This window comes from Streptomyces sp. NPDC001851, from assembly GCF_040297165.1.
Lineage (GTDB): Bacteria > Actinomycetota > Actinomycetes > Streptomycetales > Streptomycetaceae > Streptomyces.
The window spans coordinates 57,672-115,342 of the sequence record NZ_JBEOYR010000031.1 but is presented as its reverse complement, the minus strand read 5'-3'; the positions used below and the strand labels follow the sequence as shown (position 1 = coordinate 115,342).

Sequence of the window (57,671 nt, the reverse complement as noted above, 5' to 3'; positions counted from 1 at the left end):
ACTCCAGCTTGCGAGAACGCATGCACCTTGCGCGAACGTCCTTCACCCCCACCTCCGGTCGACCACCGGCTGCCTGAAGGGATGTTCAGTGTCACGCTCCACACCAGGCCGAAGACGCCTCCTCACCGCATTCACCACGCGTGCGGCCACGGTCAGCCCAGCAACTCGGAGCGGCGGGAAACTCGGAGCCGAGTGGGCGACGCCGGCCATGGGCGCGATCAGGACGATCAATACGCTGTATGTTGCCGCCGCTTGGAGGGCGCCTCCGCCCTGATCGATGCTGGTGTGGCTGCGTCACATGCCACACCCGGCACGACGCGCATGCGTCCGCCCGTGGTGCAACTGCGCGACAGGCCCCTGCATCAACTGACGCGAACCCGCCATGTCGCGTTCCCGCCGGTTTGCCGTGTCTGCCGGCGGCCGCCGGCGCCCCACACATACCGCCAGGAGAGATATGTCCAGACCGGCAAGAGGAAGAACTCCCCTGCTCATTGGTGCCCTGGCCGCGGCGATGGCGTTCGGTGCCCCCGCATTCGCCAGCGCTTCGAGCCCCGCGACCGCCTTAGCGGCCCCCCATGCCACTGCTCCCTCTCTCGCGCGGGTCAGCAGTGACCCGTACTCCGACTCGCAGGCCCAGCACGCCACCGAAGTCGAGCCGGACACCTACAGCTTCGGCAGCACCGTCGTCGCCGCCTTCCAGGTCGGACGGGTCTCCGGCGGCGGGGCGTCCAACATCGGGTGGGCGACCTCCACCGACAACGGACAGAGCTGGACGCATGGCTTCCTGCCCGGCTCCACCACGAACACCGGCGGCCCGTACTCCGCAGCCAGTGACGCCTCCGTGGCATACGACGCCAAGGACGGGGTCTGGATGGTCTCCTGGCTGGGCATCCGCTCCGGCAACAGCGTCGATGTCGATGTCAGCCGCTCGACGGACGGCGGTCACACCTGGGGCGCCCCGGTCACCGTCTCCACCGGCACCTTCGATGACAAGAACTGGACGGTCTGCGACAACCACCCGTCCAGCCCCTACTACGGCCGCTGCTACACCGAATACGACGACGCCAACGCCGGCGACGCCGAGCACATGAAGACCTCGACCGACGGAGGCGCGACCTGGGGCGCGCAGCAGAGCCCGGCCGACAGCCCGAGCGGACTCGGCGGCCAGCCGGTCGTGCAGCCCAACGGCACCGTCGTCGTACCGTTCTCTTCCGGCACTGAGGACAGTGAACGGGCGTTCGTCTCCACCAACGGGGGCAACGGTTGGGGCTCAAGCGTGCAGATCGCCACTGTCTCGCACCACCCGGTCGCCGGTCTGGAGGACGACGCCGCCGACATGTCGAGACTGGACAGCCTGCGCGAGGGACCCTTGCCGTCCGCTGAGATCGACGCCTCCGGCCGCGTCTACGTAGTCTGGGCCGACTGCCGCTTCCGCACCAACTGCACCAGCAACGACATCATCATGTCGACCTCGACGAACGGCACCTCGTGGAGCTCGCCGACCCGCGTGCCGATCGACGCCGCCAACAGCACCGCCGACCATTTCGTCCCTGGCATCGGCGTGGATCCCAGCAGTGCCGGCAACACCGCCCGCATCGGGCTGACGTACTACTACTACCCGAACGCCTCCTGCACGGACACCACCTGCCAGCTCGACGCAGGCTACGTCTCGTCCACCGACGGCGGCACCACGTGGACGGCACCCACCCAGCTCGCCGGCCCCATGACACTGGCCTGGCTACCCAACACCACGCAGGGCCGGATGTTCGGCGACTACATATCCACGTCCGTCCTGTCCGGCGGCAACGCCGTCACCGTGATCCCCGTCGCCCATGCCCCCAGCGGCAGCACCTTCGACGTGGCGATGTACGCACCGACCGGCGGCCTGCCGATCGGCGGCGGGCAGCCAGGCGGCAACACCGTCACCGTCACCAACCCCGGTGACCAGACCGGCACCGCCGGGACCGCGGTGAACCTGCAGATCACAGCGACCGACTCCGCCTCGACCGCCAAACTCACCTACAGCGCGGCCGGCCTGCCACCCGGCCTGACCACAGCCTCCACCACCGGCCTGATCTCCGGGACACCCACCACCGCCGGCACCTACCACGTCACCGCCACCGCCACCGATGACACAGGCGCCACCGGCTCCACCACCTTCACCTGGACGATCAACCCAGCAGGTGGCGGAACCTGCACCAGCACCGGCCAAAAGCTCAGCAACCCGGGCTTCGAGTCCGGCAACACGGTATGGTCCGCCAGTTCGGGCGTCATCGGCCAGTACGGCACCCAGGGCGAGCCCCCGCACGGCGGTACATGGGACGCATGGCTGGATGGCTACGGCAGCTCCCACACCGACACCCTCTCGCAGCCCGTGACAATCCCGACCGGCTGCAAGGCCACCCTCAGCCTGTACCTGCACGTCGACACCGCCGAGACGACGACCTCCACCGCGTACGACAAACTCACCGTCAAGGCCGGCGGTACCACACTGGCCACCTACTCCAACCTCAACGCCGCCACCGGCTACGCCCAGAAGACCTTCGACGTCTCCTCCCTGGCCGGCCAGACCATCACCATCACCTTCACCGGCACCGAAGACACCTCCCTCCAGACCTCATTCGTCATCGACGACACCGCCCTTACGCTCAGCTGACCCTCAGCCGACTTCGACCTGCCAGCACCGCACCGGGCGGCGGCCTCAGGCATGGCCATCGCCTCCGCCTACAACGGCATCGGATGCTGCCCGAGGACCTGCACACATACGGCTGCGGCCCGCGAACACTTCAGGTGTTCGCGGGCCGCAGCCGTTCAAGACCTGGCCCGGTGGCCGGGGCACCGCCGTCGGTCCGGCGTACTACGACGCACTTCCCGAGCCCGGCTGGACCGCGCTGACGCTCAGGAGGCCGACCGTCCCGGCGCAGGCCGTCGCGTGATAGGCGACGTAGGTCGGGGTCGTCTGGCCCGGCGGGTAGACCTGCAGGTACTGCGCGGCGGTCGGGTGGCACTGCTCCGTAGGGTAGTTGCCGGCGTCCGTGATCCGCAGCAACACGTTGCCGGTGGCCCTCGGTGGCAGCGTCACCAGCGCGCGGGGGGCGGTGGTGTTCCGTGTGGCGGCCGGGCCGATCTGATTGACCGGGCTGCCGCCGGCGAGTGACACTCCAGGGTATCCGTACAGGGTGCAGGTGGTCTGGGAGATGTTGGTGAAGTCGATCACCTGGTAGACGCTGCCGGCGGTGCCCTGACTGATACCCGCTCTGGCATGCAGATAACGGGTCGGGCAGGCGGCGGTGGGCCTGTGCATCGTTCCCGCCGTTCGCGTTTGGGTGTTGGTGCCCGTGCTGCCGGCCTGAGCCGTGTTGGTCGCGGCCGGCGTTCTCCCGGCCGGCGTTGTCGCGGCCGGCGTTGTCGCGGCCGGCGTTGTCGCGGCTGGCGCCGTCGTCGCCGATGCGCCGGAAACCGTGGCCGCAGCGGTGCCACCGGAGGTGGCGGCTGAGCCCGCGCTGCAACCGGTGGCGAGCACCGCGACGCAGGTGAGCGCGGTGGCCAGGAATACTCGCCGGAGCGAGAGTGGAGATGACATCGCGGTTGCCCTTCTGCTGCGCACAGCGGCCTATTGGCCGTGTGACACTCAAGACGCCGCATGTGCCGCGCCGGTTGTACCGGACGCGTCCCAGCGGTTTCACTGTTGTGTCACGCCGCTCGGCGACCTGGACTGCGCAGCAGCCACGGTGCCGAGCACCTGCGTGCCTCTGTCTCGCTGGTCTGTCCGGTCTGTCCAGATGCCTCCCCTGGGCATCACCCGCACGGAGCCCGGGTGGGCCACGTAGACCGCCAGTGCCCGGTGGTCCGTGGCCACCGTGGTGCGCAGCGCCCGGTTCGCGGCCATCTTGATGTCGACCGGCTGGGTGCCCGACAGTGGCGGCTTGCTCCACAGCCCAACCGTGCCCTTGCTCGCCGAATACGGCGACACCGAGGACAACTCCATTCCGGTGGCGATCGAGACCTCCCAGGGCCTGTTGGTGGCGGTGCTGCGGACCGGCAAGCGGCAGGTCTTCGCGATCAGCCCGATGGCTGCCGCCCGCTACCGCGACCGCCACAGTGTCTCCGGCAAGTAGTCGGACCCCGGCGACGCCCTCGTGCCGGCGAACATCTTGAGGCCGTCGCAGACCAGCATCAGCACGTCGCCCGCGCCGCGGTTCTTGATCCCGGTGCGGATGTGCAACCAGTGCTTGGCGCCCTCGCTGCCGTCCCCGGCCCGCAGCCCGAGATCTCTCGCCGGCCCTCAACGGTGACGGCCAGAGCCACATGGATTGGCCGGTTGGCGACCGCGCCGTCTCGTCGAGATGGTCTGCCGGGAGACTTCTGCACCATAGACCTCCGCGAGATGGGCCTGCACCTCACCGGTGGTCAGGCCCTTGGCGGCCGGCGAAATGACCATCTCGTCGACGCCGGTCAGGCGCTTCTGCCTCTTCTTGACGATCTTCGGCTCGAAGGAGCCGTCCCGGTCACAGGGCACGACTATCTCCACCGGCCCCACGTCGGTCAGCACAGTCTTGGACCGTTTGCCGTTGCGAGAGTGGTCACGATCCTTGCCCGCCGGATCGTGCTCGTCATAGCCGACACTCGTCGACCAGCCGGTCGTCCACGGCCTTCGCCGACACAGCCGCCGCCGACTTGACAGCCTCATGCCCGGCCCCGTTCGCACTGGTCATCGATGCATCTTCCATGATCGGGAGTTACACCGAACGATTTGCAGCCCCCCACGGACCGGCCGGTGTCGCTCGCGGCTCTCTGAGTACGCGTACTCGTGCACTCGCGTACACGGCAGGGAAAGGTGTGGCGGCGAACGTCAAGTATCCCGGAGAGGCGGGGAAGTGGGATCACATCGGAGGCTTAACGCTGGTGTGCTGATGGCGGGATGTGCGTTGATGATGACGGTGGTCACCGCATGCTCCCGACTGCCCGCCGACAGTGATCTGCGGGCCAAGGCTCAAGGAGCCGACGCACAGCGCAAGCGCGACTCGGAGGAGACGCATATCCGGGGGCTGCTGGCGCCGTTCAGCCACGTGGAGGGCCTGCACCCCGGATATACGATGTTCGAGGACAGATGCGACACAGCCCGCGAGGGCAACTTCTTCGAGTCCGCCACGGGCCCCTTGCTGACCTGCTCGATGAGCGGGCATGCCGTGTTCGGGGTCGAGGGTGAGGTCGCCGACGTGCTGCGGCGTATCGGCGCCGCGCACATCGCAGAGTGGCAGCCCAATGTCAACGGCCCCGGGAGTGGGTCCGGGGGATCGATGGACTACGCGCTGGCGTACCAGCGGATGCGGGGCGTGGATCCCGACGGGCAACTGATGCCCGCTCCCTACCTGGAGTCGGTGAACGAGGATGTGGAGATCACATGGGACACGGCGCCCCACGGAACCACGCCCCCTCTGTACCAGGTGGAGGGCAAGGAAACGCCAGCCTGCCCACCAGAATCCACCGTGTACTCCCGGTGCGACATCACCCCCCAGCGCCCCGAAGCCGTACCGTCCATCCGTGCCCGGTACGGAACAGTCCTCCAAGTGGACATCCGACCGGCTCTCTCAGACGGGACCTACTTCGAGGTGCCCCGCCCTCGGTCCTGAAGGCCGTGCGGGTGTGAGAGGGGACGGCAACTGGTAGCCCGGATGACCGAGCACCCCACCAACCTGGTCCTGTCGGGGCGGTCGAGCGCGGCAGCACGAGGCCGCGCGCCTCGCCGCGGTCCTGGGTGAGGAACGAGCTCGCGCCGCGCTCGCCGAGCTCAAGTCGGTGCGCTCCCCCCGGGACGCAGACGGCTGTGGTGCTCCCCGTCCTCGTCCCGGTTCTGCTCGGCGGAGACACCCCGCTGCGGAGGACACTTGCCGAGGCCTGCCGCACCGCGCTGCCTACGCTTCCCGGCCCAAGCAAAGAGCCGGGCGGGATGTCGCCGCCGGTCATGTGGTCCGGACGGTTCATCACTCGGGTGCGGCGCGCAGCGTTACGCCTGCTCCTCGCCAAACCCCTCCGCCAGCGCGGGGCGGGTCGCGACCCGCAGGAAGGGGACGACGGTGACCGCGAAGGACGCGCGGCGGCGAGTTCGCCTTCGGCCACCCCGTCGCCAAGTGGGATGCCGATGGAGAAGCCGGGACCCTCATCATTGTCCCACCCGCCCTGTGAGTATTCGAGGCCCGGCAGTGCCTCTGCAAGGACAGCGCGCACATCCCGGCCCGCCCCCCAGGCTCGACGGCTCCCAGTCCCCGTCGATCTCGTCCGTCGCCCCGGCCTCGGGCGGAAAGGGCATGATGAATACGTCCCAGCTCATCCGCCGTGACATACGCGCCGGCACTGACACTCAGCCCGGCCCGAACCAACACTCGTGTCAGTGGGCCGCCGTCAGCCGCGCCACTGGGCCATCGCGTGGCGTTGTGCCTGGATGGGCTACGGGGGCGGCCGACGGCCAAGGCCTGCACTGCGCAAGTGGTCGTCACTCGTCTGAGTGCACGGAACCGGCATTCAGGCTCGACGGTAGCTGTCGACCGGGCCGCCCCAGCCGCCGGGCGGACCGTCAAAGTCGATCACGAGCGAGGAGCCGTCCGGGTCCACCTTCAGGTGCCCCAGGCCGCGCCCGCCGTCCTTGCCGCCCTGGCATGTGTAGGTGATGGTCGCGGATTCCCGGCCGTTCTTCTTCGTCGGCACGAAGGTGCCCGTGCACGAGAGCTTCGCGCCCTTGGCTGTGGCTTTGCCGTCCTTGATGACGAGCGTGTCCAGCGTTGAGTCGTCGGGGGTGGCGATGTATTTCCAGGTGCCGGCCGCTCGCTCAAGGAGCGTGCCGTGAGACGGAGCCGCGCCGGCCGGCTTTTTCGCCACGCCAGTGGTGGCACTAACCGTGCCGTGTGCCGTCTTCCCACCCGCGCTCTTGCCGCCGCACCCGGCGGCCGTCACGGCCACGGCCAGGGTCGCGACCGCTATCCATCGCGCCTTGCGCACTACAACACCCGTTCTCTTTGCGTCTTTACGATCCTCGTAAACCTAACAGGTGCCTGCGGGCGGGCCGATCGCGCCCTTCACCGATGTCGGCTCGTCAAGGTGGCGCCGGTTCGTCGAGGGTCAGGCCGGCGCTGGAGGCGCTTGAGCCGGTTGCGTACGACGGCTTCGAGTCGGTTGAGGGCGAGACGGCGAGGCTGGCCAGGCTGCACGCCTGGACACGTCGCAACAACGCATTCGGCGACCGGCCCGGCGTGCTCTGGTTCGGGACACCTGCCGGGACCCTGATAGAGGTCGACGTCGAGGCTTCGCAGGCGAGCGAGCAGGATGTGTCGGCCGGCACCCCGGTGTCCGCGCTGGGCTGCACGGCAGCAGGTGAACTCGTCGTCGCCCGCCGTCAGGGCGACCTTGTGGTGTTGGCCGTGAACGCCGACTGCTCCGAGACGGGGGGCACGGGGGACGACGACATGCCGCAGGCTGCAGTTGAAGCATTCTTGGACGCAACCTCCGACGTCCCTGACGGCGGCGACCTGTGGCACACCTGGGGTCACCACCGACGGAACCCGCACCTGGGAGCCAGGCGACCTGGAAGCCGTCGCCACAGCATCTGCAACGGACCCGACCTGGCTACGACTCCGGGCAGCCATCAACACCATGTGAGACCAGGACAACTGAGGGACACAAGTGCGGAATCGGCAGCGGCGGCCATGGCAAAGTGCCTGCTGGTGCCGCCGACCTGCTCGGTCAGGCGGTGACCGTGAACCCGTGCCTCCGGCCGAGCTTGGTCAGGGACACCTGATCGGGGACGCCGTCCGCCGCGTCGCCTTCGTACCCGAGGAGCCGCTGCCACGCCGCGTACGCCGTGATGGTGAGGCACTCGAAGTCGCGGTCATCGTTGATGTTGTCGAGCAGGCCCTCGGCGTGCAGCGCCCCCTCGACGAGGCGGACGCCTTCGGGGTAGGTCGGGCGGCCTTGCGCGGCCTCCGGGTCGGAGCGGATCAGGGTGATGAGGCGGCCGAGGTCGATGCTGGGCTCGCCGTCCGTGTCGAGTCCCAGGATCTCCGTCGCTCGGTCGATGATCCGGCCGCGCTGTGCTTTGCGCTTGTCACCGGGGCAGTGCGGGTGCCCGCCCCAGGCGTCGCCGCCCACGCCGTGCCAGGTCAGGCCGGGCTGGGTCGTGCTGTCCACGACGTGCAGCGGCCAGCCGAAGGTGGAGTTCCCCCAGGCGTAGATGTGCGCAACGCCCTCCACCTGGGCGGGGGTGAGGGGGGTGTCCGGGTGGCCTTCGGTCTCCACGCTGGCGTAGTACGGGTTGCCCAGATGCTGCGCGAAGGCGTAGTCGACGCCCGTCTCGACGTACTGCTCGATCCGGCCCATGGTGCTGACCCAGAAGTCGGAGCTGACCTGCTTGGCGGGATTGTTGAAGAAGCCGAAGGGGCTGTTGGTGCCGGCCTGGACGTGCAGGACCAAGCCGCGGCGTTCGAGGACACCGTTCTTGTGGGCGTTGACGACGGGCCGCCAGACGGCGCCGGGCATGCGTGCCATAGGTTCTCCAGGGCGTGGCCGAGGCTCCGGCCGGGGCGGAACCGGAGCGGGCAAGGGCGGGACGGCTCGGTCCGTGACGGACCGAGCGTGCATCGGGGTGCAGTTCAGAATCTGCATGCCCTGGCCGCGGATCCTGCGGACGACACGGACCGCATTCGGGTGGATGGAGGCGGGCGTCACGAGTGGTTGTCCCGCGTGGTCGCGCAGGGTACGGAAGCAGGCGCGGACGTCGTCGACGAGCAGGTCCGGCTCCCCATGGCCCGACGGCGGACCGCCCCCGACGACGAGATTCGTCTTCAGTGCCGCAGCCTGGTCCTCGGTGGCGGCGAGAGCACGCGGACGGCCATGGCGCGTCGTCGTACGAGACGTCACCGTCGGCGGCACGGACCTGCGGGCCGGTGGCATCGTCGCCCTCTGGAACGTGTCGGCCAGCCGCGGCGAGCAGGTTTTCCACCGCCCCGACCACTTCCGCCTTCGCGCCGATGACAGGCACCCGGCAGAACCCGACGCACGTCCTCCTCGGGCGCCGGCCAGTCGGAGCAGTTCGTCGCGCAGGCCGCGGCCGGTGCCGCTGTTGTTGCCGAACTGGTCCATCACGCGACCACCCGGACAGCCTGTCCGCCATCACCCAGAACCCGGTGAGCGGGTGCCCGAACACATCCGCCTGATCGCCCGGACGTCCCCCGCCGACTGACGGCACCACCGGCTTCACCACCTGGAGCCTGGCCAAGCCCACCGAGCGCCTCGTCGACCGGCATGTCGTGCCCAAGATCAGCCGGGAGACGCTGCGCCGCATCCTGCGCGAGGGCAAGGTCTCCCGGCAGACCACAACCACCTGGAAGGCGTCCACCGACCCGGACTTCATCGCCAAAATGCACCGCGTCCTGACGTTCTACGACGCGCCGCCGGCCGATGGGCGGGTGATATGCGCCGACGAGTTCGGGCCGCTGAACCTGATGCCGCGCAAGGGGAAAACCTGGCGCCCGGTGGGCAGGTCCCGCAGGCTGCGGGCGACCTACCACCGCTACGGCGGCGTGATGCACATGCTCGCCGCCTTGGACCTGGCCACCGGGGAGATCTACTACCGGATCCGCAAGCGCAAGCGGTGGCGGAGTTCCTCGGCCTGCTCAAGACCCTGCGGGAGCGATGGCCCGGGGAGAAGCTGTACGTGGTGCTGGACAACTTCTCACCGCACCGGCACGCCGAGGTCCGCGCCTGGGCCACCGCCCCCTGCGCTACTTCCTGAACGGCACCGACCACCGCACCCACCAGGAGCAGAACGCCGCCCTCGCCACCTACATCCGCTGGCGAATCGCCCGCGCCGGGCCGAAGACCCGCTTCGCGCCCGAGTCACCGATCCGGCACGCGGGGGGCACCGCAGGCAGAGACCGGTGCAGAGGGAAGCGCCCAGGGGGTCGCGGAATCCTGACGGCACTCGGGCGGGAACTCACGCGTGGATGGCGGTCCGGCCACGGATCGCGAACACGTTCACACACGTGATCAGGCGCTCAGAGTCAGCGGACGTACCCGGCAGTGATCCCGCCCCGTGTCTGGTCGCATGGGCAGAACTGCGGCCCCCAGCCGTCCATCCATTTCGGGCACTCGTGGCAGAGCTGGTCTCCACGCAGCTGCACTCACGCGACGGATCGAGCTACGTGGTGCGTCTGTTTCACCGCTTCGAGCGGTTTGACGATGAGGCTGTGGGCCTGGCCGGGCCCGTGTCATCAAATTTCGACTTGGACCTCGGGGCTGGTGTGCTGGCCAGGATCGTCGGCGAGAACGGCGCGGGCAAGACGACCCTGTTGAAGATCCTGGCCTGTGAACTGCGTGCGGATCGTGGCGCGGTGCGTCACCGGGGGCGTTTTGGCTACTGCCCGCAGGATGTGGTCCTCAACGACGCCCTGACCGTCCGGCAGCACTGGGAGTTCTTCCAGAAGCCTTCGCGCTTGACGATCTGCGTCATGCCGAGAGCGTCATGGAGGCTCTGCAGTTCTCCCAGTACGCCGATGTGCGGGCCGGGGAGTCAGCGGCGGGACCCGGCAGAAGCTGAACCTCACGCTCGCGCTCATGCACGATCCGCAGGTTCTGCTGCTGGACGAGCCGTACCAGGGTTTCGACTGGGACACCTACCAGCGGTTCTGGGAACTGGCCGCCCAGCTGCGCGACGCCGGCCGCTCTGTCCTGGTGGTCTCCCATCCGGCCTACGACACCGAACGCCTGGATGAGCTGTGGCGCCTGGAGGCGGGTGCGCTGAGCCTGGAGACGGCGGCACCGGCATGAGGACACACCTGAGCCTGTTCACCACGGCGACCCGGTACGACCTGATCGAGCACGCCCGTAACCGGTTCGCCATGCTGCTGGTCGTCTTCTTCATTCCCACCTGGGTCGGCCTGGTCTACCTCACCATCCCCGACAAAGCAGCCCCGTTCCGCTTGGCATCCACCGGAGAGCGGCTGGCGCCTGCCGGCAATGAGCTGACGCAGATCACCGGCGCCCTCAACGCCGTCACCCTGGTCACCGGGTTCACGATGTTCGCCGCTGCCTTCACCGGCGGACGATTCGACCGACGCCTGGCCATGGCCGGCTACCCCCGCACCCATCTCGTCATGGCCAAGGCCGCCTCCTTGGTCCTGGCGTCCGCTCTCCTTGCCGCCTACGCCACCGAAGCCATGTGCATCGCCTGGACACCGAAACAGCCCCTCCTGCTGGCCGCCGCCCTGTTCTGCGCCGCGCTGACCTACGGTGCCCTCGGCGTGGTCTTCGGATCCCTGCTGCGCCGCGAGGTCGAAGGTATGTTCGCCCTGGTGATGACCAGCGTCATCGACGTCGCCCTGCAAAACCCCATCGTCAGCTCCGGCGCCGACAACCCTCTGACACACCTGCTGCCCACCTACGGATCCGTCCAGGCCACCACCGCGGCCGGCTTCTCCACCACCTCCGCACCGGTATACCTCGCTCTGCAACTGCTGTGGTTCGCCGTCGCCGCACTCCTGGGTCTCCTGGCATTCCACCACCGCACCCGCAACGCCCTGCCCCGACCCAGCCGACACCACCGGCCCACAACGGCGGAACCACGCGACGCTGCGCCCCTCGAAGCCGAACGGGCACCGGCTTCCAGCCTGGACCCTCACCGCCCTCGTAACTGACCATGCCGCCGCATTCGCACAATCGGGGCGGCATCAACTATCTCCTCCGGCCGACCGCAGGCACAGATTGCGGCCCTCACAGGACTCAGCACCGATGAAGGAGCATGCATGAGCAGCGCACCAGATGCGGACCGGGCGGCGATTCCCGCTCAGCGGGGAGGCGCGCCGCGCTTCCACTACCCCTTGCCGATGCCGGAGATTTCCCACATCCCCACGGGCGTCGCGGCCCAGGTCACCGCGTGGAAGGAGTCGTACGGGTTCCGCGAACAGAGTCCGGCGTCGCACTCTCCCGGCACGATCCTGGCCTGGTGCCTCGGAAGGGTCTCCACCCCGGAGACCAGCGAGGCAGTGCTTCGCGGGATCGGCTGCATGATGGAGTGGGCGCTCGCGATCGACGACGATGTGCTCGATCACCCCCAAGCCCGCAGCCAGCCCAGCGAACTCATCCGTCATATCTGCCAGATCCTCCGTGCTGTGGAGTCTCCGGGATACCACGTGACGGAGCAGGACAGCGTCTACGTCGCGGCGGCTCACGACGCGGTGGAACAACGACGGGCGGTGTGCACGCCGACGCAGGTGAACCGCCTGACCACCGGGTTCAGGCTCGGGCTCACCAGTAGTGTGCACAAGCTGCACTTCGACGTGCCCAGCGAGGACGAGTACATCGCCATGCGTTTTCTGGACTTCGGCGGCCCCCTCTACGCAGTATTCGTCGACATGTGTGGTCCCTCGCCCGTTCCCGACGAGCAATGGCACACACCCGCGGTCCAGGCCATCATCGAATGCTCATCCTTGATTGGTGCCCTGGAGAACGATGTCTTCTCGTTCCACAAGGAGAGAGCGGAAGGTCAGCCCTCCACCAACTTCCTGGAGGTCCTGAGGGCGACCCGCGGACTTTCCTTCGACCAAGCCGTCGCCGCAGCCATCGAGACCCGCGACCGCCTGATGCTTCTCTTCCTCCGCCTGCGTGAGCGCCTGATGGCCTCCGCCGAGCCGCCACTGCGCAACCTGGTCGAGCTACTTGGCACCTTCGTCATCACCAACACCGAAGTCACCCTGTGCTCGCTGCGCTACAACCCGTCACCCGAACAACGCATGGCCCTGGAAGACGTCATCAAGACATCCGCCTGCTGGGCACTCTCACTGTCGACCACCGACACCAGCCCCCTGCCCTACCCGCGCATCTCCTGGTGGTGGGACCACTGCTGAGGAACCGCTGACCCAGTCGGCCAGATCGTCCGTTACAACGTCTACCGTGAGTACACCGACGACCTGGAGGACTCGTACCGAAGGGCATTCAGCTCGAAGACCATGGCCACCGAGGCCACCACCTGGACGGCCCGCTGAAAAAGCCCAGCTCGCTCACGCCCAACAACTGCTACATCGTCAAGGACTCCTGTGACCAGCATCGACCGGCTCACTCGCCTGTGCCCGCCCCCCGCCGACCCGCCACCGGTCGACTGGGACGCCGTCGAGGCCACACTCGGATTCCGCCTACCCGAGGACTACAAGCAACTCGCCGCCACCTACGGCCCCGGGGCCTTCGCCGGATTCATCCGCATCTTTCACCCGCACGGCATCACGGAATGGGTCAACCTCACCGGATCGGTGCCCACGACCATGCAGGAGCAACTGCAGCGCGACCGGGCTGCCGGCCGGCCCGTCCCGTATGCACCCCGCAGCCTGTTCGCCATGGGTGTGACCGACAACGGGGAAAACCTCTTCTGGATCACGGAGCCGAGGGACGATCCGGACCCCTGGCACCTCACCGTCAACGAAGCACGCGGCCCAGGGTGGTACACCTTCAACGGAGCCCTGACCGAGTTCCTCGCCTCTGTCCTGAGCGGAGAGACTGACGTACCGCAATTCCCGGTCACCCTCCGGCAAGCGGCCACAGCCTTCGTCCCATCAGCCCCTCACGCCTCAGCTCCTCCCTCCCCCGGTTCCACCCCGCTCCCGCCTGACACGAACGTCATCCGCGAGTGGGCCCGAGCCAACGGCTACGACCTACCGCCCCGCGGACGCGTCCCCGCGGCAATCATCGACGCCTGGACCGAGGCCAACCACGCGGAGTGATCTTGGTCGCCTTGGGCGCCAGGTAGCCAAGTTCTCGGTCTCACCACCAGGCGGGCTCTTTGCGGTCAGATGGCCAGTGGTTCCGCCCGGCGCACGTCGGTGCAGAGTCGGCAGATCACGCCGATGGCTACGGATACGCTCGGCCGGGCATGACCACCGCTACCTCCGCCCACGATCCCGGACGCTGACTGGTGCCTCACCGCTCGCCACAGCCCGTATGTGCACCGATGAGAAGGCATTCCTCCACTCCCCCGCCTTTCGCGCCCGGCTCGCCCTCCCGCCGGCTGCCCCGGCTGACCAGCAGAGCAGCACTACGGGCGGGAGGTCCTCGGCCGGCCAAGCCTCGGCTGAGCACGGGCGCGCGAAGTCTCAGGCCAGCCCGGGCTCTTGAGGCTTCCAGCGGCGGCACGGCACGCATCGCCGCTGACGTACTGCCACACATCCCCGCGGCCTGGCCAGCGCCCCGGTCACAGCAGTCAGTCGCCCGGCCTGTCAGACCCCGGACGTAGGCTGGCTGTCGCAGAGATCGATCGAGGAGCAGGGCAGTGCGGATAGAGCGTCACCAGGTGGGCGGGGCCGTCTTGTCGGCGGCACGCGAGGACTTCACGAACCGCATCGGGGGGCAGGTGCGGTCCATGTCGCGGGGCGGCCGGATGGCCACCTACGAATGGCAGTCGATCGCCGAGGAGTTCCTCGACTACCTGGGCGCCCTCTCCGTCGAGACACCCGGCCTCGACACCCCGGAGGCCAAGGCCGCCCTCAAGGACGCCTCCGAAGCCGCGGCCGGCGCCGTCGCCTACGCGGCGTACCATCCGCACTGCAGCTTCCAGGTCTTCCTGGAGTATGTGAACTTCGGCATGAGCTACGCCCCGGGCGAGGATGCCCCCGAGGAGAGCGTCACGCCCGGGGAGTGGATCGACGCGCTCTGCCTGACCGTCCTCAGGGACAAAGCCAAGTGGCACGGTGAGGCCTTCGATTTCGCCCGGCAGAACTTCGCCGAGCAGGCGCAGGGAACGCCCGTCGGCGAGTTCGCCACGGGGCTGATGGCCGTGGTCCTGGACGACACCGGCGACGACGAGGAGTACCCGCCGAGCGCGCAGGCCAAGCTCGCCGCGATCGACGCGGCCCTGAACCGTATCCGTAGCCGCGCCCAGGAGACCGGCGAGCCCCTCCTCGACAGGCCGTACAGCGCGGCGCTGCTCACGTTGCGCGCCCTGGCCGCCGAGGACCAAGGCGCCTTCGACGCCGCACTGGCCGACCTCCTGGCCAGGTACAGCACCCTGCACGGCCCCGCAGCCTCGCCCCGCAGCCTTCTCCCGCTCGTTCCCCTCGCCCTCGCCGCGCTCGCTTACCGGACCCTGGGCTGGGCGCCCGCAGTCCGCACCGAGTACCTCCCGCACGCGCTGGTCACCGGCTTCGAGACGCGGGGCCCGCGGGTCGGCGGGTTCGGCCGCCACCGGCGGCCGGACGCGGTGGCCGCGCTCGCCGCGGGCCCTCTGGTGGTCGAACGACCGGCCTGCGAGCGGACAGTGCACCCGCGGATCGAGGCCATGTACGAGGAACACCTCCAGGAGGCGTTCACGCCCGTCGGCGAAGAACCCCTCGCTGTATGGGAGCTGGGCAGCGTCATGGACGATCAGGAGCGCCTGATCAAGTGGCGTGCGGGGGACCCCGGCGGCGACACGGACGCCCTGCTCGCGAACCTTCGGCTGGCCTCCCAGATGGGAGCGGCCCTGTTCCGCATCGCCCTGGCGGAACCGGGCACCGAGGTCGAGGTGACCATCGACGGCCGCACGCTGCGCTACCCGGCCCGGCGGGGCGAGGAAGCCTGCGCCGGGAACTGGCAGCGGGCCACGGCCTTCGCCCTCATCACCGGCGCACGCGAGGACCTCGCCCCGCTCGTCCTCACCGGCCCCGCCTTCGCCCGCCCGGACGGCTCCGCCTTCAGCGCGTACCGCGAAGCCCTCCACGCCTACCTCAAGGGCACCGACCCCGAGCCGGCCGCGCAGCGGGCGCTGCAGCAGGCCGAGAAGGCCAAGGACTCGGGCTTCGCCATGCCGCCGGCCGTGCTGCTGTCGCAGCTCGTGGAGGGGGACGAGGAGAGCTTCAACCTGGCCCTGGCCGACGCGCTCGAAGCCCACCGCTGCTACTACCAGGTCGCCGACCGCGCCAAGGATGCGGGCGCCTCCGTGGACCTGGACATCCTCGCCCTGACCTGCCACGCCCGCCGCCGCGGCTGGGCCATCCGCGTCGAATCCCCCTACCTTCCGCAGGATCTCCTGCGGGCCGCCGAACCCTTCTAAGGGGGCCGGGGCCGCAGCCGGATGCCCCTGCCTGTCCCGAGGCGGACAAGCACGCAGCAGGCCCCGCCGAAGCCGGAAGCCTCGGCGGGGCCTGACGGACCGATGGACCCGACTACTCGGCTGTGGCAGCCTGGCTCACTGTCACCATCAGGCCGCTCACCAGGGCGAAAAGGTTCTCTCGGTAGAACCCGAGCTGCTCGTGGAAGGCCTCCTCCGAAGCGAACATGCAGTACACGGACGTCAGCACGGCGTGCAGAGTATGCAGTTCCCCGGCTGAGAGAAACACGTACTCACGATCACCGGCGCTCTGGATCCTGCCGTGGAGTTCTTCCAGCTGCTGTCTACCGCACCCGGCCCACACCTGGAGGACGGATTCGCCCTCCCTCCTGCAGGCGAGCAGGAGCAGTGCCTCGCCGACGAGGTCGCGCTGTGCCCCGACGAACCGCACGGCGAACCCGTTCCCCTCTCGCCGGACGAACGGTTTGCCTCTCACGGGTTTCCTCCTCCGGGATTCAGCGGTACGTACCGGCCCTTGTGCACGCCCTTCTCCCACTGATCAACTGTGTACTGGTAGGCGTGGATATTGCGTGGTGTCTTCACTACGAGCACTCTCTTGCCCGGGTCGTAGACCACCTGTGAACCCTGCTGCACATCACGGTAGGTGAACTTGTTGCGCCAGCCCGCCAGGTAGTCGGCGAGCGACTTCAGGTTGTGCCCAATGCCTGGAATCTCGTGGTCGAGGGATTGCGCAGTGCCGTCGTGCATCCTCATCGCGTTGTATTCCACACCGTCGGCGATGTCCGGGCCGTAGCGCGCATCGATCTCTTCGTACAGGGCGTCGCTGAGTTCGCCCTCGCAGTTGTGAACGAGGACCGGTTTTGCACCGGCCAGCACGTAGAAGGTGTGGAGGTCATCGACGGTCAGGTCCCAGACCGTCTGCGGTGCTGTCAGCGTCCGCAGGCCGGCCACGATGTCCGTCTTGGCGTCCGGGGTCCTGAGCCGGTCGCCGGCGGCCAGCTCCGACACGATGGTCCAGCCGTGGCCCGTCACGTACATCCGGTGGCCGGGCGTCGTGAGGACACGTCCGCCGTCGGCGAAGGTGATCACGACCAACTGGTCCGCGCGGTGCGCGAAGGTGTCGGTGACCGGCTCCGGGCGAGTTTCCCCGGTCTGAGGGTCGGTGGCCAGAAGCCGATCGTCCGTGGTGATCGTATCGATCGCCTTACGGGAACCGTCTGCCATCAGGACCTGTGTACCTGCCGGGAAGCTGTTCTTCCGGCAGGCTGCGGCGATCTCGTCGGCTTCCTTCTTACCGATACCGGCGATGGCTTCGTCGTCGAGTCCGGACTCCTTGAGGGACTTCCAGGCATCCGCGATGCCGTCCTCGGACTTGACCGCGCGGTTGAGGTCCAAGACGTCCTTGGCGATCTCGCTGAGTGCGCTGTCTGCTCCGCCGTAGGCGGCGTAGGCCCAGGCGCATCCGGCGACGCTGCCGTGGAGGCACTTGAGCATGTCCTTGCCGAAGAACTCGAACAGGATGTTGCCGGGTACCTCGCCGAAGAGGTTCTGCCATCCGGCGCGGACGACGTCCTCACCGGAGAAGTGGTGCTGCCAGTTCTTGATGACGACGTCTTTCAGCGGCCTCCGCTCCAGGAGACGCCAGGCCGTCTGCGGGCAGCCGTCCGCCGTGGCGGGGGCGTTGTCGTCGGTGCACAGGTAGAAGTCGCCGACGTAGCTGACGTGCACGTTGCTGTACGTGGCGTCGCAGCCGACGATGGCTGCCTGCGGCATCCCTGGAACGCAGTTGCCCTGCTGGGTGCCGCTGAGGACCTGGAAGGTGCCGTCCTCCGGGACGACGAACACGCCGGGGACGCCCGTCATGGAGCCCTTGCCCAGTTCCTGGTTGGCCTGCTTCTTCTCCGTTTCGGTGGCGATGTCCTGGGTTTCTTTGGCGTACTTGTCAGCGTCCTTGGCGTACTGCTCGGCATCCGTGGCGGCGGCATCCGCCCGGTTGGCGGCAGCCCTCGCGTCCTTGGCGTCCTGTGCGGCCTGGTCGGCTGCCTTGTGTGCGGCGTCCGCGTCGAGGGCGGCCTCGTCGGCCGAGGCGCGGGCGTCCTTGGCGTAGCCCTCGGCGTTGGTGGCCGCGGCGTCGGCGGCTGCGGCGTCTACGCCGGCCTGCCGGTCGTACTCCTTCGCCCGGTTCAGCGAGTCCACAGCAGCCGCCGCTGATTTCGCGGCGTGGGCCGAGTAGTCCAAGGCCTGGTCGGCGTAGCCGCGTGCGTCCGCCGCTGATCGTGCGGCGTTGGCCGCTGACTGCAACGCTGCCTTGGTGTCGTCCTTCGCCTGGTCCGCGATGTTCTTCGCGGCATCCGCCTCCGCCTGCGCGTTCTTGGCATGCGTGTCGGCAACCGTCTTCTGCTGATCGGCGAGGGTCTTCGACGCCTGCCCGGTCAGTACGACCAGTTCGGCCGTGGAGTCGTTGTCGACGTAGGGGGAGCCGAGTTCGATCGCGTCGTTGGCCGGTTTCACGACCTGCTTCGCCGACTTGTTCGCATCCACCGCCGCCTGCGCGGTCACATGCGCGTAGCCGGCTGACTTGGCGGCGGCGACCAGGGCGGTCTTGAGGTCCTTCTTCGCGGCCTCGGCCTGGTCCTTCGCCGTCTTCGCGTCTGTTTCGGCCTGGTCCGCGAGACGGACCGCCGCCCGTGCCTCGCCGGCTGCCTTCTGGGAGTAGGCGATCGCATCCGCCGTTGACGTTGTGGCGGTCCGCACGGCACTGTCGGCGTCGGCCTTGGCGGCCTGTGCGGCGTCGGAGTCTGCTCGTGCCCGCTTCGCTGCCGCCTCGGCACGAGTGGCTGCCGCGTCGGCGTCCTGGGCGGCCTGTGTGGCCGCGGCGGCATCCGATTGGGCGCGTTTCGCGGCGTTCTCGGAATCGGTGGCGTGCTTGTCGGCGTCGTTCGCGGCCTGACGCGCCTTGTCGGCGTCGTCGCCGGCGTCGAGGGAGTCGGCGTAGGCCTTCTTCGCATCGGCCTTGGTGCGGTCGACGTTGGCTTTCTGCTGGGCGTCCCAGGCGTCGTCCCGCATGTCACGGGCGTGGTCGGCCTTGGCCTTGGCGTCGTCCCGTTTGTCCTCGGCCGTCTTCTCCGAGGCTTCGGCCTTGTCCTTGGCGTCCTTGGCCTTGCCCGCCTCGTCCTGGGCGGCCAGCTTGAACTTGTCGGCATCGGCCTGGTGGGCGGCGGCGTTGGCCTTCTCCTGCTTCGCCGTGGCCTCTTCGGCTTCCGCGTCCAGGCGGCGGGCATGGGCGGTGGCGGCAGCCGCCTTCGCCTTGTCCTCCGCCGCGAGGGTTTCGCCGAGCTTCTGCTTGGCGGTGTCCGCATCGGCCTTGGCGTTGTCCCGGTGGACCTTCGCCGCATCCGCTGCCGCCTTGGCCTGCAGTTCTGCGGTGTGGGCGGCCTGCCGGCGGAACTCCGTCTTGACCTGCGCGGCCTGAGCCATCGCGCGCTGGGCGATCGTGTCACTGTCCGAGCCGGAGGCGCGGGTGGCGGCCTCCGCCGTTTCGCCGGCCTTCTCCATGGCGTCCACGGCTGCGGTGATGCCCTGGGTGACCTGGTTCTTCTGCTGCCCCGCCAGCAGGCCGCGCCCGCGCGGGGCGCCCTGCTGATCCGCCACAGTGTAGGAGGCGGTTTCGGCGTCACCGGACTTCTTCGCCGCCGCCGCCGCGCTCTTCTGCAACGTCTTCAGGTCGTCCAGCAGGGACTTCGCCTTGCTGCGGGCGTTGGTGACACCGGTACTGGCCTTGGTGAACTGGGCCTTGTCCGGATAGTTCGCGTCGTCGGTGCCGTTGTGGCCGAGCGGCTTGACCCGGAACTTCTGCGCACCGGTGCCGTTGCAGCCGTACAGCCAGGCGTTCTGCCCGTTGTCGAACGTGTGCAGGTCCAGGCACTTGCCTGTACCGACACTCCTGATCTCGGTGTCGGACTGCATGTTCAGCGTCCACCGCTGGGCGGGGCTGTCGTTGCACTGCCAGATCCGGATCGGCGTCTTGTTGTCGTCGTTGTTCCCGGCGACATCCAGGCACTTCTGCGAGGCGACGTTGACGAGCTGGGCGGCGTCCTCGCTACCGTGGATCTTCCATCGCTGTGCCGCACTGTTGTTGCAGCTGTACACCTGCACCGGGGTGCCGTTCGAGGTGCCGGACCCTTGCACGTCGAGGCACTTGCCGGCGGCGTTGACGACCTGAACGATGTTGTCGGCGTCACCGACCCAGCCCAGACCGCCCGGCTGCCAGTAGTCCTGCCAGCGGGCCAGATGATCGGCCGTCCAGGACTGGCCGAGCAGGTCACCCAGCGTTTTGGCGGCCTTGGTCAGGCTGGTGACGGCGTCCTCGTTGGCGTCCAGGATGGTGTTCCGCATGGTGGCCTGCGAGGAGATCTCCTGCTGCCACTCCGTAGCCGCTGTCTTGGTGACGTCGCCGAGCACCTGGTCCGGGTCGATCGGGTCCCGCCAGGAGCAGGCCGCGAACCGGGTCTTCACGTCCTCCACGGCGACCCGGTACTCCGGGGAGTCCGGATCCGGTGCGGTGCGGGGGAAACCGCCCGACGTCAGGAACAGTCGCAGGTCGTCGGCGAAGTACTGGTCCCCGAAGTTCAGGTAGGCGTAGGCGGACTTCTCCGCGTAGAGACGATTCCGCGCCTCCGGCGGCAGGGAAGGGTCGGGGTCACCGGTGTAGAGCGGATCGGCGATCGCCTTGAACGCCTTGACGGTCTTGTCGTCCGCCTTGGCGGTGGGGTCCTGGTAGAAGTCGGCGTCGTCCTTCCAGAACCGGTCGGATATCCACTTCGACAGGCCGGTCTGCGTGTAGAAGTCCTGCTTGCCGTCCCCCGGTGATCCGGGAGGCCAGTGGAAGTCGGCGTCGGTGAACCCGGCCGGCGTCGACAGGCCGGCGAGGGGCTTCTGCCAGGCGTTCCTGAGGTTGTGAAGGTCGTCGAGCTGCTTGTCGTAGGCGTCCCGGTCCTTCTGGTAGGCACCCGCGAGCGGAGTCTTGTCCCAGTGGTCACGGTTGGCCAGGGCGTGCAACTTGTCCGCGGGCTGGTTCAGCCCGTCCTGCGCGGTGCCGGCCATCGTGGGCCCGCCCAACCGCAGGACCCCGGTCATCAGGCACTGGTCCTGCCGCAGCTGCTCGTCCGCCGTGTCGGTGTACCAGGGGTACGAATCAGCCGCCGGCGTCACGCCGCCCTGGTCGTGGGTGACGAGTTCGGGGTGGACGGCCAGGGTGGCGAGCAGGCCGAGCGAAGCCATGGACACGACCGGAGTCGCCAGTCTTCTCGCCCGTCCGCGTCTGCTCGATGGTGGTCTGGGTGGTCTGCGCAACACGCGCAATCCCTCTCTATGAAGGTGTGGCCCCGTATTCCGGGTCACGCCCTGGGAGGGAAGCGGCCAGCCTCCTCGGGGGGTGGGGAGGCTGGATTCGTGTGGCGCTTCCCCCGAAGACGCGCCGGCCCTTCTCGCAGGAAGCGGACTGGTCTGGTCCATTCCGGGAGCGGATCATCACCTTATGCACGCAGGTCCTTCACACAGCAAGACTCAAGACCGCCGGGCTCGTTACCCGCGGTCACAGTTGCGGCAGTCGACACAGGGCGGAACACCTGTGCGATCCATGTGAACGGGCAGGCCCTTACGGGAGCGGGCAGTTCCTTCACCTCACACACAGACCGTCACCGTGAGACCAACGTCACACAGGAGGACGCTACTTCACACTCAGCCAACCACGCCTTTTACGTCGTGTTCCTTATGGTTGGGGCGAGTTGACAGGGAAAAATCACTTTGAAGTGGAAGAAGGGCCGCGTCGTCCGGTGCAGCGCCAGAGCTTTCCGAAGTTCTTCATCCATGAGTTCGTGCGCTCCACGACCCAGCGGCCGTCGGTTCGGATCGGGGTCCTGGTGCCGCGGTTGGCGGTCCTGGGCGTGATGCCCCTCCGGACGAAGCCGTCGTGGGCGGGCTTGTAGTCGTAGCCGGCGTCCAGGCTCACTTCCGGGAGGGTTTCGGGGAGCAGGGCGTGGTCGCGGAGGTTCGCGCCGGCGGGGACGTGACGAGGGGTACGCCGTAGCAACTCGGTCGGCTGGGACCGCTTCAGGCGCCGCCTACCCCGGTCCACCGGGACTTCGGTCAGCCAGCGCCCAGCCAGGTCACGACAGCCAGCACGAGTGGGACAGGGCACGCCACCGCAGTCAGCAACAGCCGGCGTCCGGCCGGCGTCATGCGACGCACCGCGGGCACAAAGGCGAGGGCGGCGAGCAGTGCGGCACCGCCGGCCACGCCCGCCGCGTACTGCGCGAGAAAGCCCCCGACGGCCGCCCCTTCCGCGGCGCCCCACAGTGCGACCATGCCGACCAGGAAAGTCAGCCATGCCATCGACAGGGCCGTGGCAACGCCGAGCACAGCCGTCAGCAATGTGACCCCTGGATGGGCTGTGGCCGGCGGGGTCGGCTTCCACGGGCCGTAGAGCTTCGCATACGTCTGAGGATTCATGAGCCGATGATCGTCGGCAGCCCTCGTGCACTTCATGAGGCGCTCTACTCAACCAGGCGCGCAGACGTACTCATTCTCGGCTCCTCCAGCGCCCCAGTGAGCACTGCTCGCCAAGTACGTTGCCGGTTCGGCGAGAAGACGGGCGGCGTACACGTCGCCGGGGCCTGTCAGTAGAGGCTCCAGTCGTCTGTGTCCCAGTGGCCGTCGTGGCGGACGCAGCCGCCGTCGGCGACGACCAGTCCCTCGCCGGTACGTCGCCCGGGGCTCAGGGACAGGGCGACGCCGTGGTCGTCGGTCGTGTGGATCTCTTGCAGGCCGGTCGCTTTGCCGGTGACCGGGTCGGTCACCGGCTCCGTCGTCACCTTCCATCCTCGCTCGGACCACCGCCTGCGAAGCTCGGCGACCGCCGCGCGATACCCGGCGTCGCCGTGCTGGAAATCCGGGGCCCAGGAGACGGACGGCTGGTCCCGGTGGGTGTCACCCCGGTCGACACCGAAGTCGTCCACACAGGATGAGCTGGCCCTGGACCTTCCCAGGAGCACGGAGTCCGGAACCGAGCCCAGGAAGAGAACTGTGTCCTCGCCGGCGGCTTCCGTGTCGCGTACGTGCTCCAGGAACTGCGCCTCGGTACGGACTGGACCCGCCATGGCGGAGCAGCCCGTGACGGACCCCACGAGCAGGGACACCGCAACGGGCCCGGCAACGGACAGCCCCAGGACCCTGAACCGGCGGCGGGAAGCGGACGTCACGGGAGCGGCGGAAGGAGTCGGAGTCATGAAGCCATCCGAACACTCCCAGCCAGGCCCGCGACACCGTCGCCGTACTCAGTCTCGTACTCAGAAGGGCCCGAGTGCCTGGAGCGTCCTCATGGCCCACAGCATCACCGCCCGGTCATTCCAAGGGTCTGGCCGGCCGTCGCGAAGCGGTGCTCCGTCGGCTGCAGCACTTCGTAGAGGGAGCCGAAGTACTCCGTTTGCGCCGTTCCGGTGAGCACCGCCAGCAGGAAGGCGACGCACCCCATGTCGTGGTGCTCCCACAGGGGGCCGCGCCCCTCGTTGTAGAGCACCGTCCAGTCGTCGGGGTGCTGAGCGGGCCGCGCCAGCCAGTAAAGGAACGCTCCGGTGCCCTCCTCGAATGCCCATGGCAGGACAATCGCCCCCGCTTCCTGCAGGCTGGCCGGCTTGTCCTCGAACTCCCACAGGTCGGCCAGGATCTCGTCTCGTTCCGTCGTCTGCGTGTGCAAGTCGCAGTCGCCGTAGGCGGAGTCGGGGACGAGCAGCCAGATCGTCTCATCGAAGATGCCGTCGCCGTATGTCTCGACGAGTTGCTTGTAGTCGGCGGGCAGAGCCGTACCAAGGGCGCGCTCGGCTTGCGCCCAGTCCACTGCGGGTGGCGGATCGGCGGGCGGCGGGCAGAGGCGGACGAGCGCATCGAGGGCGATCACGAAACGAACGCTATCGGCATACCGGCCGGTATCCGTGGGCGGGTCAGCAGGCCGGGCGAAGATCCGTGGCGGAACCCGGGCTCTTCGGGGTGAGGGCTTCGGCGCCCCGGGACCTGCGCATGTCGGGTGGTCGATGAGCGCACATCGGAAGACCCAGGCGTGGTCGTCTGCCGGGACCAGTCAACCGATCGACGAGGGAGACGCAGGCTTCACATCGGTGAGCGGTCAGGTAGCGGTGTGGTCGATGCGCCTTGGCCGGTCTGAAGACCTGATCACCCTGGATCGTGCTCGGTCGGTTTCATGGTGCACAGACCGCCACGGCCGGTCTGTGCACCATGTACCACCTCAGGCTGAGGAAGCCGGCCCGGAGTGTGCGCCTGCGGGCCGTCGTACGCGTTGCGGATTGCCGAGCGGGTCGTTCGCAGGGAGACGACGGCGGCCATAGACCGTCGGCCAGGCACAACCAGCGGGCGCACTGGCGCACAGGGGTTGATGAGGTTCAGACCGCGTGCGGCGGACAAGGGCCGCACGGTGATGGCCGGTCTCGATCAGCGTGCCGTGCGTACCGGAAGACCGGACGTGCCCGAGACAGTGGAGGTACCGGTGCCCGTGCCGCGGCAGCCCTTCGGGACCGCCGGGAACGCTGTGACCGTCTCCGGCGCACCCTTGCCGCCCTCGACACGGGTGACCAGCTCAGGTGCCGCGGTGTTCGCACCCGTTATCCGCGCCAGGATGCCGGCGTCAGCGGGCAGCGAGGGGTGGCTCTTGTCCAGCGGCATCAGCACCGGCCGCTCCTTGCCGTCGTCGTAGACCGACGTGAAGGAGACCCGGGGCCCGCTGGGGCGGTTGGTCATGTGCGCCAGGGTGCCCGCCCCGATGGACTGTACGCGGGTGGCGGTGCACTTGTCCGTCGGGGGCTCACCGCCCGTGGCGGCTTGCGGGTCGAAGGAGGTGATGATGCCGTCCGCGCTCAGGACGACGTAGATCGCCTTGCCGCCCGGGTCGACGATCTCCTCCCCGGCGTAGACGTGGGACAGCCTGCCGTGGCCGTCGTCGACCGCGTGTGTCTGAAGGGTCAGGAACGCACCGCCGGCGGGACGCTTCAGTTTCGCCCGCCACTGGTTCTTGCCGGTCTGCTCGACGATCGCGGTGTAGCCGCGGGCGATCGTGAACGTGCCGGGCCCGCGGAACTGGTTCTTGCCCGAGACGGCGATCCAGTCCCCGAAGTGCCCCTGCGGGGTGAGGAACGTGTACTCGCCGTTGTCCTGGAGCGCCGCGGTCTCACCGTTCGCGTCGATGACGCTGGTGCCGTAGTAGGTGACGATCCGGCCCCAGTAGTGGGAGGCCGAGACACGGTAGATCTCCACGAATCCGCCACCGGAGGCGAGCTGCTCGGTACGGACCATGGTGCCGCCTGGGTTCTGCCCGGCCACGACACCCGGGTGCGCGGTGTCGGACGCGGCGGGTGCGGCCATGGCGGCAGGCACGGCGCCCGCGACCGGGACGAGGGCGGCGACCGTGGCGGCGCACAGCAGGCCGAGGCGCCGAGCAGCCGGACGGGTCAAGGACATGATTCCCCCTGGGAATGGGTAGCGGTCGGTGGTTCATCCCCTCGCGCGCTGTGCCTTCCGGCGCCACAGCGGGCCATCCGGTCACGATGTCCCTCGGTCGCCGTAACACTGGTCAGGCGCGCGACGTGATCATCCTCACCTGCCATCTTGCGCTGGTCTATGCCGGAATCGTCACTGCCGTGCAACAGGCGGGCGGGCGCTCGACCGCCAGCCGCGGCTTCAGTGGTGCCGGGAAGCGCCTGGCATGGTGCGCTGGCTGGTCCGCGCGGTCTCCGACCTGCCCGATCGCAACGGATGGATCGAGGTGCTGGACGCTTTGCAGTCGAGCGACCTCTCCCGTGTACTTCCGCAGATCACCGCGCCCACGCTGGTGCTGTGCGGGGAGCGCGATCGCGCCGGTCTGCCGGATGCCCGACGGACCGCGGCGGCCGTCCCGCGAGCCCACCTGTCCGTGGTTCCGCACACCGGGCATCTCCTGCCCGTGACGGCGCCGCATGCCTTCAATGCCATCGCCCGGGGATTCCTCACCCCGGAATGCCGGCAGACGCGGTGAGGGCGTCGTGATCCAGTACCACTTCATCATCACGCGGCTTTGAGTGATCACACGCCCCAGCGGATGCCCTTGTCCGGTGCGCGTGCCGGAGCGTCAGAAGCCGGCGGTGTGCGTTTCACGCCTTACACGTCGCGGCCGGCCAGGATGCGGCCGATGCCGAGCATGAGGGATTCCTGCGGTCCACCCGACCTGCTTGTCGAACTTCGTCCGTACCGTCGGCCGTGCCATTGCGGGGTGCCTGCGGGCTCCCCGCACCCGGGAAGCGGCCACCGACGCCAGGACGGCCCACTGGCCGAATTCCCGTGTGTCTGGGCGGGCGGATACGCCTTGGCCGGGTGAAGCTGTAGGCGTGAGCATCAGTAGCGAGCGCCCGGTAAGTGCTGGGCAGATCTACGCGGCGCTGGCCGCTCTGGCAGCTGAGCCGGCAGCAGATCCGGAGAAGCGACCCGAGGGGCCGCAGGAAGAAGACCGCCTGCACCTGCTCGGCAGTCTGCTGGCGAAAACGGAACTTGAGATCACCGCCGCGACCCGTCTGACCGAGGAAGAGGAGATCGAGGACGTCCTTGAGACGTTGCTCGGCTGGGGGGAACAGGTGGGAGCAGATCCCGGCCTGGCGATCAACGTCCTGACGAACCGGCTGCAGCGCACCGCGCTGCAGGTCTCCGAACCCGAGGCGGAAGAACTGCCACCCGGCCGAGAGGCCGCCTTCGCAGCCGTCATGACAGCGGTATACACGCTCAGCGCACAGTGGCACGCCGAGCAGGGCGATACAGAGGGAACCCGACACGCTCTGAGCGGGGCGGAAGAAGCCCTCATCGACATCCTGCAAGGCATCCATGACCTGCGCGTCGCCATCGGCGACGGACCCGGGCCTGAGACCGAAGCCGACAGCTGACCCGCTCGGCACCTGACCCGCAAGAGCCTCCACCGGAGAGAGCCGGCATGGGGCTTTCGGTCCTCGTCCCGCGCGCCGCCCGCAGGCTCACCTGCTCCGGCGCTGCGACTCTGCCGTGCTCACAGATCTTGCTCGACCTTGCTCCGGCAGTCGCGCTCGGCGGAGACCGCCTCGCGGGCATCGCCATGCTGCGGTCCGAGCCGGCCGTCTTTGGCCAGGTGGCATCGGTTCCTACCGTTTCTCGCCTCATCGACGTCCTCGCTGCCTCGGGCATGAAGATACTGAACGCCGTCCGTCGGACACGGTCCGGAGTCCGTACCCGGATCTGGCCCGTGGTCGGCGACCGGGTCCCGGATGCGGGCGGCAAGGTGACGGGGGACCTGGACGGTGCACGCGTCGTCGCGCGCTCGACAAGCCAGGATGCGGCACCGACCTGCAAGAAGACCTGCGACCGTCATCCACTGAGGGACGTCGTCGACCACGGCCACGGCCGCCGACCACATCACCGACCCGCCTCGCTCCGGCCCTACTCCCTCACATACCAGGAGCCGGGGACGGGCTGGCAGCTGTTCGGCTTGCCCTGGCCATAGGGGGATCCCACGGAAAAGCGTTCGACTACCGGCCGCCAACAAGCCATGATCCGCTCGTGACAACGTCGAAGCAGTTCATGGTCCGGGCCGCCGCCCGTAACAACGCCGAGTGGTGCGCAGCGATGAGCCGATCGCACGGCCTGGTGAGCGAGTTCGGCCCGGAGGCTTGGGCGGCCCCGGCCCGCACGCCGCAGTACTACCCCGACGCGGTGACGCTGGTGCCGGGTGTCGACCCGGCCGGGCTGGCGGCGCGTATCGACACCACTGCGCCGGGCGCCTCCGTCAAGGACAGTTTCGCCGACCTCGACCTGACGGCGGCCGGCTTCCAGGTCCTGTTCGAGGCGCAGTGGATCCATCGCCCGGCGACTGCACCCGCCATCTCATCCGATCTCGCGTGGGAGGTGGCCGACGCACCGGACACGCTGCGCGCCTGGGCACTGGCCTGGGACGACGAGGAAGGCAACGCGGACCTCTTCCGGCCCGAACTGCTCGACGACCCGGCCACCTTCGTGCTCGCCGGGCGGGCCCCGGGCGGCCAGGTGGTCGCCGGAGCGGTGGCCAGCCGCAGCGGCCAGGTGGTCGGAATCTCCAACGTCTTCGCGTCGGACGGCGGTCCTGACGCGGCCTGGCCGGTCGTACTGGAAGCGGTACACCGGCTGTTCCCGGACTTGCCGGTGGTCGGCTACGAGCACGGTGCTGACTTGGAGACCGCCGTGCGCCACGGCTTCGAGCCGGTTGGTCCACTGCGGATCTGGCTACACGGATAGAGCGGCTCCAGAGCAGCCCGAGCCCGACGTTCGCGACCTCCGGCCCCACGGGAAACGTGACTGCCAGGAGGGGGGACGTACGGGCTCTGCCGGTGACCTTGTGATGTCACCGGCCTGAGCCGGGCATCTACCAGGTGTCTGTGCAGTACGCCGCCACAACCGCGCGGTGGAACGGCCTACCCGTCTCACTGCCCGGTTTGGATCCTGGTTTCAGCGCCTGGAGCCAGCAACGTTGTTGGTCACCGCTGGAAACGCTGAAAGTGCGCCGGTACTTGTGGGTCCGGAGCGTCGCGGGAGTAACCCGGCCGCCCAAGGCGCCGCCGTGTACCTCGCTGTTCGCCGGCCTCACCACCGGAACGGACCACCCGAGAGGACCAACACCTGATGTCGATATGGCCTTCGATCGTTGCCGTACTCGGCACGCTCGCCGGTGCCCTGACCGCCGGCCTCCTCCAGCACCGTTCGGCACGCACCGCGCGTGCCGAGGAGCGCGCCGACAGCCACCGCCAGGACCAGCTCCGTGCCGTCACCGACTTCGCGGCCGCCCTGGACGCGCACCGCTCGGCGATGTTCCACCGGGAGCGTCTGGCGCTGGCCGAGGCAGGCTCCGAGCACCAGCTGGAGGCCCAGACGAGGTCCCACGACACCCGGGCGGCAATCACCGCGCCGCACATCCGCCTTCAGGTCCTGGTCCCCGAGCTGGCCGGCCCCGCTCAGCAGGCCGCAGATGCCACATATGCGTTGCGCAAGGCTCTGGACCGGACCGAACTGGACGCCCGGCGGCATGCGGCCAAGGAAGCATCCGTCGCCTTCGTCGCCGCGGCCGCCACGCTGCTGAGCCCCAACGACCGCTGACTGAGGGCGACCACTCCGGCGTCCTGGCCGTCCGGTCGTGCCGCTCCATCAGAGGCGGTGTAGTGGAGCCGTGCTGTCGACCCAGTGCCAATTCACCGGCTGCCACCGCTTCTTGAGGGCAGTTCGCTCCTTGGCGTAGGAGCGCAGCGCGTCCTCCACCACCTGGCCGAGGTCACCGAGGGAAGCGGGACACGGGACGCGGAGCATCAGGTGCTGCGTGCGGTGCACGAGCACCAGCTCGCCCGTGGGGGTGCAGTCCACGAGTGTGAAGTGCTTGAGCAGCTTGAACCGCGCCTCTTCCAGGTCCAGTCGCTGGGCTCGGACTCCCGTGGCGGTCCAGGCGAACAGTCCGTACCGGTTGAGGTGGTAGATCCGCTCGCGTGCGGGGTCGGCGGCGATTGCGAAGCAGAAGCCGGTGAAGGGACTGTCGCGGTGCAGATGCATGCCGCCGAGCTGGCCGACGAACTCGCCCTTGTCGCTGACCAGGACGAAGGCGAACCGCTGGCCGCGGCTCCCGCCCCGGTTGATGTGTCCGAAGATGGGGACGACGAACAGGTCCTCACGCACCACCGCAGGCCGGCCGAGCCTCGCGTCGTGCCAGTCCCATCGCCGCGCGGTCTGCTGGAGCCCGGTGAGGTACTCCGTCAGCGAGGGCCGCGGCCGATGGTCCATGCCGACCGGCATGCCGTTGAACAGGACGTCCGGCCGCAGATCGGCTTCGGTGTGCTTGACCGGTTCTGCCTCCATGGAGGCCAGGGCCTGCAGTGTCGGCTTCGAGGTCGGAGTGAGGGGCCGGTCGGTGATCGCCACGATGTTGTTGAGCAGATTGCCGTAGTTGTAGAGCCCGTACTCGCCGGTCGTGCACAGCAGACGGCCTGCGGGAGTCGTACTGATCCAGGTGGCGAACGGGTCGCGCGGGCCGTTCTCGTGTCGGCTGCGGGGCATACCGTGGTGCGCGGTCACCGCCGTGAGGTCTGCGGTGATCAGATGAGTGTGGTCTCCCGGTCCGGTCGCCGCGAGTGTGCCGTCGGGCAGGACACACAGTCCCTTGGCCCACCACAGGTCCCTGCCCAGCCCTGTCGTGGGGCCGCCCAAAGTCGTGTCCTGGCGCAGGTAATGCTCGCTCTGCCCCGAGACCGCGGTGGCGAGCACGGTGCCGTCGGGGGCGTACCGGGTCACGAGCGAGTACCCGAAGTGCGCCTTCGCCGGGTCGGCTTCGTCGCCGGCCACACCACGGGTAAAGCGGTGGACGCTGTAGAGGGCATAGATATCACCGGAGGGCGCGGCGGCCACGTCTTCGACCTTCAGACCCCAGCCGTCGGTGTACTTGCGTTCCAGGTCAACCGCATGGTGATCCACGAGCGCGGACGGCAGCGGCACAGGCATGGTGTAAGTCATCAACCCATTCTCACCGGCCCCACTGACATGGTGGCGCCCTGGGCACGAGCGGCTCGCTCACCCGGTCAGGCCCGGAGAATGGTTCGTCGTAGCTGCTTCAAGGAACGTAACGAGAGCGGCCGCTGATCCGCCCGGTCCGAGTGGCGGAAGTGCCGTTGAAGTAGCGACCAGCCGTCCACAAGGCTGCTGCCGTGGGTTTTCCGAACTTCACCGCGCCGCCGCCCGATCCCGAACCCCCCGCCGTCGACGCCTTCCTCTCCGCCGTCGACCACGCGATGAACAGCAACACCTTGCTGCTCTCAGCGGATTGCGATGTGCCCGTCGTAGCGGAGAACCGCCAGGATGTCCTCCGTGCCTTCCTGCGCAGTGCCGTCTTCCAGCGGCTCATGCGTGCCGCCGACGTGCGCCGCAACTGGCACAACCTGACGGTCGAGTACGACAGCGAGCCCTTCGAGCATCCGCTCCTGCGCGAGGGCTTCCACGCCGCGATCAGCCCACTCGACCATGCGGGCTTCCTGGCACGGCTGCGCTGGATGCTCTGCGAGGCGTTCAGCCCCTACGGCCACCACTACGCGGCGGCGGAGGCCGAGCAACTGGTGTGCGGCTTCACGCGGGTACTGCTGGGCGCAGACGGCCCGGCATGGTCCTTCGCCGCTGTCAGCCCCGACTTCCTGCGCTCCACCGGCTACTACAGTGGCGAGAGGCCGCAGCCGCCGGTGTACTTCGACGGCAGTGGCTCCGACACCGCCACATTCGTCCACCGGGACCGCTCCTTCCACCTGCTGCTGACGAACGGCTCGCCTTGATTGTCATACCCAGGCGATAACGTGCCGGTGTGGCTGACATCTACGAACTCTCCCTCGCTCTGAATCTGCGCGAGGGGCTCTCTGACCAAGAGGTCGCAGAGCTGCGGTGGCATCTCGGGCTGGGACCCAAGCCGGAGCGTCTCGGCATCGTGTCCGCATTCCCGATGGCCGTTGAGGGAGAAGACGGCGAACCTGTCGTGGTGGACGAGCCTGTGCCTCTGCTGGCTCAGCAGGGCGAGGCGTGGAAGGTGGGCGGAGTGCTCGTCTCGGTGCTGTTGAGCCCTCAGGACACCCGTCACGGAACATGGGCCCTGACCGTTCGGCAGGAGATACACCCCGACGAATTCGACAGCACTGGTGAACTGCTCACCTGGCTGGCCTCAAGAGCAGATGACCGGCACCATACGTCCACCGGCGAGATCCGCCTGGGCTGGACCAGGTTCTGTGACTCGGACCGCTTCGAGCCCTTGGCGGTTCGAAATGGCGAGGTCGGCTGGCCCTGAGACTGTCTCACGGCTTGGCAGCGAGCACCGCACGCCGCACGGTCCCGGGTCTCGACGGTGCCCGGGCGGCGCGCCTTTTCGTGATCGCCATCGTGTCCGCTGGGCCTGGGCCTGGGCCGTCAAGGGCGGGGCACAGACGATGAAGCGCGGTGGCAGCATGCTTCCGCGCCTGTCTCGGCGAACGACGAGGTCAGCCTGCGCGGGCCGGCCGAACGGCTGGTTGTGGAAGTGCTCTGCGGTGTGGCTCCCGAGTCACCGACGACGACATCGGCTCGATCAGTACGGTCGGGTCGTTCGGTCCAGGCGGACGACGACGATGGCGATGTCGTCGTTGGCGCCGCTGGCGACGTCGAGGCGGGCGAGGAGGGCGTCGGCGAGGTGTTCCGCGCCGAACTCGGTGCAGGTGGCGAGCGTGGAGGTCAGGCGGGCCAGGCCCGCGTCGATGTCCTCACCACGGCGTTCGATCAGGCCGTCGGTGTAGAGGACAAGGGTGTCGCCGGGCGTGTAGGTCGCGTTGGCCTGGGGACGTGGGACGTGTTCCGGGCGGGCGCCCAGTGGTGGGTCGGTGGCCTGGTCGAGCAGCTCGCAGGAACCGTCCGGGTGCAGTAGGACGGGCGGGGGGTGGCCGGCGCTGCTGTAGATGAGCAGGTGGCTGTGGCAGTCGACGAGGACCTGGACGGCGGTGGCGGCCAGTGCTCCCTCGACGGAGCGGGCGTACAGCCCCAGGACCTCCAGTGCCTGGGCGGGGCCGTGGACGGTGCGGGTGGCGGCGCTCAGTGCGCTGCGGAGCCTGCCCATGACGGTGGCGGCCATCAGCCCGTGGCCGACCACGTCGCCGACCGTGACGGTGAAGCGGTCGGCGGGCAGGTCGACCGCGTCGTACCAGTCGCCGCACACGTTCAGTGATCCGGTCGCGGGCAGGTAGCGCACGGCGATGTTCGGGTGCCGGGCCAGGTCCGGCGAGTGGAGCATGGCCTCCTGGAGCGCGACGGCGACGCGCCGTTCACGGGCGTGGGCCTGTCGCAGTTCCTCGTTCAGCCGCTGCAGTTGCCGCGCCCGGGCGTACAGCTCGGCTTCCATGGCCGCTTCCCGGCCGGGCCGGACCGAGGGCAGTTGCGCCGTGCGGCGGGCGCGGACGACGTCGGTCATGTCCTCGGACCGGTGGATGATCCAGGCCACCCTTCCGTCCGGGCCGAGGACGGGCACGTTGATCGCGGTCCACCACCGCTCCTTGAACACCTCGGGGTTGCCGGCGATGGGGATGTCGTACTTCTGCAACGCCATGTGATCCGTCTGACCCAAGGACAGGACACGGTGCAGTGAGGCCTTCAGCGTCGCCACCCCGTCAGCCTCCGGGTCGGCGGGGTTGTCCGGGAAGGTGTCGAAGAGGTACTGCCCGATCAGCTCGGCCCGGCTCCGCCCGGTCACCTCGCAGAAGGCCCGGTTGGCAGCGGCGATCACCAGGTCCGTGCCGAGCACCAGGCACGGGCTCGGAAGGGCTGCGAACACCCCGGTGTAGTCGATCTTCGGTGTCACACGCTTTCCCTGCCAGTCTCTCGCTCCTCAATCTACGAAAGGTCCAGCTCCCGCGCCCGCCGAGCGCGCTCGTGGGCAGCGGGTCGCACCCCTGCCCCGCGGGGGTGTCGTCGGCGGTGTGTGACGGCGCCGAGATCATCTCCGATCACGAATCCGGGCGATCCCTCCGTGGTGCGCACCGCCGGCCACGTCATGGGCCCGGAAGTGATCGGCAGCATCCAGTACGGCGTCGGCGTGCTGGACGGCCTTCCGGGCATGGTCATCGGCCACGAGTCGGTGCGGCGCGGTCGGCGCGGCGTGCGCAGCGCTGGAGGACGGTACGGCACGGCACGTCTCGTCGCGGCCCGTGGCCTCGACATGCCCGTCGCCTTGGCTCTGCGACATGCCCGTCGCCTTGGCTCTGCAAGGATCGGAGACAGGCTCTGCGGATCGGGTACGAGATCGCCCACTGGGCCACGCAACCGGTGGCCACCCCGGCAGGCACACCGAACGGTGTCGGTGCCCGTCACGCCTGGGGCCGGGGCCCCGCGGCGCGGCGCAGCCGGTTGGCGATCGCGAGTCCCAGGCCCTCCTCCACCGGCAGGGACGCGACGATCAGGTCGCACCCCTGCTGGTCGAGCTCGCGCAGGAACCCGTACAGCCCGCGCGCGTAGGCTGCCATCACCCCGGGGACCGTCACCACGGCGTGCGCCTTCACCGGGGCGTCGGCGAGGGAAGGGGGAAGAAGCACGCCCACCCGGTGCCCCATCTCCTGCGTGAGCTCCGCTTCGGCGACGACCTTCTCCGGCTCGACGAGGACGACCCGCGCACGCGGTGCGTAGTGGGACGGATGCTGGCCCGGCACCCGGACACGGCTGGTGGAGTGGACCGCGAGCGGGGACCCCAGCACCGCTTCGAGGTCCTCGCGCGTCACCCCGCCGGGCCGAAGGATGCTCGGGCTCTCGCCCGTGGCGTCGACGATGGTCGACTCGACGCCGACCTCGCAAGGGCCGCCGTCCAGCACGAAGTCGACGGCATCACCGAGCTCCGCACGGACGTGGTTCGCCGTGGTCGGGCTGACCTGGCCGAAGCGGTTGGCGGACGGGGCCGTGACACCGCCGCCGAAGGCCGACAGCAGCGCGAGGGCGACGGGGTGGTCGGGCACGCGCACGGCCACCGTCTCCAAGCCGCCGGTCGCTTCCAGCGGCACCCGGCGACCGCGCCGCAGGACCAGCGTGAGCGGCCCCGGCCAGAAGCGCTCGGCCAGCAGGCGCGCGGTCGCCGGCACGTCCTCGACCCAGTCGTCCAGCAGATCCGCGCCGCCGATGTGGACGATCAGCGGGTGGGAGGGCGGACGCTCCTTCACCTGGAAGATGCGCGCCACAGCGGCGGGATCCTCGGCGTCGGCGCCCAGACCGTAGACGGTCTCGGTCGGGAAGGCCACCAGCCCTCCGGCGCGCAGCACACCGGCCGCCTGCTCGATATCACTGGTTCTTGCCGTCACCGTCGCATCCTCCCACTGTCCCGCTCTCCCGCATTCCGTGGTCTCACCGATGCATAACGACGAGACGACGGCCGACGGCACCGCATCCGAGACCGCGCCTCAGCGCCGGCCCTGGCCGCCCACCGCCAGCGAATTCCGTAACTCGATGGCCGTGGGGCCCGGTTCGGCCGGAGCGTGCCGCCTGGGTGCGGGTCGGCCGTCCCGGCTGGTTGTCGCATCCTCCCGGAGGGAGTGGTGGTTTCTTGATGGAGCGCGTCCGCGTCGGCTCCGTGGCTGTCGCCTGTGAGTCGTATGGAGTGGGAGGAGCCGGTTCTGTGTGTCAGTGGCATCCACGCTGCCAAGGCATGGATGCCACTGGTGGAGGCACTGACCGCGAGCGGGCCTTGAGGTGCGCGCCACCACGAGCGGGGAAATCGAGGTGCGTGGACCGACGGTCTTCGGCGGCTACCTGCGCAACCGGTTCGCACTACTCACCACCGAGTGGGGTCCCGAATCGGGAGACCTGACTCTCACCCAGGAAGCACGGCATGCCGAAGGTCCAGTAGCGGCCGATCGCCTTCCAGGTGCTGCCGCCGTCCCGGGACTCGACCATCTCCTCAAGGCCCAGGTAGAGGTGGTGCGGGTCGCTCGGGTTGGCCGCGATGACCTGGTCGTACCACGCCTGGGAGCCGGGCACCTGCCGGAAGTGGGGCGCGTCCTGGGCGTACAGCCCGAGCGAGGCGGTGTCGAACCGCACCTCGCCTTTGACGGAATTACGCGGCGCCTCCTCCAGCTTGCCGCCGTCGAGCGTCTGACGGGGTCGCGGTGCTCCGTTGGCTTCGCCATCGGTCTCACCTCTCCTTCGCGAGCTTGGTCAGGCGGTCCGGGTTCCGTAGACGCGGTAGCGCTCGGCATCGGGCCACTTGACCTCCAGGCCGAGGCCGGGCCGGCCGGTGTCCGGGCGCAGGGCACCGCCGTCGGGTGACAGCGTGCCGTCGAACAGCAGGCGTTCGAGCCGGACGTGGTCGTGGAAGTACTCCAGGTGCCGCAGCCGGCGCACGGCGCAGAACGCGTGAGCCGAGACCGCCGGCGCGCAGTGGGCGGACAGGTCCAGGTGGTGGGCCGCCGCCAGATCGGCCGCCTCCAGGACACCGGTGATGCCGCCGCAGCGGGTGACGTCGGCCTGGAGGCAGTCCACCGCGGGCGCCCGGACGAGATTGACGAAGTCCTGTGTGGTGTAGGCGTACTCGCCCGCCGTGATCTCCAGCCTCTCCGGGCCCCGCTCCCGCAGCATGCGCAGACCGTCCAGGTCGGCCGAAGTGACGGGTTCCTCGAACCACCGCACGTCCCACTCGTCATGGAACCGGCGCGCCCAGTACAGCGCCTCTTTGCGGCCCAGGGACCCGTTGGCGTCGGTGAAGACCTCCGGCTCGTCGCCGATGGCCCTGCGTACGGCCGTCAGGCGCTGCGGGTCGCGTCCAGGGTCCCGGGAGGTCTTGAGTTTGACGCGCGGAATGCCCTGTTCCACCCAGCCGGTGAGCTGCTCGGTGAGCCGGTCGAGGGAGTAGTTGGTGAATCCGCCGCTGCCGTACACCGGTACCCGATCGTGCCGGGCGGGAAGCAGGTGGATGAGCGGCAGGTCCAGCAGCCGTGCCTTGAGGTCCCACAGGGCCACGTCCACCGCGGAGACGGCCATGGCTCCGACGCCGGGGCGGCCGGCGTTGCGGATCTGCCGTTGCAGCCGCTCCCACAGGGCCGCAGGCGCGGTGACGGCCTGTTCGTGCACCAGCGGCGCGAGCTTGGACTCGACGAACGAGGCGACCGACACATCCCCATAGGTGTAACCGAGCCCGGTGCGGCCGCCGGCGTGGACCTGGACGAGGACCATGGTCGTGGAGTCCCACTCCAGGGTGCCGTCCTGTTCCTTGCCGTCCGGTCCGTCGGTCGGCACCTCGAAGGCGTGCACATCCACCGAGTCGATCCGGGACGCCGCCAGGTCCACGGTCGCCCCCTCACCGCTCATGAGTGCCGTCCCGGCATGCGCTCGGCCACCTCGGTGAGCCGGCCGGCACAGGCCACCTGGTAGAAGTCGTCGATCTGCGGAGACGTGAGCGCACCGTCGGCTTGGAGCCTCGCCGATGGGCGAAGAGGGGTGAGGGGAGTCATCTGGGCCTCTGCACTGGACTGGCTTCCTCTGCATCGCCATGGGTCCCCGCCATCCGTCGCCCTATGCAAAGACCACCCGGCCGGCCAGGGTTTCGCGTCGGTCGATGCGCCGAACGGCCCACCGGTCCCGCGGTCTCCGGACGGAGTGACTCCCCGGCGTGCCACCGTGCACCCGAGGTGGTCCAGGCACCTGGGTCGTCGTCCCGGGCAGCGCCCCGGCGGCCCCGCGCGCGGAACGCCCGGGCCGTGGCACCCCGTCACCGGCGCTCGCGCCGGTGACCACCACGAGCTGGCTGTCCTGCGCCGGGCGGCTTTCACTCCGCCAGGGGACCGCTCATTTCTGGCCCCGGCCCGGGAGGTGTTCGGCGTATTCGGTGATCTTCTGGCGCACGCCTTCGCGGTGATGCCGGCCTTCTCCGGGTCGTGGAGCGCCGCCATGGCGGCCTTCTTGCCCTGGCCTTCATGATGCGTGGCGGGATCGGGGCGATCTCGTTGTCGACCTTGGTGATCATCTCGTTCATGCCGTTCATCTGGAACGCGCCGTCACCGACGAGCGCGATCACCGTCCGGTCCGGGTGGGCGAACCGCGCCGCGATCGCGTACGGCGTCCCCGGACCCATCGTGGCCGGCGTCCGACAGCGACGCCCGCATGCCCTGGCGCAGCTTGAGGTTCCGCGCCCACCAGTTGGTCCCCGAGCCGGAGTCCGCCGTGAGAATGCACCTCCCCGCCACGGCCGTCGGCCGTATCCCCGACGGCATGGACTTCAGCGCCGCTGCCACCCTGCCCGTGGTCTTCCTCACCGTGCACCACAGCCTGCACCAGCTGGCCCGCCTCGCCCCGGGTGAGACCGTCCTCGTCCATGGCGGCGCCGGAGGCGTCGGCCTGGCCGCCGCCCAGTACGCCGAGCACACCGGCGCCCGGGTCATCGCCACCGCCGGCACCCCCGCCAAGCGTGACCTGCTGCGCCTGCTCGGCATTCACCACGTCCTGGACTCGCGGTCCCTGGACTTCGCCGAGCGGGTCAGGGCACTCACCGAAGGCCGCGGCGTGGACGTGGTACTCAACTCCCTGGCGGGGGAGGCCATCGGACGGGGGCTGGAGACGCTTCGCCCCGGCGGGCGCTTCATCGAACTCGGCAAACGCGACCTGTACGCCAACAGCCGCCTGCTCCTGGGTCCCTTCCTGAACAACCTCACGTTCTGCACCACCGACCTGGCGCAGCTGGCCCAGGACCAGCCGCAGGTCGTCACGGAGCAGCTCGCCGAGGTCTGCCGGCGCATCCACGAGGGCGTCTACCGTCCCGTCCTGCACCACGTCTACCCGGCCGACCGCGCAGCGGACGCCTTCACCGCCCTGCAGCACTCCCGCCACGTCGGGAAGGTCGTCATCACGCTGGACGACCGTCCGAACGACCGACGTTCCCCCCGTACGGGCAGCACGCGAGGGAAGTCCTCCGCGAGCTCACTGCGCCTCGATCCGCACGCGGCCTACCTGGTCACCGGCGGTCTGAGCGGTTTCGGAGCGGCCACCGCCCGCTGGCTCGTCGACCACGGCGCCCGGCACCTGCACCTCGTCGGCAGGCGCGGCCCCGCCACCCCGTACGCGCAGAGCCTGGTGGCCGGTCTGAACGCACAGGGCGCGACCGTGCACGTACACGCCGCCGACGCCGCGGTCAGCGAGGCGATGCGCGAGGTGCTGGGCGCCGCCGACACCCCCGAGCGCCCCCTGCGCGGCGTGATGCACGCCGCCATGGTTCTCGACGACGCACCGCTGACCCAGCTGAGCGATGACTCCGTCCGCCGCGTCGTGGCGGCGAAAGCGGGCGCGGCGCTGGTCCTCGACCGCCTCACCCGCGACAGGGAACTGGACTTCTTCGTCCTGTACTCCTCCGCGTCCGCGCTGCTGGGCAACCATCGCCAGGCCAACTACACCGCGGCCAACATCCTGCTGGAGGCACTGACGCGCTCCCGCCGCGACGCCGGACTGCCCGCCCTCGCCGTCGCCTGGGGCGCGCTGGCCGACGTCGGTTTCGTCGCCCGGCACGATCTGAGCGAGTTCATGACCCAGATCGGTCTCCCTCCGATGCCCCCGAAGGACGCCCTGGCGGCACTGGAGGCGCTCCTCGTCGCCGGCGACGAGGCCTCGGACGGTGTCGTCATGGCCGCCGGCATCGACTGGGGCCGGGTACGGCACACCATCCCCGCCCTCGCCGCACCCCGCTTCCGCCTCGTCCTCTCCGACACAGACCATGAGGACGGCTCCTCCCACCGGGAGCTGCTGCAGGCGGTCGCCACCGCATCCCCCGAGCAGGCGCACGTCCTGGTGACCGAGGCTGTCATCGACATCCTCAGTCGAGTGCTGCAGACCTCACCCGACCACATCCCGGCCGACCGGCCCCTGGAGCAACTCGGCCTGGACTCCCTGATGGGTGCGGAGCTGATGTCCGCCATCCATCAACGCCTGGGATTCAGCCTCCCGGCCGTGGAGATCTACAACAGCCCCACCGTCGACGACCTGGCCCGGCGCTGCGCACGCCGCATGAGCCGCGCAGCCTCGCCCCGGTGACCGCGGACGACGGAATCCTCCGCCGCGTGCGATGCCCCCACGTCGCGTGCACCGGGAAGGGGACCGAGGAGGTCAGCGCGGCTCTTGGTCTTCGGGAGCCGTCAGCACGACGGGCAACCGCTCCAGACCGCGGCTGATCAGGGTCGCCTTGTAGCGCACGGGTTCGTCCTCGGCCATCGGCCGGCGACGGGCCAGCGCCGTCAGTGTCAGCTGTGCCTGCACCCGCACCAACCGGGCTCCCAGGCAGAAGTGCTCTCCCCACCCCAGGGACAGGTGCTGTGGCACCCGTCCGGTGTCCAGTCGGTGCGGATCGGCGTACACGTCCGGATCCCGGTTCGCCGCTCCCACCAGCAAGCCGACGACGGTGCCCTCGGTGACGGGTACGCCCCGGATGTCCGCGTCCCGCAGCGCTACCCGCGGCACCAACTGGATCGGTGGGTCGAACCGCAGCAGTTCCTCCACCACGTCGGGTGCCGTCCGAGGACACTGCCGCAACCGGGCGAGCTGATCCGGATGACGAAGCAGTGCGTGCAGGCCGTTGGCGATCAGGTTGACCGCCGGCTCGAAACCCGCCACCACCAATTGGCTGACGCCGGCGATGATCTGCTCCTCCGTCAGCAGCGACCCGTCCGGCCCGGGGCCCACCAGAGCGCTGACGAAGTCACCGGCGGGATGACGCCGGCGCTCCTCGATGAGGCCTCCCAGGTACCGGGCGAAATCCAGCCTGGCGCAGGTGACACGCGCTCTCGTCTCGTCGTCCAGCAGCGCCTCGGGGTCGAAACCGGCCGCGAGGCACGACAGCGCCTCGAACCAGGCCGGCCGCTCCTCCAGGGGCATGCCGACCACAGCGCAGATCACGTCCAACGTGAGCGGGACCCCGAGGTCCTCGATGACATCGACCTCGCCGGACGGGCCGACGCGGGAGACGAGTGCGGCCACCCGGTGGCTGATGGCCGGCCGCAGGCGGTCCACGGCACGGGCGGCGAACGGCCCTGCGACCCGGCTGCGCAACCGGCGGTGCACGGGCGGGTCCGTCATCAGCAGTGACCTGCCGTCCATCCCCAGAGGCTTCATCCCGAACCGCGGGTCTGCGAGCACCGCCAGGCACTCCCGGTACCCGGTGACCGCCAGTACGCCGTCGGAGAGACGGACCACCGGTCCCTCACCGCGCAGGAGATCGAAGAACGGATAGGGGTCGGCCCGGTATTCCGGGGAACGGACATCGACAGGCAACTGGTCCCAGAAGCCCGAGGCCACGACGGTGCTCTCCACGGTCATCGTGCCCATCGCCTGCGGGTCGGCCTTCATCACAGGTCCTTTCGGACCCGATCACCTACGTCGGCAGCAGACCAGGGCCCATGGGAGAGGAGATCAGGGAGCAGCGAATCAATTGTCGATGGTAATTGCTTGTGCCCGACATGATCCGGAAATGCGCAGCACGCAAGGGTGCCCCTTTCGGATGCCTTCGGGCCTCAGTCCAGCAGCAGGGGACTGGGCAGGTCCGCCGCGGGATGCATGCGCAGGAGCGTGTGCAGGACGCCGGCGAGGCCGGACATGAGGCTGGGTGAGAACGCCTCGCGGGCCAGGCCGCCCACGGGGCCGCGCTGTTCGAGACCGGTGAGGATCTCCGCGTCGAGGTCCAGCGGGTCACCGAAGCCCAGGGAGGTGAGGAACTCCCAGAGGCCGAGGTCGCCGTGACAGAGGGTGTGGCTCCAGCCGAAGCCCTCGGCGGCGCAGGCACGTGCGGCGCGGCGGGCCATGTCGAGGTGGACGGGATCGCCTGTGCGTCGGTGCAGGTCGAGCATGCCGATGCCGATTCCCGCGCTGCCGTGGCACCAGCTGGTGAAGAAGTCCTCCTCGGCGCCGATCCGGACGTCGAGCCAGTTGCCCTGTCCGGGCCGCCAGAGGGACTCCTGGAAGGCGAAGGCCTGCTGAGCGAGGCGTCTCCAGCCGCGGCGTTCGGCCTCGGAGCCGGCGTCGCTGAGGGCGAGCCGGGCCAGCGCCCAGCCGATGCCGGTGGCGCCGTGGGCGAAGCCGCCGATGCCCTCGGGGTTGAGCCTGGTCGTCCAGCGGGCGCCGCTCGCGTCGAGCGTGGCCAGCCCGGTCAGCCGGCGCCCGATGTGCGCGGCGGCGCCGAGCCACCGGTCCTGCCCGGTCGCGGTGGCCAGGCCGAGCAGGGGGACGATCGCGCCGGCGGCCCCGTTGAGGAGGTCCACCTCGATGTCCTCCTCGACCAGCGGAGCGCCCTCGGCGAGCAGCTGGGCCCGCTCGGCGGCCCGCTCCAGCAGCCAGTGCTCACCGAGCACCCGGTGCAGCGCCAGCCACGTCCACACCTGGGAAGCCGCACCGCTGAACGCCCCGGCCGACGGCGTCGGCGCGCGGTCCTCGGTGCCGAGCAGCACCCGCACGGCGCCCTCGAACGTCTCGGCCACGCCCGGCACCTCCTCGGCCCGGCCGGCCCGCACCTCGGTCAGGTACTCCGCGAGCGTCAGCGCGACCCCGCCCTGCCCGGTGTAGAGGTCGGCGGGCAGCACCCGGATGGACCACCCGGCGGGAGTGAAGACGGGGCTGATCCAGGTGACCGTACCGTCCGCGCCGCGCACCGCGCCTTCGCACAGCCGTCGTACCATCTGCGCGGCCAGGTCCCGGCGGCGCCGCTCCCGGTCGCGGGCGTGCGGGTCGCGGGCGGCGGCCTGGACCCGGGCGGGCAGCGAACGCTCGTTGAGGTAGGCACCCACCAACGCGTCCTGGATCACCGCCTCCTCCAGCGCCAGATCGGCGGTGCGCCAGTCCTCGACCGTGCCGCGTACCGCGGTCGCGTCCACGGTGAAGGTGAACATCGGTACGTCGCCGGCCAGCAGGTCCGCGATCTCGCTGTCGATGGTCGCGCGGTCGGTGGGCGCGCCGGGCAGCACCTCGGCGTTGCGCCGCAGAATGTCCCGGGCCCGCTCCACGGCTGCCGCCTCGTCGTGCAACGACGCCGGATGCCACAGCATCCGCCCGATGTCGACGTACGCCTGCGTCGGGCGCCGGATACGCCGCGCCCGGGTGCCCTCGAAGCGGCGCAGCAGCCGGTACGGGTCCTGACCGGGCCGGTGCAGGTGCGCGGTCATCTCGCGGAAGCCGGCCAGGATCCGGTCCCAGTACGTGCTCAGGACCGGAGTGGGGCTGGGGTGGTTGCCCGTGACGGGCATCGCCACCAGGTCCACCTGGAAGCGGGCCGCCGCGGTGCCGCCGTCCGCGATCACCGGGTTCGGGATCAGCGGCTGCTGACCGGGCAGCGCCCCGACTCCGGAGATGTCCACTCCGCCGAGCGCGAAACCGGTGCCGCGCACGGGCAGCAGTCCGGTCCGCAGTACCGTGCGGCGGATCGCCGCCGCGGCCACGTCCACCGCGTCACCCCGGTCGCCGGGCGGGAACGCCGCCGGGGCGTCGAAGAGTGTCTCCGCGTCCACGATCACCGGCACCGGCCCTGCGGCGATCATGTTCTCGGCGTGCATGTCGGTGCCGCCGATGAACCGGAGGACGGCCAGCCAGTGTCCGACACCCCGGTAGAACGCGGCGAGTTCGGCGTCGTCCGCGCAGTACCGGTGGGGGACGAACTCGGCCCAGCCGTAGCCCTCACGCGCCAGGGTTCGCGGCACACGGATGCGCTCCTCCGCCGCCGGGACACCGGGAAAGTCCGTGAACAGCTGGTCCAGCAGGGCGCCCAGGGCCACATCGATCCCGGACGGCCGGGGTTTGTACATGACGCTTCCGCCCGCGAAGTCGACCCGGCTGACGGACAGTCCGCCCCGGTGGCTGTCGCCCGCGCCGAAGCCGACGGCCCGCAACTCCCCCGGCGATCGCCCCAGCAACGGCACCAGCACCGCACGGTCCGCGGCGAGCCGCGTCGCGAACGCCGTCGTCGCCGCCACCGACAGCCGCGCCACGCACGCGATCCGCCGACCGAGGCTCGGGTACCGGTCGGCCAGCCGGTCGAGGTAGCCCGGCTCGCCGGCCTGCTCGATGAACGCGGACCACGTCTCCGTGTCGGTGACGGCCTGCCCGCCATGCGCTGTTCCCGCCTCACCTGACGTCAGGCGCAGCGCGTGCAACTCGATCAGGAACAGGCGGGAGAGCTTGGCGTGCAGGGACCTGAGGAGGGCGGTGTGCCCGGCTTCCAGCACCACGTGCCGTGCTTCCCGGCCGAGTGCGTCCACGTCGGCCAGACCCCGGGCCAGCTCGTCCCGCCAGGGCCGGGCGATGCCTCGTACGGGTTGGGTGAACCATTCCGCCTGGTCTCGCGTCTCCGGCCCCGAACCGCTCACCGTCCACCTTCCCCGTCCCACCGTGTCGCGCCGTCGAAGGCGCCCGGACAGATCCCGCGAAAGCTCTCCCCTACCGGAGGCCCTCACAGGGCACCGGATGCCTCCGAGGGCGAGGCGGACTCGTCAGCAGCACCAGCTGCCGTGCGAACCGCTCGGGCTGGAACAGAAGCCGTAGAGGGAGTCGCTCGGGTCGGTGAGTGCCGCTTCGGCAGCCGTGCCGCCGACGTACAGGGGCCCGGCGGGGTTGGACTGGCCGTACGCGCTCTCGGCGCCCGACAGCCAGGCTTCGATCACGGCGGTGTGGGACACACGGGTCTGGGGCATGGGTGGCCTCCGGACGTAGGAAGGGGGCGGATTGCCCAGCCCTGAGTATGGCCGTGTCCGAACAGACGTCAGATGGCCGATTCGGCCACACTCACGTGGTGCTGCTGCGGCGCTGTGTTATCGCCGGGGCCGACGAGGGGGTGCGACGGGCACACCGGGCCACGTTCTGGGCAACGGAAGGCTCCGGCGCACGGCACGGTGAGGGGGACAGAGGTGGCGGAAAGAGGTCTCGACGTTCGGGCGGGTGTGTGAGCGCGGGACGATCGGTGGTCGTGGCGGGCGTGCCGCCCTGCCCGGCGCCGACCGGGGGGGGCGGCGGCGGGCCGTGACGTGCGGTGCCCGGCTGCGGTCATGCCAGCTCCAGGACGAGCTTGCCGACGTTCTGGCCACGGAAGAGCATCTGCAACGTCTCGGGGAAGTCGTCCACGCTCCCCCGCACCACATGTTCCTTGACCTTGATGCGGCCGGCGCCGATCCAGGCCGAGATCTCCTGCGCTGCCTGCGCGTAGCGCTCGGCATAGTCGAAGACGACGAAGCCCTCCATGCGGGCGCGGCGCACCAGCAGCGAGAGGTAGTTGGAGGGGCCCTTGACCGGCGTGGCGTTGTTGTACTGGCTGATCGCACCGCAGACCACGACGCGCGCGTGCATCGCCAGCCGGCTCAGGGCGGCGTCGAGGATGTCTCCTCCCACGTTGTCGAAGTAGACGTCGATGCCGTCCGGGGCATGGCGGCGCAGCGCTTTCCTGACGTCTTCGGCGCGGTAGTCGATCGCCGCGTCGAATCCCAGTTCCTCGGTGAGCAGCGCGCACTTCTCGGGCCCTCCGGCGATACCCACCACCCGGCAGCCCTTGGCCTTCGCGATCTGACCCGCGATGGTGCCGACCGCACCGGCCGCCCCGGAGATCACGACGGTCTCGCCGTCCTTGAGTGCGCCGACGTCCAGCAGGCCGAAGTAGGCGGTCATGCCGGGCATGCCCAGGGCCCCCAGATACGTGGAGGGCGGAGCGAGGGAGGTGTCGATCTTCATGGCACCCCGGCCGTCGGAGACCACGTACTCCTGGACGCCGAACGCTCCGACCACGTGATCACCCGGCTGGAAGTCGGGGTGGCGGGACGCGGTGACCTCGATGACCGATCCGGCGCGCATCACCTCACCGATGCCCACCGGCGGCAGGTAGGAGGGGCGGTCGTCCAGCCAGCCGCGCATGGCCGGGTCCAGGGAGATGACGCGCGTCCGGCCCGCGAACCGGCCGGGGCCCGGCTCCTCGACCGGCCCCGAACAGTGCTCCCAGTCCTCGGGTTTGACCGCGCCCACCGGGCGGGCGGCCAGCCGGATCTGGCGGTTGGTCACGGACATCGCGGCTCCTGTCGTTCAGTGGCTTCGCCGCAGGGTACCGACCGGTGGGTATGTCGAGGTGTGTGATGTCCACCACACGCTGCGGCCTGGCGTCGCAGTGATCGGCTGCGGAGCCGGGCCCGTCAGCGAGTCGAGGCCCGCCGCTCGGCCGAGCCCTTGCGGTTCCGCTCCTGGAGCAGGCGTGCGGTCTGCTGGGACACCGGCGCCGCCAGCAGCGCGGTGACCAGGTCGACCAGCCGGCTGGTGAACAACCGGTCGTCCCTGCGGGGGCGGCCGGCAGCGCGGGCGGCGAGTTCGGCATGACAGAACCGCATGGCGGTGAAGCGGGTGTGGAACACCGCGGTCGACTCGGGATCCAGCAACGGTTCCACCAGACGCCGCCAGGGATAGATGCTCGACCCCTTCGTCACGACGGTCTCGACCAGGGGTTCCGGGCGGTTGAGCAGTTCGGCCACGATCTGCAGGAACTCGCGGCCCCCGTCGGGGTCGGCGAGTTTCGCGGCGGCCGGCAGCACCAGTGCGGCGGCGAGGGACCGCAGGTCGTCGGCGCCGCTGTCCTCGTACTGCTGGAGCAGTGCCTCCCGCCGGGCGTCCACCGCGGGCAGGTGCTTGTCGAGTACGGCCCGCAGCAGACCCGCCCGGTCGCCGAAGTGGTACTGCAGGGCCATCGCGTTGCGCTGACCGGCGGCCCGCTTGATCTCGTTGAGCGACGCACCGTCGACGCCCTTGGCCGCGAACAACTGCTCGGCGGCCCGGATGAGCGTGGCGCGAGTGTCACCGGCCTTCCGGCTTCGAGGTGACGTGGCCCGCGTCTCATGTGCTGTCACGGGTGCCCATGCTAGCGTCACCCCGCCGAAGTAATACACGTGCATTAATAACTGATAGAGGCGCCTTGGTGCGCCGCGGGAGTCAATCCAGTGAAGGCACTGACCTACCACGGCCCCCACGACATCCGTTACGAAGATGTCCCCGACCCGGCCGTCACCAGCCCCACCGACGCGCTCGTCCAGGTCACCACGGCCGGCATCTGCGGCAGCGACCTGCACATCTACGGCGGCCACGGGTTCAGCCCGCAGACCGGTTACACCCCCGGACACGAGTGCGTCGGTGTGGTCGTCGACACCGGCGACCGGGTCACCCGCTTCAAGCCCGGCGACCGGGTCCTGGTTCCCGCCTCGGTCGGCTGCACCTTGTGCGGGACCTGCGCGAAGGGCCTCACCGCCCGATGTGAGCGAGCCCATGCCCCGACGGACCTCTGCTACGGAGTCGGCCCGCACCTTCCGGGCAGCCAGGCCGAGGCCCTGGCCGTGCCCCATGCCGACATCAACCTGGTGCACCTGCCCGAAGGCATCTCCGACGAAGCCGCCATCGTCCTGACGGACAACGCGCCCACCGCCTGGTACGGCTGCCGCCGCGCCCGCATCCAGCCCGGCGAGACGGTTCTCGTCATCGGCCTGGGCCCGGTCGGCCTCATGGCCGCGCAGTCCGCCTTCGCGATGGGTGCCGCCCGCGTGCTGGGCGCGGATCTGGTCGCGGAGCGCCGGGCCTTCGCCGCCACCCTGGGCGTGGAGCCGGTCGAGGGCGACGACACGCGAACGGCCGTACGGGAGATGACCGCGGGGCGCGGACCGGACGCCGTGGTGGAGGCAGTCGGCTCGGACGCCACCATTGATCTGGCCCTCAAAGCCGTCCGGCAGGCAGGACGGGTCAGCGTCATCGGCGTCAGCCAGAGCAAGGCCTTCCCCTTCCACATGGGGCTGGCCCAGATCAAGGAGCTGGAGTTCGCCATCGGACTGTGCTCGATCCACTACGAACTCCCCGCTCTGCTCCCCCTCACCCAGGCCGGCCGGATCACCCCGGAGGTCGTGGTCTCCCACCACTTCGCCCTCTCCGAGGGCCCCGCGGCGTACGAACTGTTCAACAGCCGCACCGCCGGTGTCCGCAAGGTCCTCCTCGACCCCACCCGTTGATCTCGAAACGTGCCCCTGGGCACCCTCCAGCTTGTCGTCAAACGGGCTCGGAGACGGTCAGGCGAGCGTGCCGGCCAGTGGTTGTTCGGTCCACACGGTCTTCCCCTCGCGGGTGTAGCGGGTGCCCCAGCGTTCGGTCATCTGGGCCACCAGGAACAGACCGCGGCCGCCCTCGTCGGTGGTACGGGCGCGGCGCAGGTGGGGTGCGGTGTGGCTGGTGTCGCTGACCTCGCACACCAGACACCGTTCACGGATCAGCCGCAGGGTCGCGGGGCCACTGGCGTAGCGGTAAACGTTGGTGACCAGTTCGCTGACGATCAGCTCGGTCGTGAACGCCAGGTGTTCCAGGCCCCATTCGCTCAGCTTGGCCGAGGTCAGGGCCCGGGCCCGGGCGGCGCTCGCAGGCTCCGGCGGCAGACGCCAGGAGGCGACACTGTCGGGTGGCAGCCCGCGGGTGCGGGCGATCAGCAACGCGACGTCGTCGGTGGGCCGCTCCGCCACGAGTGAGTCGACCACCGCCTGGCAGGTCCGTTCCAGCGCGTCCGCGGGCCGGGTGAGCGCCGCGCACAGTCTGGTCAGGCCGAGGTCGGCGTCGATGTGGCGTTCGCCGATGAGTCCGTTGGTGTACAGGCACAGCAGGCTTCCCTCGGCCAGTTCGACGTCCCGGGTCTCGAACGGCAGGCCGCCCAGGCCGAGGGGTGGGCCGGCGGGCAGGTCGAGCGGAGCCGCCGCTCCGTCCGGAGCGGTCACCACCGGCGGCGGATGGCCGGCCCGGGCCACGGAGCACCGCCCGGCGACCGGGTCGTACACGGCGTACAGGCAGGTGGCACCGACGACCTGCTCCCCCACGGGCCGTTCACCGGCTGCTTCCTGTTCGGCGGCCAGGAGGTTGACCAGGTCGTCGAGGCGGGAGAGCACCTCGTCCGGTTCCAGGTCGAGGCTGGCGAGCGTGTGTACGGCGGTACGCAGCCGGCCCATGGTGGCGGCAGCGTGGATGCCGCGTCCCACCACGTCGCCGACGACGAGGGCAACCCGGGCCCCCCGACAGGGGAATCACGTCGAACCAGTCGCCGCCCAGGCCCGGGGCCGCGCTGGCCGGCAGGTACCGCAGGGCCACCTCGACTGCCGACTGGTCCGGTACCGCCCGCAGCAGAAGGCTGCTCTGCAGGGTGAACGCGGCCTGTTGATGCTGGGTGAAGAGCCGGGCGTTGTCGATCGCGACGGCCGCGCGCGAAGCCAGCTCCTGGGCGAGGGTGAGGTCGTCGCGCTCGAAGGGATCGGGGCGGCGCGAACGCCACAGGGTCATCACTCCCAGCACCAGGCCCCGGGCGGCGAGAGGCACCACGATCAGGGAGTGGACGCCCAGGTCCGGAGTGTGGGCCCCTTGGCGGCCTTCCGCCGAGAACCAGTCGGGCGGGAGAACCGGTTCCAGGGTGGGCCGCGCTTCGGCCAGGCATCTGGCCTGGGGCGTGTCCGGCGCGAACTCCACCCGCTCGCCCTGGGGGTGGGGCGGGCCGGCTTGCCGGGCACCGACGCTGCAGGCCCCCACGCGTACCACCGGCACTGCCAGGGCCCGGGTGACTTCCTCGCCACGCGTCACCGGCTGAAGCAGGTCCACGGACGCGTGGTCGGCGAGGAGAGGCACCATCACCTCGGCGAGTTCCCGGGCGGTCTCGGCCACGTCGAGCGTGGTTCCGATTCGGCTGCCGGCCTGGTCGAGGAGCGCGAGCCGGCGCTGGGCCCGATGGCGTTCGGTGATGTCCTCGATCATCTCGGCCACACCCAGGATGCGGCCGGAGGCGTCCTCCATCGGGAAGGACGAGACCATCGCGACCCGCTCCCCTGCCGGATCCCACTCCAGGCGGACGAACTGCTCCGAGTAGACCATCGGCCTTCCGGTCTCCAGCACCTGGCGCACCCGGTCCACGGCCCTGCGTGCGTCGTCGGGGACGAGGAAACAGCCGGTGGGCATCCCCCGAAACTGAGCTGCCGGTACGCCGCAGAAGCGTTCGATGGCCCGGTTGACCCGGAGGAGCCTCAGATCGGGGCCGTGGACGACCAGGCCGATCGGACACCGGCGGAACAACCCGTGGAGCACCGCGCGGTCCCTCTGCCACTCCAGGACGTCCACGCCAAGTGCCCCGGCGACAAGCCACTCACGGATCCGGTCGTCGCGCGAGAGCGCGTGGGCCCTGAGCCCCATCTCCACGAGCCGCCCGTCCCGGTGCCGCACGTTGAGCGTCCCCGACCAGCCGCCGGCTCTCCTGCAGCGCACCGCGGCCTCCTTCGCGGCCGTCAGGTCGCCCGGATCGACGAGGACCTCGAATGCCGGGCGACCGATCACGGCGGTGTCCGGATGGCCGAGCAGTTCCTGGGCCCGCCGGTTCCATCCGACCACGACTCCCCGGTCGTCGAGCACCGCCAGGGCGGCGAGGTGCGGGGTGAACGGATCGTCCTGGCTTTCGCTGTGCTCCGTCATCCGCTTCTCCACTGCTGGGCACCACCTTGAAGTCGGTCAGCGATGTTCGGCCGTGGCCGGTGACCGGCGTGGCGGCGTCCCGCGCGGTGTGACTCGGCCTACTCCCCTGCGCGCAGACCTGCCGATGCACTGCAAGCCCCATTGAACCCGGTACGGCCGTGGCGGCCCCGCCTGCCGCGTGGCACGGCGTGGCGGGCACGAGGGGGTGCGTCAGGCGGGGTGACCCGCTCATCGAGCAGGTCCCGCCGGGCCTCGCGGAGATGTGTCCCCCAGGTGACGCACCGCCAGGGCCCCGCCCCGGAGCCGGACGCGTATCCGCCTCCCCTGGCAGCCCAGCTGAGCTCCGCCGCGGTGTCCGGAGCGCCCGGGTCCGTTCCTGCGGCCGGGGACTCCAGGGAGCGTTCCGGCGAGTCCGGGCCGGCTCCCTGGCCGAACGGGGCTGCGTTGCCGGGCAGTTGGCCTCCGTCGAGCACATGACCTCGCCGCTGACGCGCATCGGGTCGGCCGATACGAGAAAGGTGACCGCCGAGGTGATGTGGCAGGACTGGGACGCGGGTGGCCGTGAGCCAGGCGCTCGGTCCGGAAGGGGCACTAGGACCTGTCCGGGCGATCACGCCCGGAGCCCGATGAGTCAGGCTGCTGCGGTAGCTGCGCAGCCAGGTGAAGTTGGAGATTTCGGTGGCGGAACTGATATACGGCTCCCGACTGTCGTAGGACTCCACGGTGCTCGTGAGCATCGGCAAGGAAGCCCATCAGGCGCCAGGGCGTTTTCCCAAGGACCGCCAACGCGAAGCGCACCACCACGAATCTCCACCACACCGACAAGGCACACCCAAACCCGAGGCCCACCATAGTCGCGATCATCAGTCCGTACCCGAGCCCTGCAGCGAGCCGTTGGGAGAGGCTGGGACCAGCCGCGATGCCGGCAGCAAGGCCGGGGACGAGCCCACCAACCGAGCCTGTCAGCAGGGTAAGGATCCAGAAGGTGCGGCGGTCCTGGTCCAGCACCTGCCCTGGGCCGACTGCGGTAGTCGGGTCGGGGGGCATCGTGGTGATGCCCGCAAGCAGCCAGGTGAAGAAGCCGCCCGCGAGTCCTGCTCCGAGCCCAATCGCGAACCCGGATGCGCTGCCCACTGAGATTCCGATAAGGACTCCGTAGACAACTGCTCTAAAAATTCCCTTCGTTCCTGGCGTCCAGGAGATTCGCGCACTGGGCTCTCGATCTTTTGCAAACGAACGGATGATACTGAATCCGGTTGTCAATCCGACCGGGAGTCCAAGACCCAGCCCGAACAAAAGGAGGAAATCCCACATTCCGCTTGGGTTCCCGATGATTAGTGCCAAGCCAAGCACGGACACGGCCCACGCCACGAGTCCGGCCGCACTCCCGGCCACCAGTGCCAGTGTGCCTCGCGGCAGGGAATTGTTCAGCTGCCACCAAGCAAGGTCAGGGGTGCCGTGTCGGGTGTACTCAAGGTGACGGGCAAGGAATTTGAGGGTACGTTCCGCTCGCTCCGGCTTCCAGCAGGTGGGAGGACGGTAGGTGGCGGGGATGAATGCGGCGAACAGGTAGGCCTCGACGGCCGCCCTGGTGGGAAAGCGCGTTGGGTCCAGGAGTTCGTCGGGGTGAGCAATATCAGCGGGGTGCTGGCCGGGGCGGGGGTTGTAGATGGTGCGGGCAAGGAAGAGTCCAAGTGGAGTGCTCAACGCCTGCGCGGAGGGGGCGCCGGTCCCGAGCAGGGCGATGACTCGCTGCCAGCGTGCCGCGGCCGCGGTGGCTGCTCTGCCAGCATCGCCCTGGAGGTAGGCGGTGGCCTGCGCGGCATCGAGTGGCAGAAGGCGAATGCCGGCAGCCCCGTTCAGAGCCACACCGAACCCGTCTGAGCGACTGAGCGCGTCGCGGTACTCAGCGGTGCGGCTGGAGAGCACCAGAGACTGTCTGAGGGGTAGCGCGCGGTTGATGGCACTCAGGGCCTGGGGGCGCAGAGCCTCTGGAAGCTCGTCCAGGCCGTCGAGCACTGGCAGGATTATCCCGCCCTCCAGCAGGGCGTGAGCCAAAGTGTCACTGCTGGATCGCGCCAAGTCTTCGGGGGCGAGCGCGCGTAGCGCGCGGTGATCCCGTGTGAGCTGGTCGGCCAGCCAGGCATACAGGTCCTGCCGGCCCGGGTCCCAGGAAGCCAAGGAAAACAGTACCGGGACGGGATCGCCAGGCTGGCGATATTCGACCAACGCGAGCAAAAGAAGGATCAGGAGCACGGTCTTGCCCGCACCAGGGTCGCCGAGGACGACGAGACGGCGGGTGGGGATGCGTCGGAGAAATACTTGATCGATCTCTGCGCCCCGGCCGGCGAGGCCCTCAGGCCCCGCAGCCCAGTGGCGTGGCTCGCCAGGAGGACCCCCGGGCCAGCTCTGGGCCAGGTCACACAGACTCGGCCATGGCTCGACCAGCCCCGCACCTGCAGAGGTCCAAGAGATCGACAAGGGGCGAGGATCGTTCACGCTGCGCACACGTGCTTCCTGCTCCCATTGTCTCCTCACTGCCTCCGCAAGACTGTCGGCCAAGGCCGCTAATGGCGTTGAAGTCTGTGCGGCCTTACCCGAACGAAGCGCGGGAAACAGCAGCACCGGCAGGCCGAGCAGGCCGGCGAGGAGCGCAAGAGCAGTCGCCAGCTCTGCGGCGGTCCTTACCGGGTGACGGTAGTAATACCACGAGAGCCCCGCAATAACGATGACAGGCCACGTCCGAACCAGCCACTTCAGCACGCGTTCCTTCACGTGCCGATCATCCGGGATGAGGGTGGCCCTCCTGGTATTTCATGACGGCGAGGTCTTGTCTGTCCGATCACGCGAATGCTCCAGGCCGGTTTCGTTGATATGGACATGGGGCGGGGTGATCTCAGTGATGCCGAGTGGGAACGGCTGCGCCCGCTCCCGCCAGTCGGCAGCGGGCGTTGTGGCCGGTGGCGGAATCACCGGCAGGTGATCGACGGGTTTCTGCACCGGGTGCGGACCGGGGTGCAGTGGCGTGCTCTGCTCGAGCGGTAGCCATCGGCAGCTCCTTGCCCCGCCCGGCCCGGAGGTGCCGAGGAAAACGTAGCCGCGCCTGTCGTAGCGGGTGGCGACGGCTCGGGCCTGCTTGAGGCGGTTGATCGCCCGTTCGATGGTGTTGCGTCTCTTGTAGCGGTCTTCGTCGAAGCCGGGCGGCCGTCCGCCGTGCGATCCTTTGCGCAGGCGGGCGGCCTGGCTGTCAGTCTTCTCCGGGATGGCGTGCCGGATGCCCCGGCGCCGCAGCTACTCGCGGACCGGGCCGTTGCTGTATGCCTTGTCGGCCGCCAGGCTGTCGGGGTTCCTGCGTGGTCGGCCTGGGCCGATCCGCGGCACTCGGACCTTCTCCAGCACGGCAATGAACTGGGTGCAGTCCGCCCGCTGTCCGCCGGTGATGACCAGGGACAGAGGCCTGCAGCGGCCGTCCGCACTCAGGTGGAGCTTGCTGGTAGATCCGCCGCGCGAGCGGCCCAGGCCCTCACCTCAGCACCACCTCCACCAGGCGGGCGACCAGGCGCTGCCACGGCGTTTCGCCCTGGTGTTCTGCCTGCTCGACCCCCTTTGAAGGCGGGTGCCGGCGGAGGGCCGGTTCGGGCACCAGCCGCATGTTGGTGAGCGCGGACGATGGCGGAGTCGACTGAGATGTCCCAGTCGATCTCACCTTTCGAGTCAGCCGCGGCCTGGACCTTCTGGAGCAAACGCTCCCATGTGCCGTCCGCGGACCACAGCCGGTGGTGTTCATAGACGGTCTTCCACGGCCCGAACCGGTCGGGCAGGTCCCGCCGCTGAACACCGGTCCGTACCCGGTGCAGAATCCCGTCGATCACCTGCCGATGGTCCCGCACATGCTCGGCCGGACAGGCCCTAGGAGTCCGGGGCGGCCGTCATCAGCGTGTCGAGCACCGAGTCCAGATAGCGACTGCCGTCCTCACCGGTCGGAAGCGTCTCCGGCACCGCGTGCGCGAGCTGTGTGTGCCCGAGGAAGCCGGTGTACGCCAGCAGTGCACGGCGGCGTGCCTCGTCCGGGGGAAAGCCCAGTTCGACGAAGAGCTGCGCGATGTAGCCGACTCGACGCTCCGTCACCCGGCGCAGTACGGCGGCGACCCGCGGGTGTGTGACCGAGGCGGGCAGGGAAACCTCCAGCGGGTGATGGGCTGCGCGTTCGGTCGCCTCGGAGAAGAGTCTGCGCAGCCGCATCGCCGGATCCGGCTCGGACGCCAGCCCGGCGATGATCGCCTCGGTGGACTTCTCCTCCCAGCGGTCGAGCGCGGCCTCGATCAGCGACTCACGGTTGGCGAAGTGCCAGTAGAAGCTGCCTTTGGTGGTGCCCAGACGAGCGGCGAGCGGCTCGATGGCGACCGCTGTGAGACCGCCCTCACCCATGGCTGACAGGGCCGCGTCCGCCCAGTCCTGCGCCGTCAGCCGTTTCCGGCCGCCCTCGCGAGCGACCTCGTCACGCCGTTGCACCATATCCATACGCTACCGTATGGTCGGCAACATACGGCAGCGTATGGAGGAGCACCAATGGGGTTCCGCAGTTTCGGCACGATCCGCAATGTCCACCAGCGCACCATCGAGGCACCCGCACACGCCGTCGGGGCCTTGCTCGACCGCCTGTCCTCGCCCGACGACCCGATCTGGCCCACGCCGGACTGGCCCCCGATGCTCCTCGACCGGCCCTTGGGCGTCGGCGCGGACGGCGGCCACGGCTTCGTCCGCTACCGCGTCAGCTCGTACGAGCCCGGCCGCCGCGCCCGCTTCGACTTCCCCCCGCCCAAGAGCGGCCACCATGAGTTCGTCGTCGAACCGCTGGGGCCAGAGCGCTGCCGCCTGCGGCACACCCTGGAGCTGAAGCGCCGCGGCCGGCGGGCACTGGGCTGGGCTCTGGCGGTGCGCTGGATGCACGACACCGTCGTCGAAGAGCTCTTCGACAACGCCGAACGGGCCGCCACCGGGACGGCGACGAGCCCCGTTCGCTGGTCGCCCTGGGTCCGGCTGCTCCACCGGCTCACGTGGGAGAGGGCCGCCGCCGGCGACCTCCCGGCGGGCGCGCGCCTGGCTCGTGCCGCCTTCGAGCGGACCGACTACAGCGACTCATGGCGGATGACGTTGCGTCCCGGGATGCCCCGGGACCCCGAGTCCTGGCGGGGTGTCCTACGCGGAGCCACCTTCCCGGTCGTGGGCCGCGAGGGTGGCGAGGTACTGCTCGGCGAGGACGCCGGCCACCTCGACTTCCGCGCCTCGATCCTCGTCGACGACTGTCAGGTCGCGCTCAGCACGGTCGTGCGCATCCACAACTGGCGCGGCCGGTGGTACTGGGCCCTGGTCAAGCGCGTCCACCCCTTCATGGCCCGCTCCATGCTCCGCCGCACCCACCGACGGCTCGCCCTGACAGCTCCCAACGCCGCCGAGCGCGCCCAGCCGGAACTCATTCCCTCCGGGCCGGAAGGAAGTTGAGCGCGGATCGACACAGCGCCGCGCGACGACGGCAGTGGGACGGCCGTCCAGCAGGCCGCCGGTGGGGGCCGGCGCAGCGTAGGCGAGCAGTCCGGCAACGTCTCCCACGTCGCGGTGAAGCGGTGAGACAGCCTCTAGTACAGGGCCTCGCCCATGGGTGAGGCCTCGCCCACGACGTAGGCGCGGATCGATGCCAGGTACTCGTCACGGCCCACCCGGCCATCGCCGTCGGCGTCCAGCGCACCGAAGGCGGCTTCAGCGTTTACGGGCGCATTGTTCAGCGCGGTGCGCAGGATCGTGAACTCTGCCTTGTCCAGGGCTCCGTCCCCGTCGGCGTCGGCGAGGTCGAACAGCGCCCCGAGGGCGAACCGGCAGATGTTGTCGAACTTGTCGGCGCCGACCCATGCGTCGTATTCCTCGAAGGACAGTTTTCCGTCGCCGTTCGCGTCCATCGCTGCCCACGCCTTGTGGGCTTCCCTGCGGGCGGCGAGGACGAGGGGGTCGTCCTCCGAGCGTCCCGTGGCCTGGACGGCCCGGTCGACCCGGGAGAGGTAGTCCTGCGCCGAGATGACCCCGTCCCCGTCCGCGTCCATCATGGCGAAGATACGCCCGCGCGCGACGGTGGCGGTTGCGACGCTGGTACGGCCCACTGGAGATCTCCTCCTGCTCGTTTCCTGCTCGACGAGGACTCGTCCGGCGCTTGCTACCCGCCGCCTTCCAGGTTTCATGCGACCGCGGCCGACCGGATGGAGTCCGGCGGGAGTACAGGCGCGCGTGACCCGCGCACGGATCGGGCGTGCGCGAGCCGTGCGCTTCGAGCCGCCGGGGCATGGCATGCGCCCCTGGGTAGGTCAAGGGCCGCTACGGAGGGCAGGACCTACTGGAGGAAACATGTTTGACAGGCGTGGTGTCGCGGTGACACTGGGGTCGCTGATGCTGGTGGGATCGTCGTTGGTGTGGGCGCCCGCCGGGCAGGCCACGACCAGCGAGGAGGGGAGCGTCGACTGCACGGGGCACAGCGAGAGCCGCTACGACCCGCCGCTGACACTCCTGGCCCGGCCGACCCATGTTCACGCGGACATCACGTATACCTGCGGTACCCACGGCCGTACGATCCCGGCCACCGGCTCCTTCGACTCGGACGCACCAGCTGCCTCCTGCGTCGCCGTGTCCGGCGGCAGTGGGACGGAAGCCGTCCGGTACGCCGACGGCGGCAGGTCACTGATCGTCTACGGCAGTGCCACGACGCTCCGCGTCGCAGGAGTCCTGGTCGTGATCCAGCGAGGCCGGGTCACCGAAGGACGCGGCCAAGGGCATCCCGTACAGCGGACCATTACCGGGCTGCCCCGCGACCTGCCCACGGAGTGCCTCACGTCCGGCCTGCGGGGAGGCAGCAACGAGGTTCAACTGGAGCTTGAGCCGTAACTCCCAGGCCATGGAGGTAGGCGGGCGAATCGCAGGTGCACCCCCTCCCCTGCTGCTCAGCCGGGTGGCAGGATCGGCTCATGAGCACCGAGACGGACTGGGTGTACCGGGTGGACGAGCCGCATGGCTCCGAGGGCTGGCGCCCCTACGGTGACCGTCCCGAGCGTTGGCAGGGAACCGTCACCACCGACGATCCGAAGGAGGACGCCGAGTACGTCGCCGCCCTGGTGGTCACCGACCTGGTGTCCGAGTGGGACCGCCAAGGCGCCGTCCAGAAGCACGTACGCGTGATCGTCTGGGAGGACGAGGTGGGCGTCGGCCCCGAGGACGCGGTCTTCACGGTCGAGATCCAGCCCACCATCGACGGCGAGTGACGCCCTTGCGGCCGGATCGACGACGTGCCCACGGACGGATCACGGGTCGTCACATTCCTGACCTGGACGTCTGCTGCCCGCTCCGCCGTCCCGACGTGCCGGCGACGGCCTTCGCCCAGCCCTGGGCGACTGTCTCCCTCGCCTTCTCCAGCTGTGCGTCCGTCGGGAACTGCGGCGTTCCCTCAACCGTCGGCAGCCGTGCGGCGGCGGCCTTGTCGAGGGTGCCG

At 69.6% G+C, this 57,671-nt stretch carries 44 protein-coding genes and 9 pseudogenes (1 of these 53 only partly in view); 24 read left to right on the top strand and 29 right to left on the bottom strand.

What is annotated here, in order from left to right; translation table 11 throughout:
• Positions 1 to 454: 454 nt before the first annotated feature.
• Positions 455 to 2,656 carry a putative Ig domain-containing protein gene (locus tag ABT171_RS34625; protein WP_351250363.1) on the top strand — a complete coding sequence of 734 codons (2,202 nt, stop codon included), beginning with the start codon at positions 455 to 457 and terminating at the stop codon, positions 2,654 to 2,656.
• 201 nt (positions 2,657 to 2,857) lie between these two features.
• Here ABT171_RS34625 and ABT171_RS34620 read toward each other — a convergent pair whose 3' ends face one another.
• Both ABT171_RS34620 and ABT171_RS34615 read right to left on the bottom strand, forming a co-directional pair.
• Positions 2,858 to 3,304, bottom strand: coding sequence for a DUF4232 domain-containing protein (locus tag ABT171_RS34620; protein ID WP_351250362.1), 447 nt, complete (start codon positions 3,302 to 3,304; stop codon positions 2,858 to 2,860).
• A gap of 414 nt (positions 3,305 to 3,718) precedes the next feature.
• A pseudogene (locus ABT171_RS34615) lies at positions 3,719 to 3,967 on the bottom strand (hypothetical protein); the annotation flags it as partial.
• Between ABT171_RS34615 and ABT171_RS34610 the strand changes: the two are divergent.
• Positions 3,951 to 4,193, top strand: a pseudogene (locus ABT171_RS34610) (IS110 family transposase); the annotation flags it as partial. The pseudogenes ABT171_RS34615 and ABT171_RS34610 overlap by 17 nt on opposite strands.
• Here ABT171_RS34610 and ABT171_RS34605 read toward each other — a convergent pair.
• A pseudogene (locus tag ABT171_RS34605) lies at positions 4,154 to 4,715 on the bottom strand (transposase); the annotation flags it as partial. The pseudogenes ABT171_RS34610 and ABT171_RS34605 overlap by 40 nt on opposite strands.
• A 216-nt stretch (positions 4,716 to 4,931) precedes the next feature.
• Here ABT171_RS34605 and ABT171_RS34600 point away from each other — a divergent pair.
• Positions 4,932 to 5,633 carry a hypothetical protein gene (locus ABT171_RS34600; protein ID WP_351250361.1) on the top strand — a complete coding sequence of 234 codons (702 nt, stop codon included), beginning with the start codon at positions 4,932 to 4,934 and terminating at the stop codon, positions 5,631 to 5,633.
• An 889-nt stretch (positions 5,634 to 6,522) separates the two neighbouring features.
• Here ABT171_RS34600 and ABT171_RS34595 read toward each other — a convergent pair.
• Positions 6,523 to 6,996 (bottom strand): hypothetical protein, encoded by a 474-nt coding sequence (locus ABT171_RS34595; protein ID WP_351250360.1) that lies wholly within the window; start codon positions 6,994 to 6,996, stop codon positions 6,523 to 6,525.
• Positions 6,997 to 7,079: 83 nt separating this feature from the next.
• Here ABT171_RS34595 and ABT171_RS34590 point away from each other — a divergent pair, with 83 nt between their 5' ends.
• Positions 7,080 to 7,748, top strand: coding sequence for a hypothetical protein (locus ABT171_RS34590; protein WP_351250359.1), 669 nt, complete (start codon positions 7,080 to 7,082; stop codon positions 7,746 to 7,748).
• Here the strand turns inward: ABT171_RS34590 and ABT171_RS34585 are convergent.
• Complete coding sequence (locus tag ABT171_RS34585; protein ID WP_351250358.1) at positions 7,738 to 8,538, bottom strand: N-acetylmuramoyl-L-alanine amidase; 801 nt, start codon at positions 8,536 to 8,538, stop codon at positions 7,738 to 7,740. The two genes, ABT171_RS34590 and ABT171_RS34585, sit on opposite strands and share 11 nt — an antisense overlap.
• A gap of 1,105 nt (positions 8,539 to 9,643) precedes the next feature.
• On the opposite strand from ABT171_RS34585, the gene ABT171_RS34580 reads away from it, so the two are divergent.
• From ABT171_RS34580 to ABT171_RS34555, 6 genes and pseudogenes are all read left to right on the top strand, one after another.
• On the top strand, positions 9,644 to 9,784 hold the full coding sequence (locus tag ABT171_RS34580; protein ID WP_351250357.1) for a hypothetical protein: 141 nt from the start codon (positions 9,644 to 9,646) through the stop codon (positions 9,782 to 9,784).
• A 454-nt stretch (positions 9,785 to 10,238) separates the two neighbouring features.
• Positions 10,239 to 10,818 (top strand): annotated as a pseudogene (locus ABT171_RS34575) (ATP-binding cassette domain-containing protein).
• Positions 10,815 to 11,684, top strand: coding sequence for an ABC transporter permease (locus ABT171_RS34570; RefSeq protein ID WP_351250356.1), 870 nt, complete (start codon positions 10,815 to 10,817; stop codon positions 11,682 to 11,684). Before ABT171_RS34575 ends, ABT171_RS34570 begins: the two are co-directional and overlap by 4 nt.
• Before the next feature lie 108 nt (positions 11,685 to 11,792).
• Complete coding sequence (locus ABT171_RS34565) at positions 11,793 to 12,893, top strand: terpene synthase family protein (protein ID WP_351250355.1); 1,101 nt, start codon at positions 11,793 to 11,795, stop codon at positions 12,891 to 12,893.
• Between the two features lie 189 nt (positions 12,894 to 13,082).
• Positions 13,083 to 13,760, top strand: coding sequence for an Lsr2 family DNA-binding protein (locus ABT171_RS34560; protein ID WP_351250354.1), 678 nt, complete (start codon positions 13,083 to 13,085; stop codon positions 13,758 to 13,760).
• 566 nt (positions 13,761 to 14,326) lie between these two features.
• Positions 14,327 to 16,063, top strand: coding sequence for an immunity 49 family protein (locus tag ABT171_RS34555; protein WP_351250369.1), 1,737 nt, complete (start codon positions 14,327 to 14,329; stop codon positions 16,061 to 16,063).
• A 112-nt stretch (positions 16,064 to 16,175) separates the two neighbouring features.
• On the opposite strand, the gene ABT171_RS34550 is transcribed toward ABT171_RS34555, so the two are convergent.
• The 7 genes from ABT171_RS34550 to ABT171_RS34520 form a co-directional block, all read right to left on the bottom strand.
• Positions 16,176 to 16,556 carry a hypothetical protein gene (locus ABT171_RS34550; protein ID WP_351250353.1) on the bottom strand — a complete coding sequence of 127 codons (381 nt, stop codon included), beginning with the start codon at positions 16,554 to 16,556 and terminating at the stop codon, positions 16,176 to 16,178.
• Positions 16,553 to 21,361 carry an RICIN domain-containing protein gene (locus ABT171_RS34545; protein WP_351250352.1) on the bottom strand — a complete coding sequence of 1,603 codons (4,809 nt, stop codon included), beginning with the start codon at positions 21,359 to 21,361 and terminating at the stop codon, positions 16,553 to 16,555. Before ABT171_RS34545 ends, ABT171_RS34550 begins: the two co-directional genes overlap by 4 nt.
• A 520-nt stretch (positions 21,362 to 21,881) precedes the next feature.
• Entirely contained in the window at positions 21,882 to 22,091 is a 210-nt protein-coding gene (locus tag ABT171_RS34540; protein ID WP_351250351.1) for a hypothetical protein, read from the bottom strand.
• Positions 22,092 to 22,228: 137 nt separating this feature from the next.
• Positions 22,229 to 22,591 (bottom strand): hypothetical protein, encoded by a 363-nt coding sequence (locus ABT171_RS34535; protein ID WP_351250350.1) that lies wholly within the window; start codon positions 22,589 to 22,591, stop codon positions 22,229 to 22,231.
• A gap of 167 nt (positions 22,592 to 22,758) precedes the next feature.
• A complete protein-coding gene (locus ABT171_RS34530; protein ID WP_351250349.1) occupies positions 22,759 to 23,238 on the bottom strand; it encodes a hypothetical protein in 480 nt (159 codons plus the stop codon).
• 233 nt (positions 23,239 to 23,471) lie between these two features.
• Complete coding sequence (locus tag ABT171_RS34525; protein ID WP_351250348.1) at positions 23,472 to 24,035, bottom strand: SMI1/KNR4 family protein; 564 nt, start codon at positions 24,033 to 24,035, stop codon at positions 23,472 to 23,474.
• 548 nt (positions 24,036 to 24,583) lie between these two features.
• On the bottom strand, positions 24,584 to 25,606 hold the full coding sequence (locus tag ABT171_RS34520) for a hypothetical protein (protein WP_351250347.1): 1,023 nt from the start codon (positions 25,604 to 25,606) through the stop codon (positions 24,584 to 24,586).
• Between the two features lie 139 nt (positions 25,607 to 25,745).
• On the opposite strand from ABT171_RS34520, the gene ABT171_RS34515 reads away from it, so the two are divergent.
• The 5 genes and pseudogenes from ABT171_RS34515 to kilB all read left to right on the top strand — a co-directional run bounded on the left by ABT171_RS34515 (position 25,746) and on the right by kilB (position 29,266).
• Positions 25,746 to 26,159, top strand: coding sequence for an alpha/beta fold hydrolase (locus tag ABT171_RS34515; protein WP_351250368.1), 414 nt, complete (start codon positions 25,746 to 25,748; stop codon positions 26,157 to 26,159).
• A 349-nt stretch (positions 26,160 to 26,508) separates the two neighbouring features.
• A complete protein-coding gene (locus ABT171_RS34510) occupies positions 26,509 to 27,054 on the top strand; it encodes a hypothetical protein (RefSeq protein ID WP_351250346.1) in 546 nt (181 codons plus the stop codon).
• A gap of 122 nt (positions 27,055 to 27,176) precedes the next feature.
• Positions 27,177 to 27,581, top strand: a pseudogene (locus ABT171_RS42010) (IS1380 family transposase); the annotation flags it as partial.
• 119 nt (positions 27,582 to 27,700) lie between these two features.
• Positions 27,701 to 28,411: a hypothetical protein gene (locus ABT171_RS34500; protein WP_351250345.1), complete on the top strand. Its 711-nt coding sequence runs from the start codon at positions 27,701 to 27,703 to the stop codon at positions 28,409 to 28,411.
• A 384-nt stretch (positions 28,412 to 28,795) separates the two neighbouring features.
• Positions 28,796 to 29,266: a plasmid transfer protein KilB gene (gene kilB, locus ABT171_RS34495; RefSeq protein ID WP_351250344.1), complete on the top strand. Its 471-nt coding sequence runs from the start codon at positions 28,796 to 28,798 to the stop codon at positions 29,264 to 29,266.
• 48 nt (positions 29,267 to 29,314) lie between these two features.
• Here kilB and ABT171_RS34490 read toward each other — a convergent pair whose 3' ends face one another.
• Positions 29,315 to 30,664, bottom strand: coding sequence for a hypothetical protein (locus ABT171_RS34490; RefSeq protein WP_351250343.1), 1,350 nt, complete (start codon positions 30,662 to 30,664; stop codon positions 29,315 to 29,317).
• Positions 30,665 to 30,855: 191 nt separating this feature from the next.
• On the opposite strand from ABT171_RS34490, the gene ABT171_RS34485 reads away from it, so the two are divergent.
• Both ABT171_RS34485 and ABT171_RS34480 read left to right on the top strand, forming a co-directional pair.
• Entirely contained in the window at positions 30,856 to 31,470 is a 615-nt protein-coding gene (locus tag ABT171_RS34485) for a hypothetical protein (protein WP_351250342.1), read from the top strand.
• 29 nt (positions 31,471 to 31,499) lie between these two features.
• Positions 31,500 to 31,973, top strand: coding sequence for a hypothetical protein (locus tag ABT171_RS34480; RefSeq protein WP_351250341.1), 474 nt, complete (start codon positions 31,500 to 31,502; stop codon positions 31,971 to 31,973).
• Positions 31,974 to 32,249: 276 nt separating this feature from the next.
• Here ABT171_RS34480 and ABT171_RS34475 read toward each other — a convergent pair whose 3' ends face one another.
• Entirely contained in the window at positions 32,250 to 33,509 is a 1,260-nt protein-coding gene (locus ABT171_RS34475) for a PP2C family protein-serine/threonine phosphatase (RefSeq protein WP_351250340.1), read from the bottom strand.
• A 156-nt stretch (positions 33,510 to 33,665) separates the two neighbouring features.
• Here ABT171_RS34475 and ABT171_RS34470 point away from each other — a divergent pair.
• Positions 33,666 to 33,828, top strand: a pseudogene (locus tag ABT171_RS34470) (carbonic anhydrase); the annotation flags it as partial.
• A 186-nt stretch (positions 33,829 to 34,014) separates the two neighbouring features.
• Here ABT171_RS34470 and ABT171_RS34465 read toward each other — a convergent pair.
• From ABT171_RS34465 to ABT171_RS34450, 4 genes and pseudogenes are all read right to left on the bottom strand, one after another.
• Positions 34,015 to 34,992, bottom strand: a complete 978-nt coding sequence (locus ABT171_RS34465) for an L-threonylcarbamoyladenylate synthase (RefSeq protein WP_351250339.1) — start codon at positions 34,990 to 34,992, stop codon at positions 34,015 to 34,017.
• 466 nt (positions 34,993 to 35,458) lie between these two features.
• Positions 35,459 to 35,728 (bottom strand): hypothetical protein, encoded by a 270-nt coding sequence (locus ABT171_RS34460; protein ID WP_351250338.1) that lies wholly within the window; start codon positions 35,726 to 35,728, stop codon positions 35,459 to 35,461.
• A gap of 117 nt (positions 35,729 to 35,845) precedes the next feature.
• The gene (locus ABT171_RS34455; RefSeq protein ID WP_351250337.1) at positions 35,846 to 36,994 is read right to left on the bottom strand and encodes an enolase C-terminal domain-like protein; all 1,149 of its coding nucleotides are present in this window, start codon (positions 36,992 to 36,994) and stop codon (positions 35,846 to 35,848) included.
• 477 nt (positions 36,995 to 37,471) lie between these two features.
• Positions 37,472 to 37,857 (bottom strand): annotated as a pseudogene (locus ABT171_RS34450) (thiamine pyrophosphate-dependent enzyme); the annotation flags it as partial.
• On the opposite strand from ABT171_RS34450, the gene ABT171_RS34445 reads away from it, so the two are divergent.
• Complete coding sequence (locus ABT171_RS34445; RefSeq protein WP_351250336.1) at positions 37,787 to 39,703, top strand: SDR family NAD(P)-dependent oxidoreductase; 1,917 nt, start codon at positions 37,787 to 37,789, stop codon at positions 39,701 to 39,703. The pseudogene ABT171_RS34450 and the gene ABT171_RS34445 sit on opposite strands and share 71 nt — an antisense overlap.
• 72 nt (positions 39,704 to 39,775) lie before the next feature.
• On the opposite strand, the gene ABT171_RS34440 is transcribed toward ABT171_RS34445, so the two are convergent.
• From ABT171_RS34440 to ABT171_RS34420, 5 genes are all read right to left on the bottom strand, one after another.
• Positions 39,776 to 41,011 (bottom strand): cytochrome P450, encoded by a 1,236-nt coding sequence (locus ABT171_RS34440; RefSeq protein WP_351250335.1) that lies wholly within the window; start codon positions 41,009 to 41,011, stop codon positions 39,776 to 39,778.
• Positions 41,012 to 41,175: 164 nt separating this feature from the next.
• The gene (locus tag ABT171_RS34435; RefSeq protein WP_351250334.1) at positions 41,176 to 44,013 is read right to left on the bottom strand and encodes a type 2 lanthipeptide synthetase LanM family protein; all 2,838 of its coding nucleotides are present in this window, start codon (positions 44,011 to 44,013) and stop codon (positions 41,176 to 41,178) included.
• A 123-nt stretch (positions 44,014 to 44,136) separates the two neighbouring features.
• Entirely contained in the window at positions 44,137 to 44,337 is a 201-nt protein-coding gene (locus tag ABT171_RS34430; protein ID WP_031163102.1) for a DUF6229 family protein, read from the bottom strand.
• Positions 44,338 to 44,686: 349 nt separating this feature from the next.
• The gene (locus ABT171_RS34425; protein WP_351250333.1) at positions 44,687 to 45,694 is read right to left on the bottom strand and encodes an NADP-dependent oxidoreductase; all 1,008 of its coding nucleotides are present in this window, start codon (positions 45,692 to 45,694) and stop codon (positions 44,687 to 44,689) included.
• A 122-nt stretch (positions 45,695 to 45,816) separates the two neighbouring features.
• Positions 45,817 to 46,521, bottom strand: coding sequence for a TetR/AcrR family transcriptional regulator (locus tag ABT171_RS34420; protein WP_351250332.1), 705 nt, complete (start codon positions 46,519 to 46,521; stop codon positions 45,817 to 45,819).
• Positions 46,522 to 46,611: 90 nt separating this feature from the next.
• Here ABT171_RS34420 and ABT171_RS34415 point away from each other — a divergent pair, with 90 nt between their 5' ends.
• Complete coding sequence (locus ABT171_RS34415) at positions 46,612 to 47,664, top strand: alcohol dehydrogenase catalytic domain-containing protein (RefSeq protein ID WP_351250331.1); 1,053 nt, start codon at positions 46,612 to 46,614, stop codon at positions 47,662 to 47,664.
• Between the two features lie 57 nt (positions 47,665 to 47,721).
• On the opposite strand, the pseudogene ABT171_RS42005 reads toward ABT171_RS34415, so the two are convergent.
• A pseudogene (locus ABT171_RS42005) lies at positions 47,722 to 50,143 on the bottom strand (SpoIIE family protein phosphatase).
• A gap of 591 nt (positions 50,144 to 50,734) precedes the next feature.
• Positions 50,735 to 52,918 carry an NACHT domain-containing protein gene (locus ABT171_RS34400; protein WP_351250330.1) on the bottom strand — a complete coding sequence of 728 codons (2,184 nt, stop codon included), beginning with the start codon at positions 52,916 to 52,918 and terminating at the stop codon, positions 50,735 to 50,737.
• Between the two features lie 75 nt (positions 52,919 to 52,993).
• On the opposite strand from ABT171_RS34400, the gene ABT171_RS34395 reads away from it, so the two are divergent.
• The gene (locus ABT171_RS34395) at positions 52,994 to 53,188 is read left to right on the top strand and encodes a transposase (protein WP_503077643.1); all 195 of its coding nucleotides are present in this window, start codon (positions 52,994 to 52,996) and stop codon (positions 53,186 to 53,188) included.
• A gap of 33 nt (positions 53,189 to 53,221) precedes the next feature.
• Here ABT171_RS34395 and ABT171_RS34390 read toward each other — a convergent pair.
• Positions 53,222 to 54,027, bottom strand: a pseudogene (locus tag ABT171_RS34390) (IS5 family transposase); the annotation flags it as partial.
• Between the two features lie 25 nt (positions 54,028 to 54,052).
• Complete coding sequence (locus tag ABT171_RS34385) at positions 54,053 to 54,658, bottom strand: TetR/AcrR family transcriptional regulator (RefSeq protein ID WP_351250329.1); 606 nt, start codon at positions 54,656 to 54,658, stop codon at positions 54,053 to 54,055.
• Between the two features lie 54 nt (positions 54,659 to 54,712).
• On the opposite strand from ABT171_RS34385, the gene ABT171_RS34380 reads away from it, so the two are divergent.
• Positions 54,713 to 55,645 carry a DUF2867 domain-containing protein gene (locus ABT171_RS34380; RefSeq protein WP_351250328.1) on the top strand — a complete coding sequence of 311 codons (933 nt, stop codon included), beginning with the start codon at positions 54,713 to 54,715 and terminating at the stop codon, positions 55,643 to 55,645.
• A gap of 134 nt (positions 55,646 to 55,779) precedes the next feature.
• Here ABT171_RS34380 and ABT171_RS34375 read toward each other — a convergent pair whose 3' ends face one another.
• Positions 55,780 to 56,295, bottom strand: coding sequence for an EF-hand domain-containing protein (locus ABT171_RS34375; RefSeq protein WP_351250327.1), 516 nt, complete (start codon positions 56,293 to 56,295; stop codon positions 55,780 to 55,782).
• A gap of 241 nt (positions 56,296 to 56,536) precedes the next feature.
• Between ABT171_RS34375 and ABT171_RS34370 the strand changes: the two genes are divergently transcribed.
• Both ABT171_RS34370 and ABT171_RS34365 read left to right on the top strand, forming a co-directional pair.
• On the top strand, positions 56,537 to 57,070 hold the full coding sequence (locus tag ABT171_RS34370) for a hypothetical protein (RefSeq protein WP_351250326.1): 534 nt from the start codon (positions 56,537 to 56,539) through the stop codon (positions 57,068 to 57,070).
• An 80-nt stretch (positions 57,071 to 57,150) separates the two neighbouring features.
• Positions 57,151 to 57,444 (top strand): hypothetical protein, encoded by a 294-nt coding sequence (locus ABT171_RS34365; RefSeq protein ID WP_351250325.1) that lies wholly within the window; start codon positions 57,151 to 57,153, stop codon positions 57,442 to 57,444.
• Positions 57,445 to 57,493: 49 nt separating this feature from the next.
• Here ABT171_RS34365 and ABT171_RS34360 read toward each other — a convergent pair whose 3' ends face one another.
• Positions 57,494 to 57,671, bottom strand: the final stretch of a protein-coding gene (locus tag ABT171_RS34360; protein ID WP_503077642.1) for an ABC transporter substrate-binding protein. Its footprint extends 1,007 nt past the window's final position; 178 of the gene's 1,185 nt are visible here — the last part of the coding sequence; its start codon lies off the right edge, out of view; the stop codon is at positions 57,494 to 57,496.

Bases quoted from the DNA above. Each gene is read 5' to 3' on its own strand.
- ABT171_RS34440 (WP_351250335.1), bottom strand. From the start codon at position 41,011: ATGAAGGCCGACCCGCAGGCGATGGGCACGATGACCGTGGAGAGCACC.
- ABT171_RS34585 (WP_351250358.1), bottom strand. From the start codon at position 8,538: ATGGCACGCATGCCCGGCGCCGTCTGGCGGCCCGTCGTCAACGCCCAC.
- ABT171_RS34545 (WP_351250352.1), bottom strand. From the start codon at position 21,361: ATGGCTTCGCTCGGCCTGCTCGCCACCCTGGCCGTCCACCCCGAACTC.
- ABT171_RS34590 (WP_351250359.1), top strand. From the start codon at position 7,080: ATGTCGGCTCGTCAAGGTGGCGCCGGTTCGTCGAGGGTCAGGCCGGCG.
- ABT171_RS34490 (WP_351250343.1), bottom strand. From the start codon at position 30,664: ATGACTTACACCATGCCTGTGCCGCTGCCGTCCGCGCTCGTGGATCAC.
- ABT171_RS34565 (WP_351250355.1), top strand. From the start codon at position 11,793: ATGAGCAGCGCACCAGATGCGGACCGGGCGGCGATTCCCGCTCAGCGG.
- ABT171_RS34600 (WP_351250361.1), top strand. From the start codon at position 4,932: ATGATGACGGTGGTCACCGCATGCTCCCGACTGCCCGCCGACAGTGAT.
- ABT171_RS34380 (WP_351250328.1), top strand. From the start codon at position 54,713: ATGGGGTTCCGCAGTTTCGGCACGATCCGCAATGTCCACCAGCGCACC.
- ABT171_RS34535 (WP_351250350.1), bottom strand. From the start codon at position 22,591: ATGAATCCTCAGACGTATGCGAAGCTCTACGGCCCGTGGAAGCCGACC.
- ABT171_RS34455 (WP_351250337.1), bottom strand. From the start codon at position 36,994: ATGAGCGGTGAGGGGGCGACCGTGGACCTGGCGGCGTCCCGGATCGAC.
- ABT171_RS34385 (WP_351250329.1), bottom strand. From the start codon at position 54,658: ATGGTGCAACGGCGTGACGAGGTCGCTCGCGAGGGCGGCCGGAAACGG.
- ABT171_RS34445 (WP_351250336.1), top strand. From the start codon at position 37,787: ATGCCCTGGCGCAGCTTGAGGTTCCGCGCCCACCAGTTGGTCCCCGAG.
- kilB (WP_351250344.1), top strand. From the start codon at position 28,796: ATGTCGATATGGCCTTCGATCGTTGCCGTACTCGGCACGCTCGCCGGT.
- ABT171_RS34365 (WP_351250325.1), top strand. From the start codon at position 57,151: ATGAGCACCGAGACGGACTGGGTGTACCGGGTGGACGAGCCGCATGGC.
- ABT171_RS34430 (WP_031163102.1), bottom strand. From the start codon at position 44,337: ATGCCCCAGACCCGTGTGTCCCACACCGCCGTGATCGAAGCCTGGCTG.
- ABT171_RS34370 (WP_351250326.1), top strand. From the start codon at position 56,537: ATGTTTGACAGGCGTGGTGTCGCGGTGACACTGGGGTCGCTGATGCTG.
- ABT171_RS34620 (WP_351250362.1), bottom strand. From the start codon at position 3,304: ATGCACAGGCCCACCGCCGCCTGCCCGACCCGTTATCTGCATGCCAGA.
- ABT171_RS34520 (WP_351250347.1), bottom strand. From the start codon at position 25,606: ATGTCCTTGACCCGTCCGGCTGCTCGGCGCCTCGGCCTGCTGTGCGCC.
- ABT171_RS34530 (WP_351250349.1), bottom strand. From the start codon at position 23,238: ATGGCGGGTCCAGTCCGTACCGAGGCGCAGTTCCTGGAGCACGTACGC.
- ABT171_RS34395 (WP_503077643.1), top strand. From the start codon at position 52,994: ATGCTCCAGGCCGGTTTCGTTGATATGGACATGGGGCGGGGTGATCTC.
- ABT171_RS34425 (WP_351250333.1), bottom strand. From the start codon at position 45,694: ATGTCCGTGACCAACCGCCAGATCCGGCTGGCCGCCCGCCCGGTGGGC.
- ABT171_RS34570 (WP_351250356.1), top strand. From the start codon at position 10,815: ATGAGGACACACCTGAGCCTGTTCACCACGGCGACCCGGTACGACCTG.
- ABT171_RS34625 (WP_351250363.1), top strand. From the start codon at position 455: ATGTCCAGACCGGCAAGAGGAAGAACTCCCCTGCTCATTGGTGCCCTG.